Here is a 54371-nt window from a genome sequence, read left to right as displayed (position 1 = left end):
CGCCCTATGTCCATTCCGTACAGTGACTGCCGGTACGGCATCGTCTCGAGGTCGACAGATCCAAGTTCCTGCACGGGCCCGTCGCCGGCGCGCTGCCACAGGGTGGCTGTGCCGGCATGCTCGGCGGTCTTCGTGTAGCGGACGCCCAACTCGACGTCGCCGAGCGGCACCGGCTCGCTGGCCCTGATCCCGGTCGGACGCCCAAGGTAGTTGTATTCGAAGCACAGCAGCCCATCGGCGACCCACAGCACCATCCCGCCCGTGCGTGAGCCGTAGGCCACCAGCACCCCGTCGGTGCCTGTCGCGGTATCGGCCGAAGCTGCGATCTCGAACGAGCGGTTCCGCACATCGGGGCACTTGAAGCGCTCTAGGTGCGGCATGCCGGCCGGGTAGCGCAGCCGGGTCGCCGAGGCCTCGGGGCCGGGCCGACGCAGTACGAACAGCTCCACCCCCCGGTCATCGAGCGGCAGCACGTTGTAGGTGGCGGCCTCGTCCCACCACAGCTCGATCAGCTCGCGCAGCTTGTCGGAGTGCGTCTCGGACAGGTCATGGATCTCGGCGAAATCGCTGCGCGTGTCGTAGAGCGCCCACTCGTCCTCGCCGAATGGCGTCCCTTGGCGGTGCAACGTCACCGCTTTCCAGCCGTCGTGGTACACGGCCCGGTGGCCGAGCATCTCGTAGTACTGCGTGGACCGAGACGACGGGGCATCTGCATTCGTGGCTGCGAACGTGGGGAGCATCGAGATGCCTTCGACGGGCTGCTGCGGCACACCGTTGTGCATCTGGGGCGCTTCGACCCCGACCACGTCGAGGATCGTCGGCATCACGTCGATGACGTGGTGGTACTGATCACGGATCCCCCCGGCATCGTCGATGCCAGCTGGCCAGTGCACGATCAGCGGGTCGCGGATGCCGCCCTCGTAGGTGTTCTGCTTGTAGAAGCGAAGCGGCGTGTTGCCGGCCTGTGCCCAGCCCCACGGGTAGTTGTTGTAGAGGTTGGGGCCGCCGATCTGGTCCGCGAACGGCACCATGTCGGCGACGCTGAGCCGCTGGCGATTGAAGAAGATGTTCTCGTTGGTCAGGCCGTGTCGGCCGCCCTCCTGGGAGGCACCGTTGTCGGACAGCAGCATGATGAGGGTGCCGTCGAGCAGATCCGTGCCCTCCAGGTAGTCGACGAGCCGGCCGATCTGATCGTCGGTGTGATCCAGGAACGCAGCGAAGGTCTCCTGCATGCGGCAATACAGCAGTCGTTGGTCGTCGTCAAGTTCGTTCCATGCCTGCACTCCGGGGTTCCGCGGCGACAACTCGGCATCCGCAGGGACGATGCCCAGCTGCAGCTGGCGTTCGAACCAGCGCGCCCGCGTCACGTCCCAGCCGTCGTCGTAGCGGCCCCGGTACTTGTCCAGGTAGGCCTGCGGCGCTTGATGCGGCGAGTGCGTCGCTCCGAATGCGAGGTATGTCAGGAACCTGCGCGACGGCGCAGTGGCCTGCTGCGCAGCGATCATCGAGATCGCCTGGTCGACAAGGTCCTCGGACAGGTGATAGCCGGGCGTGCTCGGCGGGTCCACCGGGTGATTGTCGATGACGAGCTCAGGCGAGAACTGGTCGGTTGCCCCGCCCAGGAAGCCGTAGAAGCGGTCGAAGCCGCGGCCCAGCGGCCAATGATCGAACGGGCCCGCCGGGCCGCAGTCCGCGAGGTTGGCGAGGTGCCATTTGCCCAAGGCGAATGTCGCGTAGCCGTAACTGGAGAGCACTTCGGCGAAGGTGGCTGCCGACGGCGCGATCACGCCGCGGCAGTTCGAGAATCCGGTGTCGACGTTCGACAGGAACCGCATGCCCACCGAGTGATGGTTGCGACCGCTGAGCAGGCAGGCCCGTGTCGGCGAGCACAGTGCAGTCGTGTGGAAGTTGGTGTATCGCAGACCGCCTGCAGCCAGCCGGTCGATGTTCGGCGTGTCGATGTCGCTGCCGTAGCAGCCGAGGTGCGCGAATCCGGTGTCGTCGAAGACGATCACCACGACGTTGGGCGCGCCGTCGGGCGGTGCAGGGCTGGGTTCCCAGTGCGGGCTCAGTTCTGCGGCGGTAGTTCCAGGGCGTTCACGGTCGCGCATCGCCTTCGTCTAGCAGGCACGCTCTCGCGGCGGCGTCTCATGCGGTGCGACGCGGCCAGCAGCGGATGCCAGCAGCGGCTCACACCTCAAGCTGCGATCGGGCAGCCCTTCACCGTGATGCGGTGCATCAAACGGGTCTGCCCGCGGTAGTCGTTGAGCGCCTTGTGCCAGGTGCAGCGGTTGTCCCACATGGCGACCGAGCCGGGCTCCCAACGGAACCGATAGGTGAACTCGACGCTCGAACCGTGCTCGAACAGGAACTCCAGCAGGGGTCGGCTCTCGGCCGCCGTCCACCCGTCGATGCGCGTCGTGAACGAGCGGTTGACATACAGCACCGGGCGACCGCTCACCGGGTGGGAGATCACCACCGGATGCACGACATCAGGCCCGAAGTGGAAGCCGTCCTTGAACCGCTCGGAGCGCTCCGCCTCGGGCAGCTTCGACAGGCCGACGCCGAACGCCTCGTAGGACGAATGCACCGCTCGCAGGCCCCGCAGCGTCTCCTTCATGCCGTCGGACAATGCGTCGTAGGCGGCGTACATCGAGCTGAACGCCGTGTCGCCGCCGCTCGTCGGCAACTGTCGGGCGACGAGGATCGAGCCAAGGGCAGGGGCTTCCTCGTAGGAATGATCGGTGTGCCAGGCCTCGCCGATCACGTAGGTGTTCTCCGGGCGGGTGCGCACCTCCGCAATCTGCGGATAGGTCTCATTCGGCGAGAAGTACGCGTTGACGTCGATCTCGCCGAGCGACTCAGCGAATGCGATGTGCCCTTCGGGCGCCACGTCCTGATCCCGGAAGAACAGCACCCCGTGCTCGCCGAGCGCCTCGATCACAGTGGCAGATTCCTCCGGGTCGAGCTTGCCCAGTTCCAGGCCTGACACGAACGCCCCAAGCGCAGCGCCAGTCGGTTCGATGTCGATCCCCATAGGTGATGGTCTACCGAGAACACCCCCTGCCGTCAAACGACGGCTCTAGCCGATTGCAACTGCGCGGCAGCGCCGGCTCGGGGCGATTCCCGCTGGAGAGGCACCGATTTTGGTGCGGCTAGCGTTGTACGGCGATGTCCATTGCTGACGCCCCGATCCTGAGAGCTGACGCCGTCTTCGATGAGACCGAGTTGGGCAAGCGCGAGCGGAACAAGCTCGACAAGCGGAGGCGCATCGTGGCTGCAGCCACGGCGCTGTTCCAGGAGAAAGGCTTCGACGACACCACCACGGCTGAGATTGCGTCGGCTGCGGGGATCGGTGCCGGGACGCTCTACCTCTACGTGGAGTCCAAGGAGGACCTGCTGGTCAGCGCATTCGTGAACGTAGCGGGCGATGCCTGGCGGGAGGCCTTCGACCTCGTCGACCCCTCGACCGACGCCGACAGCCAGATCATGACGTTGCTGATGCATGTCACCGACCACCACAGGGCGGATCGCCGCCTCGCTCGCTCGTTCTTCAAGGAGCTTCCTTTCGTCAGCGATTCGGGACGCGTCGGCGTGGAAGAGTTCACCGACTGGTTTCTGAGCGGACTTTCATCGGTGCTCAGTGCAGCGAGCGCAAACGGCAAGCTCGACGCCGACGTTTCCAAGATGATGCTCGCCCACAACCTTTATGCACAGTGGCAGGTGCTTATGCGGCGTCTCGTCACCGATCGGCTCGACTACGACGACATGGTGCTCCAGTTGCAAGAGAGCGTCAGCGTCGCGCTGTGGGGATTGACGCCCAAGGCCTGACCGCTCAGCCGACGGACCAGTCCGGCCACGGGAGCCGCTCGGTGCCCTGGGGCGGCTGGAGGATCCGCGACACCATCTTCACGGCCTCGTCCTTGTCGTAGAATTGGTAGTTGAGGCCCTTCATCCGCTGGGTGTCGCCGAAGAAGAACCGCTCGTAGAGCTCTTGGCGGCCGCCCCAGCCGGTGCCGCAGATGTCCCACGCCATCCGGAACAGCGCGACCTTGTCCTTGCCTTCCTGGCTGACTCCCTGGTAATAGCGGTCGATCGCCAGCTCGGCCATCTCCAAGGTCGCCTCCTGGGGCAGCGAGACATAACCGCCGCCGCCGAGCTGGATGATGTGGTCGATGATGCGGGGGTACACCTCGGGATACAGCCGCAGCGCCGCCTGGATGGCGCTCTCGTTGGCGTAGTACAGGCCGTTGGCGGGATTCAGCTCGGCGCCCTCGACTGCCGCAATGGCGAGCGATTCCATGGTGTGCAGCCACATGAGGATGTCGCCGAGGCGGTCCTGCACGTTCACGAACTGCGAGATCTGCGACGACTCCGCCATCAGGTGCGCCAGGCCGAACAGGAAGCGCGTCTTGGCCACGTTCTTCACCACGACGTGATGGCCCAGCGACTGGAAGAACTTCATGCCGGGAATCGACAGGTTGTGCGGCTCAATGTCCTTGCAGATGAACACGTTCTCCCACGGGATGAGTGCTTCCTCCCAGATGGCGAGCGCGTCCATCTCCTCGAAGCGGCCGGTCAGGGGACGGTCATAGTGAGACCGCTCAGGGTCGAGCTTGTCCCGGCACATCCACTTGAGACTCGGGTGGTTGACCTTGCAGGTGAAGCCGAGCGCGTAGATCTCGTCGCCGTTGCCTTCGAGGCCCAGCGGTGCGCCGAAGCTCAGGTTCTCCTCGCAGAACGGGGCGAGCGTGCCGACCATGCGTGCGCCGGTCACGATGACGCCGTCGTTGTTGGTGTCGACGATGCCGGCGTTGACGAACTTCTCCTGCTCGGCGAACGGCGTGAACCGGTCGGTCATCGGGTTGACGAACGTGTGGGTCATGCAGATGTCATTGCGGCGGCAGTGCAGGTAAGTCTCATAGGCGTTGCGGGCGAACCGCTCGTCGTTCATCCCCCAGATGTGACCGGTGTTGCCCAGCGCCATCATGCAGGCGTTCATGTAATCCGGTGCCCGGCCCATCAGACCGCCGGTCACCTCCGCCCACACGCCATAGGCCGCTGCCCGCCGGCGCAGGTCGTCGACCGAGCGCGGCTCGATGAACGACAGGTGGGCGCGATCTCCGTCGGGGGTCTCGTAGGTGACCGTGTCCTCGAGCTCGGGAATGTTCTGCATGTCGTAGTACTGCGCCACGGTGAGCGCCGTCGTGCGCAGGCCCGGTTCGGTCGATGCGTCGGTCACGAGGTGGCCGTCGTGGTAGACCCGCCGCCCATCGGCCAGCGACGAGAGGTATTCCTCGCCGGTCTTCATCCCCATGTCTGCCCCCGTGATACGTCAGCGGCGATGCCGCTGGCGGCCGTCGTCTTTGAATTCGCAGCGGCGTCGCGAAGAACTGACGCTACTCAGTTTTCTGAGACCGAGTGGATGCGGGGAGGTTGGCGCCGCCGTCGCTGTGGATGAACCGGCCGGTCATGCCGCGGGAAGCCTCTGAGGCCAGAAATACGTAGCACTCGGCGTGGTCGGCCGGGCCGAGCGCGACGCCGAGGCGGCTGCGCCGCCGGATCGACTCGGCACGGTCGGGCTCGGATCCCAGCGACCGATCGTGCAGGACCAGCGAGCGCAGGCCCCGCAGGTCGGTGCTGTGGGTGCCGCCGGGCGCTACGCCGTTGACTCGGATTTCGGGTGCCAGCTCGTGGGCCAGCGACTCCACGCAGCCTCGCACCGCGAACTTGCTGGCCACATAGAGGATCCCGCCGCGGCCCGGCACGAAGCTGCTGGTGGAGCCGGTCAGGATGATCGAGCCGCGGCTTGCCCGCAGCGGTTCGATCGCGGCGCGGACGGCCAGCAGCATGGAGCGCACGTTGACGTCCATGACCTCGGCAAAGGCATCATCGAGCGCATCTCGGGGCAGCTCGCCGAGCCCGAGGTAGAAGTCGAACAGCCCGACACAGCTCACCAGCGTGTCGATGCCCCCGAATGCGTCCACCATCGCGGCGACGGCGGTGTCATTGGCGTCCGCGCTGGTGGCATCGCCGCAGATCGCCGGTCCGGCCGATGCTGCGGCCAGCGACTCGCACTTGTGCGGGTCGATCTCGAGCGAGCCGACGCTCGCACCTTCGGCCAGGAAGGCATCGTGGACGCCCCGGCCGATGCCCGACCCCGCCCCAATGATGAGCGCCCGGTTGCCGGCCAGCCTGCTCATCGCGGGTCTCTCTCGGACGCGTCACACGGCTGCTTCACAGGAAGATCGCCAGATTCTGGGTGCGCAGGACCGACTCGTCGATCTCGATGTCGCGTCGGCGCAGGCGCAGGCCCTCCTCCGTCGGGATCAGCACGTCGGTCCGCCCCGCCGACAGCAGGCTCGGGGCGGTGCGGTCGCCCCGTGAGCGGTACAGCAACACCGCCGACTCCACGATCAGCTCCTCGCCGGTGCCCTCGAAGGTGCGCACGTTGGAGACGTGGTGACGGATGCGGCTCTGGGGGTCCTCAGTCCACGCGTAGTCGGTCTGGAATCGCTGCACCCGCTTGCGCAGCGAGTACCAGTCCTCGTCGAAGTGATGCATGGTCTGCACGTCGGCCTCGTCGGCGGCCTTGACGGCCGTGACACGCACCGGCATGCGGTAGCGAATCTCGGGGTCCATCAAACCCAGCCATGCCTCGAAGTCGGACGTGTCGAGCAGGTGTGCTTCTTCGGTCAGGAACTGTGCGGCTGCCTGGTGCCGCTCGTCGCTGTAGGGCAGCGGCGCCCGGTTCCGCCCGGAGCTCACGCCGGCTGCTCCCCCATGCCGAAGGCCATCGGCTGGCGGGCGGGCGCAGGCTGCGACACCAGGTCAGCCCACATCGAGAACCAGTGGCGCTGGTTGTGCTCGCCGAAGCCCTGGTAGGCCGTGCCCGGGCCGCCGAAGCCCTCGAACTGGTCCACGATCGGATCGCCGTCGAGCGTCAGGCCCATGCGGTTGTTGAGCAGCAGGTTCCGCGCCATCGAGCCGCGTGCCATGGCGGTGATCGACACCCAGTTCTCGACGTCGTCCTGCTCGAACATGCCCGACGAGCCGAAGCACATCAGGTACGCCTTGTACGACGCCGCCTTGTAGTCGTCGGGCGCGTCGGCCGCCACGCAGAACCACGAGTACACCTCGGTCTCCCCCGGGCCGACGGGCTGCCACAGTCGCACGGAGATGAACGGCGTGATCCGCCCATCGGCATCGGTCTGGGGCCAGTTGTGCACGAAGCTGAGGTTGGGGAACAGTGTGGAGGCAGACGGCATGAAGCCCGGCTCGTCGACGAGCGCTCTTTGTGCGGGGCTCAGCGTGGCGGCCATGCGGTCGATCATCTCGTCGGGATAGCCGACGTAGGCCAGGCCCGATCTGAATTCGCTGCCGGGCGGCAGCTTGTAGGTGGTGCCGCCGCCGGGCCCGGCGTGCCACAGCACGCCTTCCTTGCGCTTGTAGGGCTTCGGCTCGCCGAACAGCTCGATGTCGACGACGCTCGCGTGGGTGTGGGGCGTGTGGTAGCTGTCGCCCATGAAGTTCTCAGCGCCGATCTTCCAGTTGGCCTCGACTCGCCATCGCTGCGGCCCGCGGAACTCCATGCCCGCCGCGCTCTGGCCGGTGTAGAAGTCGAGATAGAACGCGTAGTCGCCCAGCCAGCTCTCGAAGTCGGGAGCGTCGGGGTCGAGGCTGGCAAAGATCATGCCGTTGCGGATCGCGACCGAGGGCGCCCGCAGCAGTGCCTGACCTTCCTTGATGAATCCGGCTTCGCCGCCGTAGGCATCTGCATGGAAGGGCAAACCGGCGAGCTGGCCGTCGTTCTTGTAGGTCCAGGCGTGGTACGGGCAGCGGAACGTGCGGGCGCTGCCGCGCTCGGCCCGGCACACCTGCATGCCCCGGTGGACGCACATGTTGAACATCACGTGGACCTGACCGTCGCTGTCGCGGGTCACCAGGAACGAGTCGTCGCCGATGTTGCGCACGACATAGTCGTCGGGCTCCGCGATCTCGGACTCGTGGGCCAGGAAGTTCCACGACCTGCCGAACAGCCGGGTGCGCTCCAGCTCGTGCACCTCGGCGTCGTTGTACAGATAGGCAGGAATGAGGCCTCGACGCACGGCGCCGGTGAGGTCGGCGATGCCGTCGGGCTCGGCAGGTGCCATGGCGTCTCCTCTCCGGTCAGTGCCCTAGTTCAGCCCATGCCCGTCGTGGTCGAGGGCAGCCACGTGGTGTCTCCACAGGGTCTCACGGTTGAAGGCGCTGCCGAGGTCCGGCAACTCGGCCAGATCGGCGTCGGGAACGGCTTCGGGGGTCGCTCCTGCGGCGCGCACCCGCAGGTGGATGCGTGCCAGCGTGTCGAGCTGCAGCGACCGCAGCACGGCATCGGCTACGTCTTCGCCAGCGGTCACGACGCCGTGGCCTCGCAGCACGAGCGCCTGGGCATCGCCCAGCGAGGCCACCATCTCGGCGGCAAGCACGTCGTTTCGAATGAGGACCGAACGTGGGTGAACGGGTATGCCTGCGGCGGCAAGGCGGGCGGCTGGGATGTCGTAGGCACCGAATATCGGCTCGAGCTCGATGCCTGCGAGGCTGGCCACCACGACGTCGGGCGGATGGGCGTGGACCACGCACGTCACATCGGGCCGGGCCGCGAGTACTGCTGTGTGGATCGGCAACTCGCCCGGCACGGCGTAATCCCCCGCCGGATCGTCGGTGATCTCGCCGGTGTCGAGATCGACCGCGCGCACGTCGTCAGGCACCGTGAACCGCAGCCCTGCCTCGTGCGGCCCACGGCACCGCACCAGCGCCCGACCGCCGTCGATCCGCAGGCTGATGTGCCCCAGGATGTTCTCGACCAGCCCGCGATGCGCCATCACCCGGCACCCGATGGCAACCTCCCGCCGCAGCCCATCCAGGCCATCGCCCATACGCCGAAGCTATTGCCTAGGAACCGCCCACAAGACTTCGACCCGTACGGACAGCAAGAACATCTGATAGTCCTGCACTCCGGTTTCGCGACGTAATGAGGTGAGATGAGCACGGGCGAGAACGAAGGCGAGGGAGCGGCCGGACCGCTGGCGGGAGTCCGGGTACTCGACCTGTCGTCGGTGCTCATGGGGCCTGCGGCGACGCGCACGCTCGGCGACTTCGGCGCTGACGTGATCTTGGTGGAATCCTCGGCCGGCGACCGCAACCGGAGCATGGGCTCGGGTCCGGTCGACGGGTTCTCGGGTGTCTCGCTCAACCTGCTGCGCAACAAGCGAAGCATCTCCCTGGATCTCAAGCACGAGCGGGGCCGCCAGGTGTTCCTCGACATCGTCGCCACGTGCGACGTGATGATCACGAATCTTCGCCCGGGACCGCTGCGCCGCCTCGGGCTGCACTACGAGGCCGTGCAGCAGGTTCGCCCCGACATCGTGTTTTGCCGGGCGCATGGCTACCCATCAACCAGCGAGCAGGCCGATGCGCCCGCATACGACGACATCATCCAGTCCGCCAGCGGCATCGGCGACCTGTTCCGACGCATGGGCGCCGAGCCGATGCTGCTGCCCAGCCTCGTCGCCGACAAGTTCTGCGGGCTGACGATCGCCAACTCGGTGACCGCGGCGCTGTACCACCGGGCACAGACCGGCCAGGGCCAGTGCATCGAGATCCCGATGATCGATGTGATGCGCGCCTTCGTGCTCGTCGAGCACGGTGCGGGCGCCATCTCCGAGCCACCGGTGGCGAGCGCCGGGTACGCCCGCATCCTCACGCCCGAGCGCAAACCCCAGCGGACTGCGGATGGGTGGATCAACATCCTCCCCTACGACCACGAGCACTACGTCGCGCTATTCGAAGCCGGGGGACGGCACGATCTCGCCGCCGATGAGCGTTTCGCGACGCCCATCGAGCGCGTCACCCACAGCGACAGCCTGTACCGCGATGTCGCCTCGGTGCTGGGCCAGCGCACCACGGCAGAGTGGCTGGAGCTGTGCGAAGAAAACGGCATCCCCGCAACCGAAGCGGCGACGCTCGACGAACTCGTATCTCAGCTTCCGATCGACGAGCATCCGGTTGCGGGCCCGTACCGCGTCATCCCGCCGCCTGAGCAGTTCTCCGAGACACCGCCGAGCGTCCGGCGGCCGGCTCCGGGCATAGGCGAGCACGGCCCGGAGATTCTGAGCGAGATCGGCTACGACGCCGCCGCCATCGACAGCCTCATCAGCGACGGCATCCTCACGATGTCTTGAGAGACATCGAAATTCAGGCTCGCACGCAGCGCGCCATGACTACGGTCGCGAAAGGGCCAGCCCCCCGGTTGCTACCCAAGCGGGTTGCTCTGCCAACTCCGGGGTGGCTGGCCTCTGAACGTGAGCGTAACAGGCTGGTGCGGGCGCCCGACCTAGCATTCGCCCAGAATTGGGCCTGAATGCCAACGCAACGAGGGAGCGACGATGCGGTTTGACGGCAAGCGGGTGATCGTGACCGGCGGGGCTTCGGGCTTCGGTCGGGCGATCAGCGAGGGATTCGCCGAGCGCGGGGCGCGGGTGATGGTCACCGACATCGACGCTGAAGGAGCGGCCACGGTGGCCAAGGGCCTCGAGGGCGCTGAGTCGTTCCGTCTCGACGTGACAGAGGAAGCGCCTCACGCCGAGCTGGCCCAGCTCATGGTGGACACGTGGGGCGGCATCGACATCGTCGCCGCCAACGCAGGATTCGCCCACCGGATGGGCTCCACCTTGGATATCCCGACCGAAGAGTTCGACCTCATGTGGGCGGTCAACACCCGCAGCGTCTACTTCGCCGCCAAGCACTTCACGCCGCACATGCCCCCAGGCAGCTCGATCGTGAGCACGGCCTCGATCGGCGGCAAGCGGCCCCGCCCGGGCCTGACGCCGTACAACACCTCGAAAGCGGCCACGATCATGCTGACACGGGGTCTGGCCGAGGAGTTCGCGCCCGACATCCGCATCAACTGCGTGGCGCCCGTGGCCTCGGAGACCCGCTTCTTCGAGCGAGCGACCGGCTTGGACACGATGACCGACGAAATGAGAGCAGGCGTCGTCGAGGGCATCCCCATGGGCCGCATGTCCGACCCCGTCGATGTCGCCAACGCCGTGATGTTCCTGGCGTCCGACGAAGCCAGCTTCCTCACCGGCGTCTGCCTCGACGTCGACGGGGGCCGCAGCATCAGCTAGCACCGGACAGCCCATTCGGCGCAGCGTGCTGGGTAGGGTCCCCACGGTGAAGTTCGCAGCGTTCCTCGCACCGCATCATTTGCCTGGGGAGAGTCCGGCGCTGCAGCTGCAGCGAGATCTCGACTTGGTCACCCACCTCGACCGGCTGGGGTACGACGAGTTCTGGTGCGGCGAGCATCACTCGACCGGATGGGAGACGATCGGCTCGCCCGAGATGTTCCTGGCCGCCGCAGCGGTGCGCACCGGCCGCATCAAGCTGGGCACGGGCGTCACGTCCATCCCGTACCACCATCCGTTCATGGTCGCCCAGCGCATCGTCCAGCTCGACCAGATGAGCTTCGGGCGGGCGATGCTCGGCACCGGGCCCGGCGCATTGCCGTCGGACGCCCACACCCTGGGCATCGACCCGATGCTGCTGCGGGACCGCCAGGACGAGGCCATCCCGGTCATCCAGCACTTGCTCGCAGGCGGCGAGCGCTTCACCTACGAATGCGATTGGTTCTCGCTGTACGACGCGAAGCTGCAGATCCTGCCGTACCAGCACAAGATCCCGATGGTGACGGCGTCGATGATCAGCCCGTCGGGCATGACACTCGCCGGCAAGCACGGCATGGGCGTGCTGTCGATCGGTTCTATGTCCACCGAGGGCTTGGCGTCGCTGCCGCTGCAGTGGAGCTTCGCCGAGGAGGCCGCCGCCAAGCACGACAGTGTCGTAGACCGGGCCGACTGGCGGGTGATGTTCAACTTCCACGTGGCGCTCACCCGCGACCAGGCTCGGCGTGACGTCGAGCACGGGCTGCTGCGCTGGCACAACGACTACAACGTCGCGACGCTGCAGCGGCCGGGGCTGGAGCCGCTGGCCTCGACGGCGGAGGCCATCGACTTCTACGCCGACCCCGACTCCGCCGCCGGCGTCATCGGCACCCCCGACGACCTCATCGAGAACATCCTGCAGATGCACGAGATCACCGGCGGGTTCGGCGTGATGATGGGCTTCGTCAACGACTGGGCCGAGCCCGAGGCCATGTTCCGCAGCTGGGACTTGGTGGCGCGCCACGTCATGCCTGCGGTCAATGGCCAGCTCACCTCGATGCAGGAATCCAACGAGTTCGTGATCGAGAACCGCGAGTACTTCGATCGGGCCGGCAAGGCGATCCTGGCGAAGATCTTCGAGAACGAGCGGGCCGCCGCAGCGCTGAAGGGCGTCGGGACGCCCAAGTCAGGCTTCACGCCCAACGTCGGCGCCGCAGCCGACGCCGACTGAGCGCATCACGCTGCAAACCAGCACTGCAGACCATCCGCACCAGACAATCTGGTGAGTTGGTGAGCACGTCTAGGGTGCGGGCATCTTCACTCCCGGCGATCCCGAGCGGCTGAGAACCGCTATCGGAGTCACCGCCCCGGTGCTGCAATCGGGCATGGGCGGGGTGGCCGGGCCAGAGCTGGTCGCCGCCGTCTGCAATGCCGGCGGGCTCGGCATTCTGGCTGCGCTCAACTTGCGGCCCGATGCTGTGCGGGACGCGATCCGGCGGGTGCGAGAGCTGACCGACCGGCCCTTCGGCGTCAACATCTGGCTCCACGACGATGTGCGCTCGCCCCCGGATGTCAGCGACCACGCCGACTTGGTGCGCTCGGTGCAGAGCGTCTTCAACGAGTTGCGGCCCCGCTTCGAGCTGCCCGCCACGCTGGAGGCTCCTCGGCCGATGCCTGACCTGGTGGACGCGGCCCTCGAGGTCATGATCGATGAGCGGATTCCGGTGTTCTCGGCGGGACTCGGCATCCCGGAGCCCGAGCTGGTGGAGCAGTTTCACAGCGTCGACGCCAAGGTCGTAACGATGGTGGCCACGACCGCCGATGCCCGCAGCGCCGTGGACTGCGGCAGCGACGTCGTGATCGCTCAAGGCCTCGAGGCCGGCGGGCACCGCAGCCACGGCCGCAAGCTGACCGCTGGGGAGGCCGCCGGGACCGGCACGTTCACGCTCGTCCCCCAGGTCATCGAGGCGATCGGCGACCGAGTTCCGGTGGTGGCGGCTGGCGGCATCGTCGACGGACGGGGTCTGGCGGCGGCGATGATGCTCGGCGCATCGGGCGTGCTCATGGGCACCCGCTTCGTGGCCACGGCCGAGTCACAGGCCAGCCGCCTTTGGAAGGACAGGCTCACATCGGGGGCGGGGACGACGGTGCTGACCGATGGGTTCACCGGCCAGTGGGCCCGGGTGCTGCGGTCGGACTTCACCGACCATTGGGCCGCCTACGGCGGGCAGCCGCTGCCTGGCCTGCTGCAGGCCGCGGCACGCGCCGACATGCAGCGGGCCGCAGTGTTAGCCGACGACGACCAGATGCAGCCGCTCTACGCCGGCGCCGGATTCGACCTGCTGAGCGATCTGCCGAGCGCAGGCGAGGTCGTCACCAGAGTCGTTCAGGAGGCCCGGGAGCTGCTCGGTCGAACCTGACGGCCGCCAAGTCTGCAGCAGGGTCTGCAACTAGGACTGGAGCGCCTGCCACACCTTCTCGGGTGTCAACGGCAAATCCAGATGCTCGACACCGAGCGGTGCCAGCGCATCGAGCACCGCACTGTGGATGGCAGGCGTGGCGACCACCGTTCCCGATTCGCCAATGCCCTTCACGCCCAGCGGGTTGAGCGGGGATGGCGTCTCGGTCTCGTGGGACTCGAAGAAAGGCAGTTCCGCCGCGGAGGGCATGAGGTAGTCGGCCAGCCCGACGGTCATCGGAACGCCGTCCTGGTCGTACTGCATCTCCTCGTACAGAGCAGCGCCGACCGCCAGGGAGAGACCGCCGTGCACCTGGCCATGCGCAAGCACTGGCTGCAGGATCACCCCAGCGTCATCGACGCTGACCAGCCGGCGCAGCTGGACCTCCCCGGTAGCCGTGTCGATTTCCACCGCCGCGACACACGCCCCGAACGAGAACGTCCCGGCGCCACCCTCGGGCCTGAAGTGATGATGGGTGCTGAGCTCCCCGTGCTTGGCGAGGTCGCCCCAGCCAAGCGAGCGGGCGGGCGTCCCCACCACATGGAATGTTGCCTGGTCGGTGTCGAACGTCACGTCGTCGGGGTCGGCTTCGAGCAGCTCAGCAGCACGCTCACGCGCGGCCGCCACAAGATCCACCGCTGCCCCGTACGCCGCGGCGCTGCCGAGCTGCGCCGAACGCGACCCGATCGTGCCGCCGCCGATCGGGGAGCGGTCGGTGTCGTCGTGCGAGATGGTTACCTGGTCGACGTCGAGGCCGAGCTGTGCGGCCACGACCGGAGCGAACGTCGTCTCGTGGCCCTGTCCGTGCGGCGACGTTCCCACGACGACGTCGACCGTGCCGTCGGCATCGAGAAACGCAGTTGCCCGCTCGCCCTCGCCGCCGCCGGTGATCTCAGTCGTGCAGCTCACGCCGATCCCTAGCAGCATCTCGTTGTCGCCGCTCGCCCGCCGGGCTGACTGCTCAGCCCGCAGCCCTTCGTAATCGGCCGACGCCGCGGCCAGCCGCAGCGCCTCGGGATAGTTGCCGCTGTCGTAGGTGGACCCAACCGCGGTGCGGTAGGGGAACCGGTCGGGCGGCACCAGGTTGGCGAACCGGACGTCGAGCGGGTCGCGTTCGATCAGCTGTGCGAACCGGTCGACTGCCCGCTCGATCGAACATGCCGCCTCGGGCCTGCCAGCCCCTCGAAATGCCACAGTGGGCGTGGTGTTGGTGACCACCGACGTGCCTCGCAGCGTCGCATGCGCGATGTCATAGACACCGGTGCCGCTGTTGCGCAGGTTGCCGGTGACGTTCGTTCCCATGGCCGGATACGCGCCGCTGTCCTGCAGCGCGTCCACCGAGTAGGCCACGATGGTGCCGTCGCGCATGCCGCCGATGCGCACCCGGTGGCGCGAGGCACGCCCGTGCCCCATCGCCAGGGAGGCCTCCGAGCGGGTCTGCGCCCAGCGGATCGGCCGGTCGAGCTCGCGTGCTGCCCAAGCCACGACGACGTCTTCTGGGTAGCAGCCCCATCCGCCCTTGGATCCGAAGCCGCCGCCGACGTCGGGCGAGATCGCCCGCACAGTGCCGGGCTCGAGACCGAGCAGCGTCTCGATGACGTGCTTCGCGCCTGCGGGACGCTGCGAGCAGACCCACGCGGTGCAGCGGCCGTCGGGGCCCCAGGCCGAGGCACCCGCGAGCGGCTCGATCGCATGCGGCCCCAGCCGCGGATGCCGGATGTCGAACTCCACGGTGACGTCGCAGCCGTCCCAGACGCCGTCGGGCAGCGGGTCGAGCTCCCAGGCCAAGGCGACATTGGTGCCGGCGTGTTCGTGCAACAGCACGTCGCCAGCCAGGCTGGCATCGAGATCGACCAGCGGTGGCAGAGGCTCGTAATCGACCACCACCAGTTCTGCGGCATCGACGGCTTGGACACGCGTCTCGGCGATCACGAGCGCGATGGGCTCGCCGACGAAGCGAACGGTGTCATATGCCATGAGCGGCCGCCACAGGTCGCCGTTCATCGAGGGCAGCCGCGGCGGCAGCGGCCAGCCGTCCACCTCGGGTCCCAGGTACACCGCGATCACGCCGTCCGCATCACGTGCTCCGGTCACATCAACCGATGCGAGCCGGGCGTGGGGTTCGATCGAGCGCACGAACACCGCTTGGGCTGCGCCAGCGAGTTCGGGGATGTCGAGCCCGTCGATGTAGGTGCTGTCGCCTCGCAGCAGCGGCTCGTCTTCGCGCCGCCCACGGAATCCTTCAGTAGCCACGGCAGCAACGTAGCCCGCGGCGTGTGACATAGATGGTGTCAGGTACGGCGCACTTGCGATGCTGCCGACCCGACGGCCGCGGCGGAGGACAGCCGGAGCTGGGAGACCGGGCTATTCGACGGTGTGGCCGAGGATGGCCTCCCACACCTGGGGCCAGACCGCCTCGGGCAGCTCGTGGCCCACCCGGTCGAGCGTCACCATGCGGGCCCCTTCGATGGCCTCGACGGTGGCCTCGCCGTGGGGGTAGGGCAGGATCGAGTCCTCGGTGCCGTGGATAACGATCGTCGGCGTCGAGATGTTGCGCAGTCTCGCCGAACGGTTCTCTTCGTCCATCAGCGCCTGGCCGTGGTTATTCATCGCCGGCCAATTCGCTGCCCGGTCGTACTCCCGCTCGAAGATCGCCGTGAAACGCTCGACATCAAATGGCACGCGGCTGCCGGCGAGCGCTTCGAACATCTCGAGCCGCGACCGCACCCGGTCCTCACGCGTGAGCGGCGGCTCCAGCATGTACTTCATGTTGACCTCGATGACCTTCGGCTCCGGCGGCGGCAGGTCGGGTGTCTCCCCCATGAAGATCGCCCGCGCGATCTCCCCGCCGGAAGGCGTCGACATGATCGACGTCATGGTCCGGATGCGTCCGGGATGGTCGATGGCGACCTGCTGGCAGATCATTCCGCCCATCGATGCCCCGACGAGGTGTGCGCTGGCGAGGCCGTAGGCATCGAGAACGCCCACAGCGTCGTTGGCCATGTCGGCGAGTCCGTAGGACTCCTGCTCAAGATCGAAGCTGGTGGTCTGGCCCGTGTCCCGGTTGTCGAAGCGGATCACGTAGCGGCCAGCGTCGACGAGGCCGGCGATGAAGCCTTCCTCCCACAGGATCATCTGAGCGCTCGCGCCCATCACCAGCAGGATGGGGATGTCTGCTGGGTCACCGAAGTCCTCAGTACAGACGTCGATGCCGTTGGCCTTGACCATTCGCTCAGCCATGTCAACCTCCCTGCTGCACCTCCGACGCTAGCCCTGGGCCGCAACGGCTGGCGTGCCATGATCGACGGCGCAGATCGGCACCGCACCTCAAGCGAACGGAGCAAGTGATGGGGATCGAACTCGACACCAGGGGCGGCCCGACAAGCGGGCCGTACTACGAGGACTTCGAAGGCTTCAACATGCCTGAGCCGCCAGGTCACGGGAGTCGGCGGATCCCGCGGGGAGAATTCCCCACTGGTCCTGAGGTCGGCACCCGGCTGCCCGACATCGTGGCCACCGACCAGACCGGCCGTCGGGTCGACCTGCACGCCGACCGCAACGGGCAGCCGGCAGTGGTGGTGTTCTACCGCTCGGCGGTGTGGTGACCGCCCTGCCGCACCCAGCTGGTCGAGCTGGAACGAGGCATGGATGCCTACCGCGCGGCGGGCGTCCGGCTGTATGCGCTGAGCTACGACGAACCCGATGCGCTGGCTGACTACGCGGAGGCCCACGGCACCACGTTCACGCTGCTGTCGGACCCCGACAGCGAGGTGATCACGTCGTTCGGGATACTCAACACGCTGATCCCGCCCGACGATCACCCGTGGTACGGCCTTCCGTTCCCGGGGTCGTACGTCGTCGATGCAGACGGGATCGTCGTGGCGAAGTTCTTCGAGCACAACTTCGCCATCCGGCCGGGCCCCGAGCAGCTGCTCGCTGCAGCCCTCGGCACCGAGTTCGATGCGCCGGAATTCGAACGGCCGCCCGATCGGGTGTCAGTGGACGTGGCCATCGACGGTGACCGCCTGCCGATGGGCGTCACGCGCCAGATCGTTGCCACGTTCCGGGTGCCCGAGGGTCAGCATCTGTACAGCGAGCCAGTGCCAGACGGCTTGGTGGCCGCTGCGATCGAGCTCGACGACAATGACGGGATCCTGTCCTACGAGCTGTTGGCACCACTCACGACGCCGTTGACCCTGTCCGGTTCGGGGGACACGCTTGCCGTGTACGAGGGCGATGTCGTCCTGCGGCTGCCGATTGCACAGAACGCGCGGAATATGCAGAAGCATGACGGCGGACGATTCGTCACCATCAGCGGGCAGGTCCGCTGGCAAGCCTGCGACGACGTCGAGTGCTTCCTTCCCGAGTCGATGCCCTTCAGCTTCCGCGTCGAGGCGGGCTTCCCGGTGCTCGGCGACATGGGCCCCGGCGTCGGCCGTGTGCCGGCAATGAACGGTGCTCAGCACTTCCAACGCCTGATCGACCGCCGTGCCGGCACCGAGCCCCCCGCCGAGGACAGCCGATAGCCGGCTGCGCGGCGACCGCCGTGCCTGCGAGCGCAGCTGCAGCCGGTTTCCAGGGGGAATGGAGTCAGGCGCTGGCGAGCGAAACCACCTCGAACAGTGACTCGTAGCCGGCGAGCCCTGCCGGGTCGGTGCGCTGCGGGACGCGGAACAGGATGATCTCAGCGGTCAGACCGCTGTAGTCGGCGATGCGGCCAGCGCACTGGGCGGGCGTCCCGGTGATGGTCATGGTGTCGACGACCTCGTCGGGCACCAAGCCGATTGCCTCGCGTATCTGGCCTTCGGGCATCAGCCGGGTTGCGGCGTCGGCAAATTCGGCGTAGCCGAGCTGGCGCAACTGCGAGTCGTAGTACGGGTGCGGCACTGGATGGAACAGCCCGCAGATGGTCGCCTTGGCGGCATTGCGGGCCAGCTCTTCGTCGTCGTTGACGCTCAGGAACGATCCCATCAGAAATCCGACGCCGTCGGGGTCTCGGCCTGCCTCGCTGGCGGCCTGCTGGGCTGCGGGCCGGACGATGTCACGCATGAACTCCACCGACGACATGACGCCCACGCCGACCCCGTCGGCCACCTCGCCCGCTAGGCGCACCATCTTGGGTCCCGACGCCGACAGGTACACCGGTATCGACGGCCGGGTCGGCTCCCAGCTCGCCCGCCAGCGGATCCGGTGGTGCTCGCCCTCGTAGCGCACCGGTTCTCCCGCACGGCCGGCCACGGCACTCCGCACGATTTCGATGTAGTCGCGCAGCTTGCCGAGGGGCCGGAATTCGTCAATGCCCATGTACCACTCGTTGAAGTGGCGGTTGCCGGTGCCGAGGCCCAGCGTGAACCGACCGCCGCTCATCTCGTCGAGATCTCGGGCGGCGATCGCCGTGAGCCATGGTTCCCGGGCATACGCATTGGCGATGTAGGTGCCGACCGTCGCTCGGTCGGTCGCGGCGATCACCGCAGCAGCCGAGACGAACGCGCTGCGCCCTGCCTCGACCGTGTACATCGAGTCCATGCCCGCGGCCTCGCCCTCACGGGCCAGCTCCACGAAGTCGGCCATCGTGTCCTCGAAGCCAAGCAGCAGCCCGAGCGCGGGTTTCGACATGTCAGATGCCTTTCCTCTTGGGGAGATCTAGAAGATCTTGCCGACGAGGTCGGCGTCTTCGACGGCAGTCATGAGGTCGGTCCAGCCGTCGTCGGTGGCTCGCACCCACTTGGTGAGGTGCTCCATGCGCATCATCTCTGCGATGTCAGGGTCGTCGGGGTCCATCGCCACGAGCAGCTCGGTGAACCGTTCGCTGGTCTCATCGCTCAGGCCAGGACTGGACGTGAAGGCGCAATGGCAGTACGGGCGTGTGCGCCACACCTCGACGATGTCGTCGGGCACCAGCTCGTGGCGGCGCAGCAGGTAGCCGAGCCACGGCTCGAAGATCACCCCGGCGTCGGCTCGGCCGTCCATGACGGCCCCGAAGATCGCCCGGTCGTCCACCCACATCTGCAGGTTGGAGTACTCGGTGGGCTCGAGCTCGACGAGTTCGCAATCGGACCGGATGTCGAAGCCGTCTTCGGCGAGCTGCGCCACGGGCAGCAGGTACAGCTCGCTCGAGATGTCCACGCCCAAGGCGAGCCGTCGCCCGCGCAAGTCGTCGAGGTCGGCGATGGCGGCGGCGTCCCGGGCGACGATCAGCGAGTGGACATCCTCGTCGGTGTCGCGCATCGCCAGCGTCCGACATGTGCCCGGCGACTGAAGCAGCAGCTGGGCGTGGGCCATCGGAGCGTTCCACGCGATGTCGACGTGACCATCCAGCACCGCTCCACACAGCGCGTCGTAGGTGGAATACAGCGCGTACTCCGTCTCGAGGCCGGCCTCGTTGAAGTACTTGCGGATGGCGTTCCAGATGAAGACGGCACGCTTCGGATCGGCTGCCGTGGCGCCGATCATGAGCGGTCGCGGGCGTTCGGTCATGGGTTCATCCCCCGCCGCCCAACGTAGTGCCGCGCTCGGCGGCGTGACTCAGCTCAGATCGAACCGGTCGAGGCCCATGACCTTCGCCCATGCGGCCACGAAGTCGGCCACGAACTTGGCCTCGGCGTCGTCACTGCCGTAGACCTCGGCGATCGCCCGCAGCTGCGAGTTGGACCCGAACACGAGGTCGACAGCGCTGGCGGTCCACTTGAGATCGCCAGAGGCACGGTCACGACCCTCGTAGGTGTGCTCGGTGTCGGACACCTGCCACTCGGTGCCCATGTCCAGCAGGTTCACGAAGAAGTCGTTGGTGAGCGATCCGGCACGCTCGGTGAGCACTCCCTGCGGCGAGCCGCCGGTGTTGGCACCGAGCACTCGCAGGCCGCCGACCAGCACCGTCATCTCCGGTGCCGTCAGCGATAGCAGGCTCGATCGGTCCACCAGCATCACCTCGGGGCGGCGCTTGTCGTCGGCCCGCCAGTAGTTGCGGAACCCGTCAGCGGTGGGCTCGAGCACGGCAAACGACTCGGCATCGGTCTGGCCGGCCGAGGCATCGGTGCGTCCCGGCGAGAACGGAACTACGACATCGTGGCCGGCGGCGCCGGCGGCCTGCTCGACCGCAGCGCATCCGCCAAGAACGATCAGGTCGGCCATCGACACTCGCTTGCCGTCGCTCTGGGTGTCATTGAACGCAGCCTGAACGCCTTCGAGCGCTGTCAGCACCGCTGCCAGCTCGGCCGGGTCGTTGGCTTCCCAGCCGTTCTGCGGAGCGAGCCGGATGCGTGCGCCGTTCGCGCCGCCCCGCAGGTCGCTGTCGCGGAACGTCGATGCCGAGGCCCACGCAGCTTTCACCAGCTCCGACACCGACAGGCCCGATTCGAGAATCGCTGTCTTCAGCGCTGCGATGTCGGCGTCGTCGACCAACTCGTGGTCGACGACGGGGACCGGGTCCTGCCAGATCAGCTGCTCGTCGGGGACTTCGGGCCCGAGGTAACGCGAAACCGGTCCCATGTCACGGTGGGTCAGCTTGAACCACGCCCGGGCGAATGCGTCCGCAAACTCGTCGGGGTTCTCAAGAAACCGCCGCGAGATCGGCTCATAGATCGGGTCCATCCGCAGCGACAGGTCGGTGGTGAGCATCACCGGGGCGTGGCGCTTGGAGGGATCGTGCGCGTCGGGCACGGTGCCGGCCGCAGCGGGATCGGTCGGCACCCACTGGTTGGCGCCGGCAGGGCTCTGGGACAGCTCCCACTCATAGCCGAACAGCACTTCGAAGAACGAGTTGTCCCAGGCCACCGGCGTGGGCGTCCAGATGCCTTCCAGGCCGCTGGTGATCGCATCGCCCGCCTTGCCGCTGCCGAACGTGCTCGTCCAGCCCAGGCCCTGTTCCTCCAGCGCAGCGCCTTCGGGCTCGGGCCCGACATGAGCATCGCCATCGGCGGCGCCATGGGTCTTGCCGAAGGTGTGACCGCCGGCGATCAGCGCAACGGTCTCCTCGTCGTTCATGGCCATGCGGGCGAACGTCTCGCGGATGTCCCGGGCTGCGGCCAGCGGATCAGGCGTGCCGTTCGGCCCCTCGGGGTTCACGTAGATCAGGCCCATCTGCACGGCGCCGAGCGGGTTCGCCAGATCCCGGTCGCCGCTGTAGCGCTCGTCGTCGAGCCAGACATTCTCGGGACCCCAGTAGATGTCCTCCTCGGGCTCCCACACGTCCTCGCGGCCGCCGCCGAAGCCGAAGGTCTCGAAGCCCATCGACTCCAGCGCCACGTTGCCGGCCAGGATCATCAGGTCGGCCCAGGAGATCTTGCGCCCGTACTTCTGCTTGACCGGCCACAGCAGCCGGCGGGCCTTGTCGAGGTTGGCGTTGTCTGGCCAGCTGTTGAGTGGGGCGAACCGATGCGTGCCTGAGCCGCCGCCGCCCCGGCCGTCATGGATGCGGTAGGTGCCGGCGCTGTGCCACGCCATGCGGATGATGAGCGGCCCGTAGTGGCCGAAGTCGGCCGGCCACCAGTCCTGCGAGGTGGTCATCACCTCTGCGAGGTCGGCCTTGACTGCAGCGAGGTCGAGGCTCTCGAACTCGGCGGCGTAGTCGTACTGCTCGTCGGTGGGGTCGATCAGCGGCGAGTTCTTGCCCAGCGGCCGCAGGTTGAGCTGCTCGGGCCACCACTGCTGGTTGGCGAGCGAGCCCATGTTTGCCTGGTCGTGCAGAACCGGGCATTTTCCAGCTGTCGATGCTGTGGCATCGGCGGTACTGGTGTCAGTCATTTTGTCTTGCTCCTTGATGGTTGTGGAATGGATCGGTGGATGGAGAGTGCCGTCGTCATGCAGAGCTCCCGGCGACAGCGGGCTCTGCCTGACATACCGGGCAGATACCCCAGTAGATGACCTCGGCCTCGTCGATCGTGAAGCCGTGGTCTTCGGCGGCCTCGAGGCACGGCCGGTACCCCACAGCACAGTCGACGTCGACCATCCGGCCGCAGCCTCGGCACACCAAGTGGTGGTGGTTGTCGTCGACCCGGTCCTCGTATCGGGCCGCCGACCGTGCCGGCTGGATGCGCCGGATCAGACCTTCTTCGGTCAACATGGCCAAGGCGTCGAATACTGCCTGTCTGGATACTGACCCGATACTGGCACGCACATCGCCGACCAGATCGTCAGCAGCGGCATGAGGTCGGGCAGACACGGCGTTGAGCACCGCCAACCGCTGCGCGGTCACCTGGATCCCACGGTCCCGCAGCATCTGCACGGTGTCCTGAGGCATGTGTCGACTATATCAGATTCTGGACTAAGTCTAAAACCAGCACTGAGCAAAAATCGCCGGGCCGCCAGCGAGCGCGTCTTGGGTCCGCTGACCGGCGCCACCCACACGACGGAAGGCGGAACCGGCGAAGCCGTATGCGCACTGATGACTGGCTGCGGCTGGGACAATTGCGATGTGGCGGGTGTCATTGATGAGCTGCTGCGGCGGATTGCTGAGTTTCACCGCAGCCGTGAGGTTGTCCCGGAGTACCCGATGGTTGCCGCGGTGCTCGATGCGCTCGACGAGGCCCACAGCCCGGCCGTGGTCGAAGCCCGACACTTGCCGGTGTTGCGGCATCTTGACGCAGTCCAGCTCTGTGGCGACGGCGCTGTGGATGCGGTGCTCAAGGAGCTCTTGTCGCTCGCGTCGGCGCTGCCGTGGATCCAGACCGCCGGCTATCGGGGCGTGCTGAGCCAGGAATTCCACGACAACTACGGCTACGTGCAGCTCATCGGCCCGACGTCAATCGTCGAGCACCGCTCCGTGCGGGTCGGCATCGGCGTCTGGGGGCCGAACCTGCACTACCCCAGCCACCACCATGAGGCCGAGGAGCTGTACCACGTGCTGGCCGGCGAGCCGACGTTCACCAGCGGCGACGGCGTACCTCGAATTGCTGGGCCCGGCGACGCCGTGCACCACGCATCGTGGCAGCCGCACCAGCAGGATTTCGGTGCGACGCCGACAGTGCTTCTCTACTGCTGGACTGGCGAAGTGGTGGCCGACGCCGCGCTTGTCGAGGGTGCGTGCTGACCGCCTTCGTCCTTGTCAGCCCTCGGCAACAGCCTTGAGGTTCTCCAGCGATTGGGCGATGTTGTTGACCAGAAGGCTGTGGCGGTTCATCTTCTGGAAAAACTCCTGGTCGAGGATCGGCGAGTCGAAGCTCTCGGTGACCCGGCACCCTTCGTCAGTGGCCTCGATCTCATAACGCCACAGCGTCTTGCGGCCGTCCTGGGCGGGAACCTCGAACGCCCACTCCCGGCCGGGCTCGGCGGCAACGACGACGCAGCCAGCATCCCACTTCATGTCACCGGCCTCGTTGTAGCCACGGAACTTCGCCCCGACTTCGGGTCCGGTCGAGCCGTCCTCCCATTCGGACCTGTAGCACTCGGGGCTGAACTCGCTGACACGGGACAGATCCGTCAGGATCCCGTGCACAGCCTCGGGGCTCGCGGCAATGTCGATGCTGGTGCTGGCAGAGGTATCAACCATTGGTGCTCTCCTGTCGGGATGAAATCCGGCGAGATGGTACACACGCCGCTCCCAAGCAACCGCTTTCGAGGAACTCCTGGGCCGGCAGCTCGCCGCGAAAGGTCAGCCAGCACAGGTCGGTCGCTCACTACGCTGTCCCGGCCCGACGACCCGAGAGGACCGAGCATCCTGATGAGCCTTGCAACCGAGATCCCAGCCACTGGATCGAACGCGGTCACGAACGCCGTCACCGAGACTCCGGCCGGCCCGCCGGCGCGGGCTCTCGAGCACTTCGAGCGCCTGCTCGCACTCGAGACCGACTGCTGGGACGTCAACGAGGCGATGCAGAGCGGGTCACCGGGCTTCGTGCTGCTGCAGACCAACAGCGACCTAGCGGGCTTCGATGCGGGACACGTGCCGGGCGCCGTATTCATGCACCACACGACGATCACCGAGGAAGCCTTGGCGCAGTACCCGCCAGACACGCTGTTCGTCGTGTACTGCGCCGGACCTCACTGCAACGCAGCCGACAAGGCAGCAGTCCGCCTCGCCCGCCTCGGCAGACCCGTCAAGAAGATGATCGGCGGCGCCATCGGCTGGCTCGACGAAGGATTCGAACTCGTCCGATCGCCGTGATCGGCGAGGCCTGCTCAGATGGGGAAGGTCACTCCCGTGGCGTCCTCTGACGCCGTCCACACCTGCCGTTGCAGCTCGATGTCGTGCGCACGTTCGCTGGATCCCACCAGCACCGGGTGCCCCCGCATCTCGAAGCGTCCGTCGGGACCGTAGAACTCGCCTCCGGCAGCGGCCGGATCGGTCGCGGCCCGCAACGTGGCGAGGGCACCCGTTGCGGCGCTGTTTCGCATCGGTCCGATCAACGGCTGGATGAACCGGATGCCCCGGAAGTCGCGCAGGATCTCGGTCTCGGACCAGCCTGGATGAGCCGCGAGCGCCGCAGCCGGCGAACTTGCTGACTCGAGACGGCGCTGCAGCTCGTAGGTGAACAGCAAGTTGGCCAGCTTCGACCGTCCGTAGGCGGCCGATTGGCTGCGATCCTGCTCCCTTCCGAAGCGTTCGAAGTCGATGTGGGCGCGGTAGCGGTGAGCGTTGCTGCTGACCGTGACGACTCGCGCCCCCTCGACGGCGACGATCCGGTCCGCCAGCAAACCTGTCAGCGCAAAGTGCCCCAGATGGTTGGTGCCCATACGGATCTCGAATCCGTCGCTGGTCTGCCGCCGTGGCGTGTGAAACACCCCTGCGTTGTTCACGAGCAGGTCGATGCGCTCGAAGCGGTCTCGCAGCTCAGCGGCGGCGCGACGCACCGAGTCCAGCCACGCCAGGTCGAGCTCGACGAGCTCCAATCGGCTCGCCGGGTGATCCGCCGCAATGTCGGCAACTGCTGCCTCGCCCTTGGCAAGGTCTCGCACGGCGAGCACCACCAGCGCCCCCCGACCGGCCAGGGCCCTCGCCGTCTCCAGACCATTGCCAGAATTGGCGCCGGTCACCACCGCCACCCGCCCGGACTGCTCCGGAATGCGATCAGCAGTCCAATCTTGGCCGCTCATGCCGCCCTTCCTCGCCTAACGGGAGCCACGCGGGTGAGTCCGCACGATCCGCAACGCTAGGGAATCACCGGGCAGGCCTGCGGTCTCGACGACGCAGAGTCACAGACTCGAGCTCGTGCGCAAGCGCATCTGATCGGGATTTTGTGCCTGCGGCTACTATCGGGTCGGTGACATCGACCGATCCGGTGCCTGCGCTGTCGAACACCGGCGCCGAACCGCAGCCTGTCCTGACTGACGTCTGGCAGGCAGACGACGGCGGCGATCCCGACGCGGGGCTGAGCAACGCCAAGATCTGCCGCAACGCGCGCCATTTCACATTTGAGGGCTTCGCTGACGGCGACGAGGACATCGCCACGTCATGGCGGCGGCTGCTCGAGCGCGAGGGCAAGTCATCGCCCGACGGCGGATCGCTGCGCGACCTGGTCCTCGGTCCCGCACCAGGGGACTGAGGCCGGCGTCAACCCGGGCTCGAATGGTGAGCGACCAGCCCCCCAGCGAGACCCCGGCAAGCGTTGCTGACCTCCAGGCACAGCTGCGCTCGGCCGGCTACCTCGCTAGCCGCGGGCTGGCCACTGCGACGCTCATCGGCATGCGGTTGGGTCGGCCGATCCTGCTCGAAGGCGAAGTCGGCGTCGGCAAGACCGAGATGGCCAAGTGCCTCGCGCAGATCGGCGGGCGGCAGCTCATCCGCCTGCAGTGTTACGAGGGAATCGACACCTACCAAGCGCTGTACGAGTGGGACTACGCACGCCAGATGCTGCACGTCAGGGCGCTGTCGGAGAGCGAGCTGACCGACGCCGAAGCCGTCAGCGGCCTCTACGGTTCGGACTTCCTCATCGAGCGGCCGCTGCTGTCGGCCATCAGGGCCGGCAGCGATGCGGTGCTGCTCATCGACGAGATCGACCGGGCCGACGACGAGTTCGAAGCGTTCCTGCTGGAGCTGCTGTCGGACTTCCAGATCACGATCCCCGAGATCGGCACCATCGCAGCGGCCAGCCGACCGCTCGTCGTGCTGACCTCGAATCGCACACGGGAACTGCACGACGCCCTCAAGCGACGGTGCCTCTACCACTGGATCGGCTATCCCAGCTTCGACGAGGAGATCGAGATCGTGCGCCTGCGTGCGCCAGATGCCGTCGAGACCCTCGCCCGCAAGGTCGTCGCCGCTGTCCAGCGACTGCGCGACATGGATTTGGCCAAGCCGCCGGGCGTCGCCGAGACGCTGGACTGGGTGGATGCGCTGGGCGTGCTGGGCACCGGCGACCTCGACGCACCGGCTGCAGCCGACACGATCGGCGCGGTCATCAAGGACCGTGACGACCTCGAACTCGTCGAGGCCGAGCTGGACCGTGTCGTCGCCGATGTCTGACATCGGTGTTGTCGCCAATGCTCGACACGGGCATCGAGCCCGACCTTGACAAGGTCGTGGCAGATGCCTGACAGCGAATCCCCCGAGATCGTCGAGCGGCTTGTCGGATTCGGCCATGCATTGCGAGACGAAGGCCTGCCGGTAGGCGCCGACGACGTCGTCATGTTCTGCTCCGCGGTCGCGGAGCTCACGCCCAGCGACCTCGAAGACGTCTACTGGAGCGGCCGCACGACGCTGGTCCATCGCCGGGACCACCTCCCTCCCTACGACGAGGTGTTTCGCAGGTACTTCTTGGGGCAGGCTCCCCCGCCAGGTGCCGAGCCCTTCGCCGCCGAGCCGATCTCGCAGGGCCTCAGCAGCACGCTGAATGTGCCCGACAGCGAGCCCGGCTCCGAGGTGGGCGACGACCGGCCGATGGTGCTCGGTCGGCAAGCCTCCGGGGTCGAGATCCGGCGCGACAAACGCTTCGCCGAGTGCACACCGGCAGAGCTGGCCGCTCTGCGACGGATCATGGCGCAGATCCGGCTCGAACCGCCGCGCCGCCGCACCAGGCGCCGCCGTACCGACCCGTCGGGGGCACGCCTCGACATCCGCCGCATGGCACGCGACGCCATGCGGCTCAGCCACGCCGCCCCGGCGCTGCATCGCCTGAGCAGAGCCGAGCGTCCCCGCCCGCTGGTGCTGATACTCGACGTCTCGGGGTCGATGGCCGATCACTCACGCAACCTGCTGCAGTTCGCGTACTCGATGCACCGTGCAGCCCAGAAGGTGGAGGTGTTCTGCTTCGGCACCCGGCTGACCCGCATCACGCCGGCGCTGGACCGGCGCAACCCCGACGACGCCATGAAGCTGGCCGCTGGCCGCGTCCTCGACTGGGACGGGGGCACCCAGATCGGCGCATCGCTGGACGCGTTCATCCGCCGGTGGGGTCGCAAGGGGCTCAGCCGCGGCGCCACCGTCGTCATCTGCTCTGACGGACTGGACCGGGGCGCGCCTGCCGCACTCGCAGACGCGATGGAACGCCTGAGCCGGCTCTGCCACCGGATCATCTGGATGAACCCGCTTGTCGGCGACCACGCGGATTCCCCGCCGAGCACGCTCGGGATGATGGCCGCCGGTCCGTTCATCGATGACCTCGAATCCGGTCACGACATTGCGAGCCTGGAGTCGTTTGCTGCCAGGCTGGCCCACATCGGGTGATCCTGGTGCGATGGGTCTCCGGGAGGCGCGGACGATGAGCCGGTGGAGCGTTTCCATCCAGGCCGAGGGCGACCGCCCCGTCGAACTGGATGAGGTAGTCGCGCTGGCCGATGCTGTGGCACCGCTCGAAGGCATCGCATCCGGCGTCGGTGCGATGGCCTACGGCGCCCAGATCGTCGTGGAGGCCGAGAGCTCCGACCAAGCCGTCGAAACGGCCATGGCGGCGTTCGCTGCCGCCGTCGAGACAGCGGACCTCCCCGCCTGGCCGATGACCCGTGCCGAGGTGATCGGCGAGGACGAGATGGGGTTCGACGAGTGATGCGGCCCCAATGATCCGGCCCCGATGATGCGGCCCCGATGATCCGGCCCCAATGATCCGACTTGGTTCGCTCGCCGGCTACCCCTTCGAGGGGCCGCGGGTGCTGGGCGGGTGGACCCCGCCCGCCGCCGCAGCCGTCTACGCGATCCTGTACCGGGCCGACCCGCAGAACCGCCCCCACGACTACGCGGTCATCGACGTGGACCATGCCGACAACCTGACGCAAGCCGGGCTGCCCTTCAGCCACCCGCGGGCGAAGTGCTGGGAGCAGCGGGCCGGCAACAAGTGGAACCTGCACATCTGCACCTACGAGGTGCCCGGCGGTCTGCGCTCGCACCGTGCCCAGATCGCCCGTGAGCTGATCGCCGTCTACCGGCCCGGCTGCGCGCCCGACCAGTACGACCAGAAATGGGAAGACGAGTGGATCGGCAGCTATCGAGCGCCCACTGCGGGACCGCTCACCACCACCCGCGACCCGAGCGGCTCATCTGCCCAGCCCCCCGAAGAGGACTCGACCTGAACGCCGCCGGCTACTCGGGCTGATAGCCGACGGCTTCGTGGAAGCGGCTGCGGCGCGTGCCCATGGCCGGCCGGGCCGGCGACGGCTCGCGTGGCTCGGGATCGGGCTCGTAGGTGGCGCCGGCCACGATGCCCTCAGCCATGCCGTACAGCAGCGGCAAGGCGCCGGCAATGACGCCGCTGGTGTGGTTGATGCGTTCGACACCCGGCTCGACCGCTTCGGCGTCGGACTTGATCTTCCACACGAGCTGCGCGCACTCCTCGAGCAGCCCGGCGATCCGGGTGAGCTGGCTGCCCACCACGAACAGGTAGAACGCGAGACCGGCGATGAACAGCCCGATCAGGATGACGGAGAGAACTACGAGCGTCGTCATGATCGCACCTTGTCGAGTACACGGCCCAAGAACAGGTGGTGTTCGAGGCCTTCGGTCAGCACCGCATCGACCCCGTCGGCAGTGTCGGCGATCAGGGCGGTGTCAGCGGTGTTGGCGGCGGCCCGTTCGAGCGTGTCCTTGATGGTCTCCACCCGGCGCTCGATCGTGCGCACCAGCAGCACGAGCATGGTGAGCAGCACCACCACGGCCACGATCACGACGGCACCACCGATGATGACCCCCCACCACAGGTTCTCTTGGGTGTCGGTGAGAGCTAGCAACTCCATCTCAGCCTCCTAACCGGTTCCGGCCGCGCTTGAGGCCGTCAACGATCACCGATGCCGCTGCGATCGTCGTGTTCAGCTCCGACAGCGCCGCCGTGTTGGTGACGGCGTCTTCCAGTCCGGCGTTGATCTCGGTTGCTCGATTGCCGATCGAGCGGGCCAGCATCAGGATCGGCACCACCAGGGCGACCACTGCGATCACCACGACGATGCCGATGACATAGCCGATCACCCATCCGGTGGTGGATCCGGCGTCCGAGCTCTGGGCGAGTACGTGCAGCACAGCGTGTCCTCCCTCAGATCGATTCGCAGAAGTCGTGAACCGGCATGAGCGTCGAGTTGACCGACGGCAGCACGGTCGGCACCGTCGAGGTCTGCTCGGCGATGACTTGAACGCCGCTGGCCACTTGGGTGAGCGTGCGGTGCACCGCAACGAGGTGCAGCACCACCCGGAGCAGCCCGACGGCGGCCGCCAAGATGATCAGGCCGCCGATGATGACAGTGACCCAGGCAACAGCAGGCATCATGTCCCCTTTCAGCCCAGGAGCTTTCCGACCGAGCCGGCGTAGCGGACCGCACCGTCCGCTACTTCGGTGATCGTCTCGTCAGTGGTCGCGAGCAAGTCCTGCGTGGTGTCGAGCTCGCCGATGATTCCCACGCCGCCGGCCAGGATGTCGTCGCTGGCCTTGCGAATGCGCTCGATTGCGGCGAGCACCCGGTTCAGCAGTGCGAGCGCGACAGGCACGACCACTACGAGCAGTATCAGGTTTCCAATCCACCAGAGCACAAGCGCCTCCTCAGACGGCCTCGGGTCGGTACGGCAGGGCAAGCCGGCGCACGACGCGGGCGAGGCCCATTCCCGCGGCACGCACACCGATGGCGAAACCGCCAGCGGCTTGCACCTGTTCGACTTGGTCGGGATCGCGACCCTCCGCGAGCGCGGCGAGCCGGTTCTGAACGTTGGCGGCGAAGTCGCCCAGCAGCACCGCCGTGATGTCGCCCACCAGGCCCCGGCCGTACTGTGCGGCCGGCCCGGAGAGCTGCAGATCCATGGCGACGTCCACCGCGGTGCCGCCTGCGGTGGGCGCAAAGCTCGCGTCGAGCGAAAGCGTCGCCTGTCCCCGGCCCTTGCGATCGGTGCCGCTGGCGCTGACCGAGATCGTTCGGCCGTCCTCGTCACGGTGGGTGATCTCGGCACTGCCGTCGAAGTCGAGCCTGATCGGTCCCAGACCGATCGACACTGTGCCGCCGTACCGGTCGTCGCCGAGATCAGTGCTCAGCTCCGTGCCGGGCAGGCATGCGGCCACCTGCGGAACGTCGCCGAAGAAATCCCATACGGCCTCGGTCGGCTGCGCCACTTCGAACTGGTTGGTGATCTGCATCAAGCGACTCCTCGCTCGCGTGCGAAGGTTGTGCGGCACCCCGCACAGCAGAAGTAGAAGACCTCGTCCCCGACGTGCAGCGACTGGGCGGCTGGACCGATCTGGACAGTCATGCCGCAGACGGGGTCGACGGCCAGCGAGACCTCGGGTGGCGGCGCGGTGACTGGGGCAGCGAATGCACCCTGCGCCCGCAGCCGCACCAGCTCGGCCAGGATCGATACGGCCACTTCTTTGTGGGTGGTGCTGCCGAGATCCAGTCCCGCGGGTACCCGCAGTGAGGCCAGTTGGTCGTCCTGCACGCCTTGGGCTGCCAGCACCGAACGCACGGATTCGCCTCGCCGGCTGGACGCGACGAGGCCCACATAGGCCGGCGCCGCCTTCAGCGCAGCCGCCAGCACATCCTCATCGCCGTGGCCCTGGGTGGCCACCACGACCATCGACTGGGGCGTGAGCAGTCCCTCGCCGAAATCGGGCCCGCTGACCTGCTCGACACGCCAGTCGAGCTCGTGTGCCAGCGACGCCAGCGTTGCCGCCATCGGCGAGCTTCCGACGATCACCAGGTGAGGTACGGCCACGACGGGCTCCAGGTAGATCTGCAGGGCACCTTCGCTCTGGCATGACATGGCGACGGCAGTGGTGCCCTGCGGGAGATCGCCGAATCGGTCGCTCGCTCCCAGCGCCAGCAGGCGCGGTACGCCAGCTTCGAGTGCGGCAATGGCCTCGCGGATGAACGTCGGCTCAGCGCAGGCGCCGCCGATCCACCCGTACATCTCGCCGGACGCCGTGTAGATGGCGCGCGAGCCCTGCTGTCCCGAACTCGGTCCCTCGCGCCAGACCACCGTCGCCAGCACGAACGGCTCGCCGCTGCGTGCGAGTTCAACGGCGCGCTCCAGCACGCCCCAGCCCTCGACCGCGCGGGTGCGGCTCATGGCTCTGTCTTCACCGGCGGCGCGCCGGAGACGTCGTGGCCTGCGGTGATGGCCTCATGCACCCGATCGGGCAGCAGCGGCATGTCGATGTTGCGCACGCCGTCATCGCCGATGGCGTCGATGACAGCGTTGACGAACGCCGCCGGCCCGCCCACGGTGGCGCACTCGCCGATGCCCTTCGCACCGATGGGATGGTGCGGGCAGGGCGTCACCACCTCGTGCAGCTCGAAGCCGGGTGTCTCCCAGGCGGTCGGCAGCAGGTAGTCCATGTAGTTGGAGCCGATGCAGTTGCCGTCCTCGTCGAAGGTGATGAACTGCATGTTGGCCATGGCATAGGCCTCGGTGAGCCCGCCCATGATCTGGCCCTCGACGATCATCGGGTTGATGCGCACGCCGCAGTCGTCCACTGCCACCACCCGCAGCACGTCCCACACGCCGGTCTCGGGATCCACCTCGACGGTGGCGATGTAGCAGGCGAACGGCCACGTCAGGTTGGGCGGGTCGTAGTAGGCGTTGTTCTCGAGGCCCGGCTCCATGCCGTCGGGCATGTTGCTGTAGGCAGCAATCGCGCATTCCTGGATGGTCACGCCCCGGTCGGGAGCGCCCCGGACCGAGAACCGCCCCAGCTCCCACTCGATGTCCTCCTCGGACACTTCCAGCAGGTGCGCCGCAATGCGGCGGGCCTTTGCCCGGATCTTGCGCGACACCATCGCGACCGCCGCTCCGGCAACCGGCGTGCTGCGCGAGGCGTAGGTGCCCATGCCGAATGGCGCTGTGTCTGTATCGCCCTCTTCGACTAGGACGTCCTCGGCAGGAATGCCCAGTTCATGGGCCACGATCTGCGCCCAGGTGGTCTCGTGGCCTTGGCCCTGGGTCTTGGCGCCGGTGCGCAGCAGCGCCTTGCCGGTCATGTGGACCTTCAGTTCGGCGGAGTCGAACATCTTGATGCCCAAGATGTCGTACTCGCGGCTGTTGCCCGCCCCGAGAGGCTCGGTCATGGTCGAGATGCCGATGCCCAGCAGCCGGCCCCGCTGGCGCGCCTCCTCCTTCTGGCGCAGGAAATCCTCGTAGCCGATTGCTTCGAGACCGAGGTCGAGGCACTTGCCGTACTGGCCCGAATCGGTCAGAAACCCCCACGGCGTGCGGTGGGGGAAGTCGTCGTCTCGCACCAGGTTGATGCGGCGGAATTCGGCCTGATCCATGCCGAGGTCGGACGCGGCGGCCTGCACCATGCGCTCCTGGAAGAACATGGCCTCGGTGACCCGGAACGAGCACCGGTACGCAACGCCCCCCGGGGCCTTGTTGGTGTAGACGCCTTGGGCGGTGAGGTGCGCGGCGGGAATGTCGTAACAGCTGAAGGCCGAGTGCATCAGGCCGACCTTGAACTTGCTGGGCTGGGCATCGGAGAAGAACGCGCCGTGGTCGGAGTCGGTATGCATCCGCACGCCGAGAATCCGGCCGTCGTTTCGCAGCGCCATCTCGCCCTTGAGGTAGATGTCGCGGCCGAAGCCCGTCGAGATGAGGTTCCCGCTCTTGTCCTCGATCCACTTGACGGGACGCTCGAGCAGGATCGACGCCAGGATCGACACGACATAGCCGGGATACACCGGCACCTTGTTCCCGAAGCCGCCGCCGAGGTCGGGCGACACGATGCGGATCATGTGCTCGGGCAACTCGGCAACCAGGGCCACCGCGGCCCGGATGATGTGCGGCGCTTGGGTGGTCATGTAGACGGTCAGCTTCGAGGTCGCGCGGTTGAAATCGGCGATCGAGCCGCACGCCTCGATGGGCGACGGGTGCGAGCGGGGGTAGTGCATCTCAATGGTCGAGACCACATCGGCCCCGGCGAAGGCCCGGTCGGTGCCCTCACGGTCGCCGACCTCCCAGTCGAATACGACGTTGGAGTCTTGGCCGGTCTTGTCGTCGCGGATCAGCGGCGCGCCGGGAGCCTTGGCCTGGGCCGGGTTGACGATGGGCGGCAGCGGTTCGTAATCGACCACGATGGCCTCGCAGCCGTCCTTGGCGATGTAGGGGTCATCGGCAACGACGCAAGCCACTTCCTGGCCCTGGAACCGGACCTTGTCAGTGGCGAGGACCGCCTGGGTGTCATAGGACAGCGTCGGCATCCACGCCAGATTCCGGGCAGCCAGCATGTCGCCGGTCAGCACCATGCGAACGCCGGGGATGGCCCAGGCGGCGCTGGCGTCAATGGAGCGGATACGGGCATGGGCCAGCGGGCTGCGCAGGATCTCCATGTGCAGCATCCCGGGCAGGACGATGTCGTCGATGTAGTTGCCCTTGCCGCGGATGAAGCGGTTGTCCTCGACCCGGCGCCGGCTGGCGCCGAGGCCGCCGATCTTGATCTCGTCGAGCGCCATCTCAGCCCTCCCCGTCCGCGTCCGAGACAGCGCCGTCTGCGCTGCCGTCGTCGCCGTCGCTCGCTGCGCCGCCGAGCTTGTCGGCGGCCCACATCACTGCCTTGACGATGTTCTGGTAGCCGGTGCAGCGGCACAGGTTCCCCGACAGCGCCCAGCGGATCTCGTCCTCGCTGGGGTTCGGGTTCTCGTCCAGCAACGCCTTCGCGGCGAGCATCATGCCTGGGGTGCAGAAACCGCACTGCAGGCCGTGCTCGTCCTTGAAGCCCTCCTGGATCGGGTGCAGCTCGCTGGCAGTTGCCAAGCCTTCGACGGTTCCGATGTCATGGCCATCGGCCTGGACTGCGAACATCGTGCAGCTCTTGACCGGCACGCCGTCATACAGCACCGTGCATGCGCCGCAGTTGGTGGTGTCGCAACCGGTGTGTGTACCTGTCAGGCGGAAGCCGTTGCGCAGGAGATGCGCCAGCAGCAGCCGAGGCTCCACGTCGGCGGCGCGCTGCTCGCCGTTGACGGTCAAGGTGACCCGGCGAACCGGTACATCGTCACCGAAGCTGGCCGGGACCTCTTCGAACAGTGTGCTCATGTCAGGCTGCCTCTTGTCCGGATCGCTGGATCTGCGCCCCGATGCGTCGTACAAAAGTCGCCACCACGTGACGCTTGTAGTCGGCGCTCCCCCGGTGGTCGGAGCGTGGCTGAGCCGCCTCGGCAGCAAGCTGAGCTGCGGTGTCGAGGGCATCGGCGTCGAGCGACGTGCCGACCAGGGACCCGGCCGCCTCGGCGGCGTTGATGGTTGCCGGCCCGACACCGGTGAGCCCGATGCCGGCCCGAGACACGGTGGCGCCCGACATCTCGGCGGAGACGGCCACGCCGACCGTGGCGAAGTCGCCCACCCGGCGCTCGAGCTTGAGATAGCCACCGGCTCTCGTCCCGATCGCTGCCGGCACGACAGCTTCCACGGCGATCTCATCGTCGGCCAGCACGGTCTGGAACGGACCGTCGATGAGGTCGTTCACTGCGATGGACCTGCGCCCGTTCGGGCCTTGGGCGACGATGGATCCGCCCAACGAGACCATCACCGAGGCCCAGTCGCCTTGGGGATCGGCGTGACACAACGAGCCGACGAGCGTGCCCCGCGTGCGCACCAGCGGATCGGCCACGATCGGAGCCGCCGCGGCCATGGTGGGTTGAGCATCTGCGAGCGTCGCCGACTTCTCGAGATCAGCGTGCCGGCACAGCGCCCCGATCCGGTAGGTGCCGTCGGCGTCAGGGTGGTGGTAGTCGAGACCGGCAATGCCGTTGATGTCGATCAGCATGGCCGGGGCGGCAAATCGCAGCTTCATCATCGGGATGAGGCTCTGGCCGCCCGCCAGGATCTTCGCTTCGCCGTCGGCGTCGGCGAGCAGGGCTATCGCCTCGGCGACGGTCGAGGGCGCCTCGTAGCGGAATCGGGATGGGTACATGCGACCGCTCCTCGTCTAGGGCGCGCCGGGCCCGCCGGGGTCGGGCACCGCCCTCGGCATTCCCTCTACATCAGGATCGGGACGGCGTTCTTGGTGCGGGGGCCACGGACCCTGCACCGGCTGTCCCGCAACCTTGAGGTAGTCGATGATCTGCGGCCACGCCCAGATCGTCGGGCTCGCGCCTTCCTTGGGCGCACCCTCGATCACCTCGTACAGCCGCGGGTTGCCTGCGCTGTGGCCCGATGACTCGATCGGCATGGACTCTCCTTCCCCCTCGGAGACCCGGCCGGATCTGTTGTGCGAAGTGAACTTACCATCGCCCGCCCGGACGCTCCGGACGAAGGCCGGTCTTCAGTTCCCATGCGCCGCCCGTCAGCTACGTCAGCGAGCACAGCCCTAGTGTCGTTGGCGGGCAATGACGGGGGGACCCATGGCCGAACTCGTGACGCGAGCCCAAGCAGCGCCCGTGGTTGTAGTAGGTGTCCCAGTCGATCATCGCCTGGGTGACGGGGTCGACACCGGCGTACCCGGCGAAGTCTGCGTGCGCCATGAGCCCGCCTGGGGCCAGCAGGCGGCGACACTCGGCGAACATCCGGCGCAATGCCGCAGGCGACATCTCGTGGATCACGATGTGCGAGACGATCAGATCGAAATGCCCGTCGGGAAAATCGGTGCATTCGGCGTTCTGCTGCGAGAAGTGCACCGCCCGACCGAGCGCCTCAGCACGCGCATGGGCGTAACGGAGCACGGGCGCTCCGAGGTCGATGGCGTGGACCTCGGCGTCGGGGAACGCCTCGACGTAGGGCAGCGTGGAATTGCCTGAAGTGCAGCCCATGTCCAGGATCCGCCGTGGCGAGAAGTCGGGATGCGAGACCGCCAGGAAGTTCTGGCAGACGGACTGCCCGTAGTCGTCGTTGAGGGCGCCCATCTGGCCCATCGCGTACACGTACACGCCCCGGTCGAACAGCGCCCCGACCGACACGTCGCCGTCCATGTACTCGCCCCGGTAGCCACCCGGCATGGCGTGGATATCGACGTCGGCGTTGTACCAGGGGATCTCCAGATCGGGGTCGAGGCGCAACGACCCGAGCCCCGCATCGGCTGAGCGAGCACGCTCAGCGAGTTCGTCGGCCTGCCGGGCAATGGCATCGCCGACCGAGCTCCACAGCAGGTGCTGGCTGGATCGGCGCACCGAGCTCCACAGTCGGTAGTACGTGTCCGAGCTGAGCGCTTCGCGGACTTCGTGACGGTCCTTCGGTTCGTCGCCGTGCTCGTCTATCCACTGCGGTCGGGACCGCTGGTCGTAGATCTCGCGCACGCCGGGGCTGACCCGGGTCGCAATGTGCGACTTCAGGGCCTGCACGAAGCTCTCACGTGCGAGCTCGTCGTGCGTCTCGGTGGGCAGGAGCGGGTGTGTTTGTTGGCTCATCTGGCTGTCCCTCATCTAGAGCTCGGCGAATGCGCGATCGACGACCTGGAGATACCGGTCCTGTGTCTCGCCGGCCATCGCCTCTTCGCGCATCTCCTCGAAGACGCGGTAGACGCGACCGGCGAACGCGGCCGCTTCCGCAGCTCGGGCTGCGGTCTCGTCGCCGTCGGGCCGGTACGCCTCGATCGCTGCCGTGGCGTCGATGCCGGCTTGTGCGAGCACCGCTTCGAGCGTGGCTTGCCGCTCACGCAGCGCCCACACCTCGGCTGCGAGCGCCGTCACGATCGCCAGGACCGCATCGGTCGCGCCATCGTCATCGAAGAACGTCGGCCGTGCGCCGCGCGCCGTGGTCGGAAAGCTCCGCCCCTCAACCGGCTGGGCCTGCGGTGCCGTCGGCTCGCCCATCTCCCTAGCTTCTCAGACTTTTGCGCACCGGTTGTCGGTGCGCCGCCGAGTCATTCGGCAGGCGGAGCCTGGTTCCCCTGGACACGCCGGCCTTGGGCGAACACATCGAGGATCCAGGTGGTCGCCGGCGAGTAGACGTCGATGAAGACGGCCGGTTCGTCACCGAGCACCTCGCCGCCGTGGGGAACACCGCCCGGCGCGTACCAGCCGTCACCGGGCCCGATCTCGCGGGTCTCGCCGCCCACCGTCAGGAGCATGCGGCCCGACAGCAGCAGGCTGAACTGCTCGTGGGGATGGCTGTGCATCTCATATGTCGCACCTGGCTCGTAGACCGCCCGGATCAGATGCATGTGCTCGCCGGTCACGATCTGCGCCTCAACCCGATCGGCATCCCAGCGCGTCGTGTCGAGTTCATCCCAGCGAAAGATGCGCCGGCCCGTGACCTCGGCCCCGTGCTCGTTGAACTGCGGTTCGCTCATGCTGCCCCGTTTTGGGCTGTGAAATGGCGGTCGGCGACCTCATTTCCGAACATACACTGGTGTAGGTAGCAGGCTGACAGGCCTGACGGCAGCAGCGTGGGGTTGCTCGGGGGTGATGCGATGCCCTTGACGTCATCGTCGCCTGACGGCGGCCGCGCGATGTGGAACTTCGCGCCGGAGTTGCCGCTGCGCACGGCACCATTCCTGCACTGGCCTCCCCGACCGGGCGCCATTGCGAAGCACCTCGGGCGCACATGGCTGCCGCTGCGGTCCCGCTTCTTCATGCTCGCAGTGGCGTTCGCCGTCTGGGCGTGGTTCATGCCGTCGCTCGAACGCACGGAGAGCCTCGAATTCGGCTGGATCTTCGGAATCTGGCTTCGCAACCTGATCCTGGTGACACTCGTCGCCGGTGGGCTGCATGTCTGGTTCTACGTCGTGCGTCGCCAGGGCGATGGCCTGCGCTACGACTCCCGCCCGTTCGGCCGGAACAGGCGGGTGTTCCTGTTCGGCAACCAGGTGAGGGAGAACGTCTTCCTCACGCTCGTGCCGGCCGTGCTGATCTGGACTGGCTTCGAGTCGTTGCTGCTGTGGGCGTACGCCAATGGGCACGCACGCCTGTTCACCTTCGAGAGCAACCCTGTCTGGTTCGTGCTGTTCCTAGTGGTCATCCCGTGGTGGTCGATCCTGTATTTCTCAACCCACCACCGGCTGCTGCACACCGGCCCGGCTTACCGTCACATCCACTCGTGGCACCACCGCAACACCAATGTCGGCCCGTGGTCTGGGCTCTCGATGCACCCCGTCGAGCACCTCGTGCTCTTCTCCGACGTGGTGCTGCTGTTCCTCGTGCCGTCGCACCCGCTGCACCTGTGTTTCATGATGATGCACCACGGCCTCGGGGCACCTCTGTCGCACACCGGTTACGACGCACTGCTGCTGGGGCCGCGGACCCGTCGCCAAGCGCGGTTCGAGCTAGGCGATTTCCACCACCAGATCCACCACCGCTTCATCGAATGCAACTACGGGGGTTACGAGTCGCCGCTGGACGAGCTGATCGGTGCGTTCCACGACGGAACGCCAGAGGGCGCTGCAGCGCTGTCTCACCGTTCCCGCAAGCGGGCCGGAACATCATGAGACGGCAGACCAGCGCGAGCCTGCATGAGTGGCGCCGAGAGACGGCCCGATGTTCCTGACACTGTGGGCCACGCCGCGCTCGGTTTCCACGGCATTCGAATGGATGATGCGCCAGCGGGGCGATTTCGAATGCTTCCACGAGCCGTGGAACGAGCTCTACTACTACGGCGCAGACCGCCAGTCGCAGCGCGACGCCCAAGTCGAGGCGCGTCCCGGCCACACCTATGCAGCGCTCTGGGACCGCCTCTCGGAACTCTCGCAGTCACACAACGTGTTCGTGAAGGACTTCGCCTACTCCGTCGAGCACGACCTCGACGACCGCAAGCTCGCCGCAATGACCCACACCTTTCTTATCCGTGACCCGGAGCGGGTCGTGCAGGGTCTTGGCCATCACTGGCCCGACTGCACGTGGGACGAGGTCGGGTTCGAATCGCTTCACCGCTTGTTCTGCCGGATCGCTGAGCGCGACGGCGCTCCCCCGCCAGTCATTGATGCCGCCGATCTGACCGGCGATCCCCAGGGCACCACCCGGGCCTATTGCGCAGCGGTCGGCATCGAGTTCATGGCCGAAGCGCTGGTGTGGGAACCGGGCGAGCGCGCCGAGGTCAGCTGGTACGGCGAGGGCACCGGGCCGTGGCACGACGCGCTGCGTCAGAGCTCCGGCATCACGACGCCACGCACCGAGTACCCACCGCTGGACGACTCGCCCCGCCTGGCGGAGATGTACGAGCGCAGCCTGCCGCTGTACCACGCCATGGCCGCCCACCGGTTCCGACCAGCGCCGTAGCAGCAACTGTTGTGCTGCCGTCTTGGACGGCTATGTCCCTTGGGACGAGGTCAGGTCGGCGCTAGGCCTGCTAGGCGACGGCAGTCGTACCGCGATCAGATGCCGGCCTGAACTCGATGTCGATCTCGATGCCGTCGGACCCGACATCGAGTAGTTCGGCGACCACACTTCGCGCAACTCGTTCAACATCGCTCTTGCGGCGGGCTTGACTGACACCAAGGACGTTGCGAGGCAGGCCCGAGATGATCTCGATCTCCCACCAGTCACCGTTTCGTTCTGCAACTGCTCGAAATGGTGCGCTCATGAGTCTTCTCCCGGCGCCACTTGTTCAAGATGCTCTTCCAGCTTGCCAAGGATCGTCCGTGCGGTTCCGTCTGCAATTTCTCGATGCCTCGGAATCGGGAACCTGAAGCCGGCACACTCCCAGATCTCGTGCTTTCCTTGGCGCAGGATTATTGCTGTGCAGCCATATCTATCGGCGAGCCGTCGGACTTGGCGCACTAGCTCGGTCCTTTTCGGCACGTTTGTTGTCTAGGCAAACCTAGACGACCGGCGCAAAGGGATTTGTCGGTAGACCTACGCCATGCGACGCATTGTCATCGGATTGCTGGCCGCGTTCCGGAAAGCCACCCAGCTCCTGCGGCAGGTTCGAGGCGTCACCGACGACGACGTGGCTGAACGGCGCGTCACAAGCGGCCAGTCGTGGAACGAGTTCTGCGACTCGCTCAAAGCGGCGGGCGCTGCGCTGAGCTTCCCAGGGGCACCGCAGGACCCCTTCAGCCAAGCGGAGGGATACCGCTACCTCAGCCGCATCACGAGGGCAGGCCTGATGGCCTTCGTCGAGCACGCCGACCCCAAGACGCCCGTGCTGCATCGCGTGGTCAACGAGAACACCAAGATGGGTGCCGACAATCCCGACAACTTCTACCTGACGGCTTCGCTCGACGGCACCTACGACTACAGGATCACCGGACAGCGCAACACCATCGCCTACCTGAGCTTCGGGACCCAGTCGGGCAACTACGGCCAGGGAGGCGGGCTGCCCCCCACCGGCTACATCGAATCCGACCAGATCGAGATGGATGCCGACGGCCGCTTCGAGCTGGTGCTCAGCAGCAGCCCGCAGAGCGGGAACTGGCTTCCGATGACTCCCGAGACCGGTGCCCTGGTGGTGCGCCAGACCTTCGGGGACCGCGGCTCCGAAACACCGGCAGATCTGTCGATCGAACGCATCAATTGCACCCCAACCGAAGGCCAGCCTTCGCATCTCACGGCAGCGTCGCTCGACGAAGGGCTCGGCAAGGCCGGAGCGCTGGTGATGGGCGCACCGCTGCTGTTCGCCAAGTGGGCCCGTGATTTCTCCAAGCACAGCAACGAGCTGCCCAGATTCGACCCCGATACCTCGTTGGCCGCGGGAGGCGACCCCAACATCGCCTACTACCACAGCCACTGGGCGCTCGAACCCGACGAGGCGCTGGTGATCGAGGTCATGCCGCCGGCATGCGAGCACTGGAACTTCCAGCTGAACAACTACTGGATGGAGTCGTTGGATTATCGCCACTTCACCGTCCACACCAACATGCATCTCGCCCGGTACGAGGACGACGGCTCGGTGCGTCTCGTCGTTGCGCACGACGACCCGGGCCTGCCCAACTGGCTGCAGACCGCCGGCCATACCTTCGGCACCATGTGCTTCCGCTGGGTTCGGGCCAACGAGCACCCCCAACCGGCGTGCCGGGTGGTCAAGCTCGCCAGCCTGCGATCGTCATGACCTCCACCGACTACGAACACCCTTACCGTCCGCTGGGGGTGCGAGCCTTCAACCGGCTCAGCGAGGCCGGCGCGAGTTTCGGACTGCCAGATCGCCTGGATGTCGACGCGCTTCGGGCTGCAGCGCGACGCAAGACCGGTCTCAGCGATTTCGGCGACGACGGTCACGCCGAAGCTCTCGGCGTGCTCGTGGCGTCGATCAACGACGAGGCCCGGCTCACTCCGGTCGGGCGGGTGATCCAGAAGTCACGGCTCACCGATGCGCTGGTGCAGCGCTTGCGGATTCAGGACCTGGTGACGCGGCACCCCGAGATCGAAGACATCGATCTGGGCACGATCATCCTGGTCACCGGATTGCAGCGCACCGGCACCACCCTGTTGCAGCGGCTGCTGTGCTCGCACCCTCAGATCCGGGGCATCACCGGCGCCGAGGCGCTCGTGCCGGTGGCGACGGGCGAGACCGCAGAACGCTCCGAGCGGTCCCGCAGGTGGCGTGCGATGCTCGCCCAGCGGACCGTCTCGTACCTGGCGCCCGATTTTCAGGCGATCCACCCGGTGGGGCACGACCAGGCCGAAGAGGACGTCCTGCTGCTCGACCTGAACTTCATGAGCCAGACAGCCGAGGCCACCATGACGGTGCCCAGCTATTCCCGCTGGCTGGAAGATCACGACCACACCCAGAACTACGAATTCCTCCGCCGGGTGCTGCAGGTCCTTGCGTGGCAGCGGGCCACCGGTGCCTGGGTGCTCAAGACTCCCCACCACCTGGAGTTCCTCGACGCCTTCTGCAAGTCATTCGGGAGCGCCACGGTGGTCCAGGCCCACCGCGACCCCCGTGTCACGTTGGCCTCGTTTTGCAGCATGGTCGCCCACGGCCACGGCATCTTCAGCGATTCGGTCAATGCTGCGGAGATCGGCCGGCACTGGTGCCGCAAGACGCAGCGGATGGTGCAGCGGGCCATGCAGGTTCGAGCCGGGTCACCAGCCGGTCAGTTCGTCGACGTGTCGTACTACGACCTGATGACCGACCCGATCGGTGAGGCGCAGCGCGTGTGCGAAGCGGCCGGCGTCGGCTTCGACGGCACAGCCGAACGCCAAGCCGAGCAGTACCTGGCGGCGAACCCCCAGAACCGTTTCGGCACGCACGATTACCAACTCGAAGACTTCGAGCTGACTGAGCAAGGAATCGACGAGACGTTCGCTGCCTACCGCGAGGCATACACGATCCCCTTCGAAAGCGACCGGCGCCTACCGGCGGACGCCGATGCCCCGCCGTCATCGTCGACCGAGGGCGAGAAGCCTGCATCCGAGGGACTGCCGGAACGCGGGATCGGCGACCGCGGCTTCGTCGGTGCCCTGGCCACGGCTGTCCGTGACCTCCGCAATCCCACGGCGCCGGATATCGAAGCAGTCGCCGACGACGTGAGGATCGACGGCAAGACCTGCCTGGTGACCGGGGCCAACAGCGGCCTCGGCAGGGCAGCCGCCGTAGAGCTCGCACGGCGTGGCGGCCGCATGATCCTGGCCTGCCGCCCCGGACATGACGGCGTCTGCGAGGAGATCAAGCGCGAGTCCGGCTCGGAGACAGTGGAGCTGGTCGAGGTCGACCTTGCTGATCTCCGGTCGGTGCACCGTTGCTGCGATGAGCTGCGTGATCGAGGCGTCCGCATCGACATCGCGCTGATGAATGCCGGCCTGATGACGCCCGCCGCGAGGCGCTCTGCGCAGGGTTACGACGAGATGTTCGCCGTCCATTTCCTGGCTAACCGGGTGATGATCGACCGCTGGCTGTCCGACGGCGTTGTTGTTCCGGCGGTTCCGGGGGGTGACCCGCCACGGATCGTGTTCGTCTCTTCGGAAGCGCACCGATCCGGCGCAGCCATCGATTTCGATTGCCTCGGCGAGTTCGCCTCCTATGGCATGAAGGACAGCATGCGGCACTACGGCTTGAGCAAGCTCGCACTGTGTACCTACGCCACGGAGTTGTCGCGCCGGCTGAATCGCCCCGGCGAAGCCGACGAAGGCCTCCGCGATCCCGAGCACCATGAAGTCGAGATAGCAGTGCATGCACTGTGCCCGGGAGGCGTCGCCACCAACATCACCCGCGGCGCGCCTGCGCCGCTCCGATCGGTCGTCGACCCGTTGCTTCGACTGTTCTTCCGGTCGCCTGATGACGCCATCGAGCCCATCGTCTGGCTGTGCTGCGCGCCCGAGGCCGGCAGCTCCACCGGGCTCTACCTGCACCTGATGCACCGCAAGCAGGTTTCCGAGAGTGCAGCCGACCCCGCAAACGGGGCCAAGCTGTGGGAAGCCAGCCAGGTCATGGTGGAGCAATCGAGGGGCCTGCAATGAGCGCAACGCTGCCCACCGAGCTGCGGCTGACCCACCTGCAGCAGCTCGAATCCGAGGCGATCGGGATCATGCGCGAGGTGGTCGCCCAGTGCGAGCGGCCGGTCATGCTGTACTCGATCGGCAAGGACTCCTCGGTGCTGCTGCACCTGGCCCGCAAGGCGTTCTATCCCGGCAGGATCCCGTTCCCGCTGCTGCACGTAGATACGACGTGGAAGTTCCGCGAGATGATCTCGTTCCGCCAGCGGATGGCCGACGAGATCGGCTTCGAACTGATCGTGCACACCAACGCTGAGGGGGTCGCGCAGGGCATCAATCCCTTCGATCACGGGTCGAAGAACTACACCGACATCATGAAGACCCAAGCGCTGCGCCAGGCGCTGGACGCCGGCCGGTTCGATGCGGCGTTCGGTGGCGCCCGGCGCGACGAGGAGAAGTCACGGGCCAAGGAGCGGGTGTTCAGCTTCCGCGACGCCCATCACCGCTGGGACCCCAAGAACCAGCGACCCGAGCTGTGGAATCTCTACAACGGCCGGGTCAACCAGGGCGAGTCGATCCGGGTGTTCCCGATGAGCAACTGGACCGAGCTCGACGTGTGGCAGTACATCCACGTCGAGCAGATCCCGATCGTGCCGCTGTACTTCGCGGCCGAGCGGCCGGTGGTGGAGCGTGACGGCGTGCTGATCATGGTGGACGACGACCGGTTCGTCTTCGATGAGGGCGAGGTGGCCGAGCAGCGGCTGGTGCGGTTTCGCACGCTGGGCTGCTACCCGCTGTCGGGTGCCATCGAGTCGACGGCCACCACGCTGCCGGAGATCATCGGCGAGATGCTGGTGGCCACCCGCTCCGAGCGGGAAGGCCGCGTCATCGACTTCGACCAGTCGGGTTCCATGGAGCAGAAGAAGCGTGAGGGGTACTTCTGATGGCCTCTGAGCTGCCCGGCACTGACGACCTCGACGGGTCGGATGTCGAGGCGTACTTGGCCTCGCATCGGCAGAAGGACCTGCTGCGCCTGCTGACGTGCGGCAGCGTGGACGACGGCAAGTCGACCCTGATTGGACGGCTGCTGCATGACTCGCAGCTGATCTACGAGGACGTGCTCGCCAGCCTCGAAGCTGACTCGGCGGCCCACGGCTCGGCGGGCGAGGGGGTCGACTTGGCGCTGCTCATGGACGGCCTGCGCGCCGAGCGCGAGCAGGGCATCACCATCGACGTGGCCTACCGCTACTTCTCCACGGCCCGCCGCACGTTCATCATCGCCGACACGCCGGGGCACCCCCAGTACACCCGCAACATGGCGACGGGTGCCTCGACGTGCGATCTGGCGGTGATCCTGATCGACGCCCGCCACGGCGTGCTGCCCCAGACCAAGCGCCACAGCTACATCGCCAGCCTGCTGGGCATCGGCCAGGTGGTGGTGGCGGTCAACAAGATGGACCTCGTCGACTGGTCGCAGGATCGGTTCACCGAGATCTGCGAGGACTACCGCTCGTTCGCCAAGCCGCTCGGCTTTGGCCAGCCGTACTTCCTGCCGATGTCCGCGCTCTTGGGCGACAACGTCGTCGATGCCAGCGGCAATCTGGGCTGGTTCGACGGTCCGCCGCTGCTGGAGCATCTTGAGACGGTGGACATCGATGCCAGCGTCGAGCTGGAGCATTTCCGCATGCCGGTGCAGCTGGTCTCCCGCCCCGATGCCGACTTCCGCGGGTACGCCGGGACCGTAGCTTCGGGCGTGCTCCGGCCCGGTGACGAGGTGGTGGCGCTGCCTTCGGGGCTCGGCTCGACGGTGGAACGGATTGCGACCTTCGATGGCGACCTTGATGTGGCCGGGCCGGGACGGGCGGTCACGGTGACACTCGTTGACGACATCGATGTCAGCCGCGGCGATCTGCTGGTGACTCCAGGAAGTGAACCCCAGCGGGCACACGACCTCGACGCCATGGTGGTGTGGATGTCTGAGGCCGGCGCCGAGTCCGGCAGCTCCTACCTGCTGCAGACGACCAACACGGTCTCCAACTGCACCATCCGCAACGTCCGGCATCGGATCGACATCAATACCGGCGCACACGAGCAGGCCCCGGGCCTTGGGCTCAATGACATCGGGCACTGCGTCATCACCTCAGACCGGGAGCTCGCCTTCGACCCCTACAGCGCCAACCGGGCGACCGGCTCGTTCGTGCTCGTCGACCGGCTCACGAACGCCACAGTGGCCGCAGGAATGATCATGGGCGCGGCGTCTGCGTGGGACCGCACGCCCGATGCGGCCCTGGTTCGCCAGCGCTCGGAGATCAGCGACGCGGAGCGGGCGATCCGCTTCGGCCAGCAGCCGTGCACCATCCTGCTGACAGGGCTCACCGCTGCCGGCAAGTCCACGCTCGCCACGGCCCTCGAACGTGAGCTGTTCGATCGGGGCAAGGTGTCGATCCGTCTCGACGGCGAGAACGTTCGCATGGGCATCTCTCGTGACCTGGGCTTCAGCACCCAGGAACGCTCGGAGAACCTGCGCCGGGTGTCGGAGGTGGCACGGCTCGTGAACGGCCAGGGCCTCATCGCGATCGCCGCAATGGTGGCCCCCGACCGTGACGTGCGGCAACGAGCCCGTGACCTGGTGGGCGCGGATCGCTATGTGGAGGTCTTCGTGGACACGCCCATCGAGGTGTGCCGCGAGCGCGACCCTCACGGCCTCTACGCGATGGCCGACAGCGGGGAGATCCCCCGCTTCCCCGGCGTCTCCGCCGACTTCGACCGACCAACCGATGCCGACCTGCGCGTCGACACCTCGACCCAAGACGTCGACGAGTGCATCGACGCCATCGTGCGCATGCTGACCGAGCGCGGTTTTCTGAGAGGACAGAACACACCGTGAGTGCGGGCGCCGGCAACGAACCGGTCTCGCGCAACATCGTGCGCGCCGAAGGGCACGTCACCGGCGCCGACCGCGAAGCGCACTTCGGCCACCGTGCGGTGACGGTGTGGTTTACCGGGCTGTCCGGCAGCGGCAAGTCCACCCTTGCGTTCGCTCTCGAAGCGGCGTTGCTCGATCGCGGCGTTGCCGCCTATGTCCTCGACGGCGACAACGTGCGCTTCGGGCTCAACCGCGACCTCGGCTTCTCACCCGAAGACCGCACTGAGAACATCCGCCGCATCGGCGAGGTGTGCCGCCTGTTCCAAGACGCCGGAGTCGTCGTGCTGACGGCCTTCATCTCGCCCTATGTCGCCGACCGTGACCAAGTACGGGCCATCCATCCCGAAGGCGGCTTCATCGAGGTGTTCGTCGACACGCCGCTCGAAGTCTGCGAATCCCGCGACCCCAAGGGCCTCTACGTCAAGGCCCGAGCCGGCGAGATCCCCGACTTCAGCGGCATCTCCGCCCCCTACGAACCACCGCCCACACCGGAGATCACCATCGACACCACCCAACCCCTAGAAGACTGCATAACCCAGCTCCTCGCCGCCCTCCCCCTGTCGGAAGCGCAGCTCGACTAGTCCCAGGTGCCGAACTGGAAGGCTTCGGTGGGCAGGGTCCGCCACTGCTGCCAGACCTGCGGGTCGCCGCCGGTTACCTCGACGCTGACGTGGGGACGGCCCCACAGTGCGAGCAAGACCTGGATCGGCGGACCTTCGACCACCACCGATGGCGGTGATTCGGACTCGGGCAAGGGCTCGATGGACACGCTGCCGATCTCGCCGCTGGCATCGACGAGCCGGGCGGTGAGCCCGCCGGGGTCACGTTCGAGGACGCGGCGCATCGCTTGCAGGAAGAACTGGCACGTGTAATCGGCGGCGTCGAAAGCTTGCGACGGCGTCATGGAGTGCTCGTGGCTCAGGGCCGCCTCGACGTCGAGACGGTGCATGCCGAGCTCGGAGGCTGCGTGCCAGGCCCACAACCGCGGATTGCCTTCGCCTCCGGTCATCGAGAAGTAGCAGCGCCGGTCGAGGTCGTCGGTGAGTTGATCGATGGCTGAGTGTGCCCACGCTGCGAGTTCTGCCGTAGAGGTTCCGGCCGGTTGGCGGCCAGCTCGCTCATATCCACGTGCCCGAGACTCGGGGTCATCGGGCGTCGAGGTGATCATCTCTTCCCACGCGATCCCGACTCGGCCGATGTGCGACGCCGCGTTGTACACCGTCCAGCCCGGGCAATTCGGAACTGGCGCTGCCTGCTCTTCATCGCTGCGGCCGCAGATGTAGTCGATGGCGGACCGCGCCGCCGCGACCCGTTCCGCATGATCAAGCATCGTCCAGTCCCAGCGTTCGCATTCGTTCCCCGTCATCGGTACAGCGTGGATATACCCGCCGCAGTCTGTCAGGCGTGCGGGCGAAGACGAAGTGGTCCGACGGTCACACCACGGCGATTTCGCCATCGCACCCGGCTACGGTGACCGGCGGCGATCCGGCGAGCCGACGAGGGGCGCACCGGTTGACCTCGCAGGGTTGAGACGAACCGCTGGGGCGCGACATGACCAACTCCCCAATGAGCTCTGCGGAATTGATCGACGCCGCGAACGAGCTCGTTCCGCTGCTACGCGAGACCGCCCGCGAGGCGGAGCTGGCCCGGCGCCCGCTCGACCGGGTGATCGACGCTGTCCGAGACAGCGGGCTCTTCGCACTCATGGTTCCCAAGGCTTACGGCGGCCACGAAGCTGACCTCGACACCTATTTCGAGGTGACGCTGACGCTGTCTCGCGCCGATGCCTCGATGGGCTGGCTGATCTCGTTCTACATCGAGCACAACTTCTGGATGTGCGGCTATCCGGAGAGCTTCCAGAAGGAAGTCTTCGCCGAGCGCCAGTTCATCCTGGCCCCTGCCACGCTGAACGCAGGAGGCGGCAGGGCGACCCCCACCGAGGGCGGCTACCGGCTCGACGGTCAGTGGCAATGGGGCACCGGCATCGTCCATGCCGATTGGGTGCTGGTCGGCGCGATGATCGACGAGGGCGACGGGCGGGTGCTGCCGAACTTCTTCGCGTTGCCGCCTGAGGATGTCGAGCCCGTCGACACCTGGTACGTGATGGGCCTGTGCGGCACCGGTTCGTGGGATATCCGCGTCGACGACGTTTTCGTGCCCGCCGATCGGGTCGTCTCGATGGTCGGGCTGATGAACGCAGCCGGCGAATCAACCCGGGTTCACTCAGGAGAGCTGTACCGCACGCCGCTCATTCCCGTGCTCGGCTTCGCCGCGGGGCTGCCCATGCTCGGTGCGGCCCAGATGGCGCTGGAGGAATACCGCTCCCAGACCAAGGCCAAGATCGCGGCGAACCGAACCGGCATCGGCGGCCCCGAACGCGACCAGGGCAAGCCGGCGATCGCCGCACGGGCCGCGCTGTCGATCGACGCAGCCGAGCTCATGTTCCGCGACGTGCTCGCCGATGTGATGGCCCAGCGCAACAGCGCATCCTTCGAGACCCGCAGCATCTGGCTGTCGCGCCTGACCCACGCCGTGTACATGTGCCGCGATGCCGTGAGGGACATCTGCTCGGTCACCGGCGCCGGCGGCAGCCGGCTGGACAACCCCATTCAGCGGGCGCTGCGCGACATCACGACCGGTTCCAACCACCTCATCTTCGACCGCGAGGTCCGCTACGCCGACTACGGACGCCTTTTGCTCGGCCAGCCCACCAGCAGATTCATGGTGTGAGATACCCGCCGGCTGTCTGCGCCAACTAGCGCCACCGCCGACCGTCCGGTCGCACATGGACATGCCCCGCGAGGTCTGTCAGGCTTGCGCCGACGGGAGTACGAGCGACCGAGGGGGTCATTCCATGTCGAACATCAATGACGTAGCCGCAGCGTTCTTCGACGCCTGCGAGACCGGCCAAGGCTGGGACGGCTGCGCCCAGTACTGCGCCGACGACGCAACGTTCTCAGCGCAGTCAGAGGCCATCGGCGACCTCACCGACCTCCGCTCGTACGCCGAGTGGATGAAGGGCACCTTGATGATCCTGCCTGACGCCACCTACGACCTGAAGTCGTGGGCCGTCGACGCCGAGCGCAGCAGCGTCCTGGCCTACGCCGTGTTCAACGGCACCCACACCGGCGAGGGCGGACCGGTGCCCCCGACAGGCAAATCGGTCAGCTCGGACTACGTGTACGACATGCGATTCGAGGGCGACAAGATCTCCCACATGACCAAGATCTGGCACTCGGGCGTCGCGCTGCAGCAGCTCGGCTGGGCCTGAGCCCAGCCCGACAAACACTCAGCTGCCGCGCGACCGGACGGTTCAGCTCGGCAGATCGTCGCGGGTGAGGAATGAACAGGAGCGTCGAGACATGACCGTGCTTGATGAACAGCAGAGCGGCTTCCTTGCGGAGCACGTCTGGGCCATCTTGGCCACCGGCCGCAGCGACGGCTCACCTCAGCAATCGATGATCGGCTACGTCGTGGACGACGACGGCCGCATCGTGATCTCGGCCAAGAGCTACACGGCCAAATGGCACAACGCCGTGCGCCAGCCGTCGGTGAGCCTGTGCGTTCCCGACGGCCGAGTTCACCTGGTGGTCTACGGCACGGCCGAGACCATCTCGGAGGATCCGCTGCGCGCCGAGCTCACCGCAGGTGTCTTCGCCCGGCTCATGGGCAAGGAGCGGCCCGATCCCTCGGGCATCGTGCCGATGCTCAACGAGCAGCAGCGCACCGTCATTCGCATCACACCGACCAGCGCCATCTTCCACGAATAGCCCCCGCCGGCCGAGGCTCAGTGGCGGTGGCGGTGATCGCCTGGTCGTAGCGGTCGTGGTGCTGGCGCAGCAGGTCGGGACCGTGAGCGGCGGCGAGCGTCGTGCGCTTCACTGAGGGGGCTCGAATCACACGACCCGTGCGACTGCCCTGAACCGACAGCGAGGTGCCATGCCTGCAATGCAGCCGACCGCCGACCAGTTCCGCGCCTTCCGCGATGACCCCCACGATGGGCCCATTGCGCAGGTCAACCTGTTGAAGTTCCGGGTCAAGGCCGCCTACGGGCCAGATGAGCCCGAGCACGCCAATGACGAGCCCGGCGTCGCCGCCTACCAGCGTTACGTCGATGCCTTCCGGGCCGCCGCTGCCGAGGTCGGCGGGAGCTGCCTGCTCTATGGCCACGCCGAGCGCTACTTCATCGGCCAGGGAGACTGGGACGCCGTGCTGATCATGCACTTCCCCAACCGGGCTGCGTTCATCGCGACCCTGAACCATGCCGACGACGCCGAGATGCACCGCCACCGCGCGGCTGGATTGCTCTGCCAAGACCTGCTGACCACACGACCGGCCGTCGCGGCCACCTAGCGAGTGCACGAGCTGACGTGAGTACGACCGCCAAGTTCGTGTTGATGGCCCCGCCCGGGGCGCCGGCAGTGCCGAGTGTGGATGTGCTCGAGGGGTGGGCGGCCGCGCTGCGTTCCGAGCACACCGATCTCGACGTCGTGATCGCCGTGACCGACAAGGACGTGCTCGACCAGCTTGGCGATGCCGACGCCGCATACGGCGTGCTGCCACCGGGTTGGCATGCGCCGCGGCTGCGCTGGCTGCAGGCTTCGATGGCCAATCCGCCGCTCGGCTACTTCACCCCCGAACTCGCCGCCCATCCCGTCGTGGTCACCAACATGCGCGGCGTGTACAACGACCACATCGCCACACACGTGATGGCGTTCCTGCTTGCGTTCGCCCGCGGATTGCCTCACTACGCGCACGCCCAGCGCGACCGGCAGTACCGCGGCGGGGTCGCCCCGGTACTGCACCTCGCGGACTCGACGGTGCTGTTCATCGGCGCAGGCGGCGTCGCCCACCAGGCAGCCCGCTACCTGCAGCCGTGGGGACCGAGGGTTGTCGCGGTCGACGCCCGCCCCGAGACCACCTCGGGCGGGGCCATCGACGCCGTATTCAGAGCCGAAGAACTCGAAGCTCAGCTCCCGCTGGCCGACGCAGTCGTCATGACCGTTCCCCACACTCCCGAGTCCGAACGGATGCTGGGGCGGCGCCATTTCGAGCTGATGAAGCCCACGGCGGTGTTCATCAACATCGGCCGCGGCCAAACCGTCGTGCTCGACGATCTCGTCGGCGCTCTCGAAGCCGGTGAACTCGCCGGCGCCGGTCTCGACGTGTTCGACCGAGAACCACTGCCGCCCGACCACCGCGTCTGGACGCTGCCCAACGTGCTCATCACGCCGCACGTGGCAATGGTCGGCCCTGACATCGGGCAGCGCCGCTTCGAGCTCATCGCCGAGAACTGCCGCCGCCTGCTGGCCGGCGAGCCGCTCCGCTACGTCGTCGCCGACAAGGTGCTCGGCTTTTGATCGCGCCCCGCTGTTGTAGCCCGCAGTGATCCTGCGGACCACGAATCGCTTCGAGAGAGACCTCAAGCGCGTCAAGCGGCGCGGCAACGACCTGAACGGCCGCTGGGATCACACGAGGGGAGTTCCGGGGTCGAGACCCAACCGAGTGCGGCCGTACAGCCGCGCGTTGCCGTCGAAGTCAACGATGGCATGGTGACAGGCGGTGTTGATGTCTCGGTAGCGAGCCTGGAGCAGGCTGTCGTCGTAGATCCCGTGGGCACCCGCGGCTGCGAAGACTCGGTCGACCGATCGACGAGTCAGCTCGACGGCGTAGGCCGCGTGCCATTTCAGTTCGGCTCGGTCGTTCAGCTCGAGGCGTTCGCCCGTGCGGGCGACCTCGTCACAGCGATCGGCAGCCTGCTCGATCAAGGCACGGGCCAGGTCGAGCTCGGTGACCGATTCGGCGACGCGCATCTGGGCGCCGGGGTCTTCGGCCTTGGACGACTTGGTGTACACCTCGCGACGAGCTGCGGTTCGCTCGATGTGCAGGTCGAGGGCACCGCGACCGATCCCGACCACGGCCGCCGCGAGCTGCACGGAGAGACATACCAGCACCGGGAGACGGTTGACGAACGTGGCACCGCCCTCGCCGTGGGGGCTGTGTCCGTCGAAGAGCATCTTGGTAGCGATGGATCGGTGGTCGGGGACGAATACGTCGTCAGCGACGATGTCCTTCGAACCGGTGCCTCGAAGGCCGAGTGTGAACCAGGTGTCGTCGACGTCGACCTCTGACTTGGGAACGATGACGTGCAGGGCCCTCGTCGGGCTCTCGGCAAGCACGTCGGCAACGGCTCCGATCAGCAGCCAGTCGCCGTGGTCGACTCCGGAGGCGAACTGCCACCGACCGTCGAGGCGCCAGCCGCCCTCGACGCGCGTGGCCTTGCCTTGCGCGGCGAGTGTTCCGGGGACCCGGATGTCGGGCCCTCCGGCGAACACCTCGGCCTGACACTGCACAGGAAAGCTGCCGACCATCCAGGCATGGGCATTGGACACCATCTGGACCCAGCCGGCAGACGGATCGGCGGCGGCAACGATGAAGAGGCTGGCGACCTGGGCACCGAGACCCGCTTCGGCACCGCCGTGGACAGCGGGGGTGAGCAGGCGAAACAAGCCGGCATTCGCCATCGCTCGGACGGACTCTGGTGCGACGTGGCGGAGCCGTTCGGACTCCGGGGCGTGGGTGCGAAGCAGCTCAGCGATCGATTCGGCTGCAGCTGTCGCTGAATCGGGCTCTGCTCGAGGGTGTATTCGTGTCACGCGCACCAACATATGGATGGACTGTTCGCAATTCTTGGGGCTATTGCCCGACACTTAGATGCCCATTTGTGTTCTCAGTACAATTCTGCGATGAACGGCGCAGACCTGCTTCGCCATTACTACGACGAACTCCTTGCACTGCTGGTCACCGAGATCGCCCACAGCATTCCTGGGTTCAACGACGGAATCGAGAATGCCAGGCACCCGCTGCGGCGGCAGCGCCAAACGGCGTTGCGACTCAGTCTCACCGGGATGACTCACGCGATCGACGCCCGGCACGGAATCGTCGTCGAGCCGATGGACTGGAGCGAACACGTCGAACTCGGCCGGATGGAACGACGCTACGGACGGCCGCTCGGGCAGATCCTGCGAGCACCGTGGGTCGCATCGCGGACGATCATCCGGTTCGTCAACGATCGGGCCGCCGACTTCGGCATCTCAGTGGACGCCTGCCATGAGACAAACGAAATTGTCGTTGAGTGGTCAGACCAAATCTCCATCGAGTTCAGCGAGGGCTACAACGACGAGACCGCTGCTCGCTCCAGCCAAC

The 54371-nt window shown here is 67.1% G+C and carries 59 protein-coding genes and 1 pseudogene (2 of these 60 cut by a window edge); 28 read left to right on the top strand and 32 right to left on the bottom strand.

The genetic code is table 11. The features are described 5' to 3' along the window. Together ACOGW9_RS03545 and ACOGW9_RS03540 are read right to left on the bottom strand one after the other, a co-directional pair. Positions 1 to 2111: the 5' portion of an arylsulfatase gene (locus tag ACOGW9_RS03545; protein ID WP_419908432.1), read on the bottom strand. Its footprint begins 151 nt before the window's first position; 2111 of the gene's 2262 nt are visible here — the first part of the coding sequence; the start codon lies at positions 2109 to 2111; its stop codon lies off the left edge, out of view. Between the two features lie 86 nt (positions 2112 to 2197). Continuing rightward, positions 2198 to 3037: a TauD/TfdA dioxygenase family protein gene (locus tag ACOGW9_RS03540; RefSeq protein WP_419908430.1), complete on the bottom strand. Its 840-nt coding sequence runs from the start codon at positions 3035 to 3037 to the stop codon at positions 2198 to 2200. Positions 3038 to 3171: 134 nt separating this feature from the next. Between ACOGW9_RS03540 and ACOGW9_RS03535 the strand changes: the two genes are divergently transcribed. After that, positions 3172 to 3831 carry a TetR/AcrR family transcriptional regulator gene (locus ACOGW9_RS03535; RefSeq protein ID WP_419908428.1) on the top strand — a complete coding sequence of 220 codons (660 nt, stop codon included), beginning with the start codon at positions 3172 to 3174 and terminating at the stop codon, positions 3829 to 3831. Between the two features lie 4 nt (positions 3832 to 3835). Here the strand turns inward: ACOGW9_RS03535 and ACOGW9_RS03530 are convergent, their stop codons facing one another. The 5 genes from ACOGW9_RS03530 to ACOGW9_RS03510 form a co-directional block, all read right to left on the bottom strand. Then, positions 3836 to 5317 carry a 4-hydroxyphenylacetate 3-hydroxylase family protein gene (locus tag ACOGW9_RS03530; RefSeq protein ID WP_419908426.1) on the bottom strand — a complete coding sequence of 494 codons (1482 nt, stop codon included), beginning with the start codon at positions 5315 to 5317 and terminating at the stop codon, positions 3836 to 3838. Positions 5318 to 5399: 82 nt separating this feature from the next. Beyond that, positions 5400 to 6203, bottom strand: coding sequence for an SDR family oxidoreductase (locus ACOGW9_RS03525; RefSeq protein WP_419908424.1), 804 nt, complete (start codon positions 6201 to 6203; stop codon positions 5400 to 5402). 34 nt (positions 6204 to 6237) lie between these two features. Further along, positions 6238 to 6768: a 3-phenylpropionate/cinnamic acid dioxygenase subunit beta gene (locus ACOGW9_RS03520; RefSeq protein WP_419908422.1), complete on the bottom strand. Its 531-nt coding sequence runs from the start codon at positions 6766 to 6768 to the stop codon at positions 6238 to 6240. Continuing rightward, a complete protein-coding gene (locus tag ACOGW9_RS03515) occupies positions 6765 to 8153 on the bottom strand; it encodes an aromatic ring-hydroxylating oxygenase subunit alpha (protein ID WP_419908420.1) in 1389 nt (462 codons plus the stop codon). The genes ACOGW9_RS03520 and ACOGW9_RS03515 overlap by 4 nt, the downstream gene beginning before the upstream one ends. 24 nt (positions 8154 to 8177) lie before the next feature. After that, positions 8178 to 8918, bottom strand: coding sequence for a class II aldolase/adducin family protein (locus tag ACOGW9_RS03510; protein WP_419908418.1), 741 nt, complete (start codon positions 8916 to 8918; stop codon positions 8178 to 8180). A 105-nt stretch (positions 8919 to 9023) separates the two neighbouring features. Between ACOGW9_RS03510 and ACOGW9_RS03505 the strand changes: the two genes are divergently transcribed. From ACOGW9_RS03505 to ACOGW9_RS03490, 4 genes are all read left to right on the top strand, one after another. Next, positions 9024 to 10223, top strand: a complete 1200-nt coding sequence (locus ACOGW9_RS03505; protein WP_419908416.1) for a CaiB/BaiF CoA transferase family protein — start codon at positions 9024 to 9026, stop codon at positions 10221 to 10223. 204 nt (positions 10224 to 10427) lie between these two features. Beyond that, on the top strand, positions 10428 to 11171 hold the full coding sequence (locus ACOGW9_RS03500; protein ID WP_419908414.1) for an SDR family oxidoreductase: 744 nt from the start codon (positions 10428 to 10430) through the stop codon (positions 11169 to 11171). 46 nt (positions 11172 to 11217) lie between these two features. After that, entirely contained in the window at positions 11218 to 12435 is a 1218-nt protein-coding gene (locus tag ACOGW9_RS03495; protein WP_419908412.1) for an LLM class flavin-dependent oxidoreductase, read from the top strand. A gap of 82 nt (positions 12436 to 12517) precedes the next feature. Then, positions 12518 to 13624, top strand: a complete 1107-nt coding sequence (locus tag ACOGW9_RS03490) for an NAD(P)H-dependent flavin oxidoreductase (RefSeq protein ID WP_419908734.1) — start codon at positions 12518 to 12520, stop codon at positions 13622 to 13624. Positions 13625 to 13654: 30 nt separating this feature from the next. Here the strand turns inward: ACOGW9_RS03490 and ACOGW9_RS03485 are convergent, their stop codons facing one another. After that, a complete protein-coding gene (locus tag ACOGW9_RS03485; RefSeq protein WP_419908410.1) occupies positions 13655 to 15916 on the bottom strand; it encodes a xanthine dehydrogenase family protein molybdopterin-binding subunit in 2262 nt (753 codons plus the stop codon). A 111-nt stretch (positions 15917 to 16027) separates the two neighbouring features. After that, complete coding sequence (locus tag ACOGW9_RS03480) at positions 16028 to 16903, bottom strand: alpha/beta fold hydrolase (protein WP_419908408.1); 876 nt, start codon at positions 16901 to 16903, stop codon at positions 16028 to 16030. 107 nt (positions 16904 to 17010) lie between these two features. Here ACOGW9_RS03480 and ACOGW9_RS03475 point away from each other — a divergent pair, with 107 nt between their 5' ends. The 3 genes and pseudogenes from ACOGW9_RS03475 (at position 17011) to ACOGW9_RS03465 (ending at position 18189) form a co-directional block, all read left to right on the top strand. Beyond that, positions 17011 to 17268: a hypothetical protein gene (locus tag ACOGW9_RS03475; RefSeq protein ID WP_419908406.1), complete on the top strand. Its 258-nt coding sequence runs from the start codon at positions 17011 to 17013 to the stop codon at positions 17266 to 17268. Between the two features lie 12 nt (positions 17269 to 17280). Continuing rightward, a pseudogene (locus ACOGW9_RS03470) lies at positions 17281 to 17535 on the top strand (redoxin domain-containing protein); the annotation flags it as partial. Positions 17536 to 17694: 159 nt separating this feature from the next. Then, positions 17695 to 18189, top strand: coding sequence for a protein-disulfide reductase DsbD domain-containing protein (locus tag ACOGW9_RS03465; RefSeq protein ID WP_419908732.1), 495 nt, complete (start codon positions 17695 to 17697; stop codon positions 18187 to 18189). A 64-nt stretch (positions 18190 to 18253) separates the two neighbouring features. Here the strand turns inward: ACOGW9_RS03465 and ACOGW9_RS03460 are convergent, their stop codons facing one another. The 4 genes from ACOGW9_RS03460 to ACOGW9_RS03445 are packed head-to-tail and all read right to left on the bottom strand — an operon-like array spanning position 18254 to position 22901. After that, a complete protein-coding gene (locus ACOGW9_RS03460; RefSeq protein WP_419908404.1) occupies positions 18254 to 19279 on the bottom strand; it encodes an LLM class flavin-dependent oxidoreductase in 1026 nt (341 codons plus the stop codon). A 27-nt stretch (positions 19280 to 19306) separates the two neighbouring features. Beyond that, positions 19307 to 20140: a phosphate/phosphite/phosphonate ABC transporter substrate-binding protein gene (locus ACOGW9_RS03455; protein ID WP_419908402.1), complete on the bottom strand. Its 834-nt coding sequence runs from the start codon at positions 20138 to 20140 to the stop codon at positions 19307 to 19309. A gap of 48 nt (positions 20141 to 20188) precedes the next feature. Next, positions 20189 to 22405 (bottom strand): catalase/peroxidase HPI, encoded by a 2217-nt coding sequence (gene katG, locus ACOGW9_RS03450; protein WP_419908400.1) that lies wholly within the window; start codon positions 22403 to 22405, stop codon positions 20189 to 20191. A gap of 55 nt (positions 22406 to 22460) precedes the next feature. After that, on the bottom strand, positions 22461 to 22901 hold the full coding sequence (locus ACOGW9_RS03445; protein ID WP_419908398.1) for a Fur family transcriptional regulator: 441 nt from the start codon (positions 22899 to 22901) through the stop codon (positions 22461 to 22463). A 78-nt stretch (positions 22902 to 22979) separates the two neighbouring features. Between ACOGW9_RS03445 and ACOGW9_RS03440 the strand changes: the two genes are divergently transcribed. Next, positions 22980 to 23690 (top strand): dimethylsulfonioproprionate lyase family protein, encoded by a 711-nt coding sequence (locus ACOGW9_RS03440; protein WP_419908396.1) that lies wholly within the window; start codon positions 22980 to 22982, stop codon positions 23688 to 23690. A gap of 15 nt (positions 23691 to 23705) precedes the next feature. On the opposite strand, the gene ACOGW9_RS03435 is transcribed toward ACOGW9_RS03440, so the two are convergent. Beyond that, the gene (locus ACOGW9_RS03435; RefSeq protein WP_419908394.1) at positions 23706 to 24149 is read right to left on the bottom strand and encodes an SRPBCC family protein; all 444 of its coding nucleotides are present in this window, start codon (positions 24147 to 24149) and stop codon (positions 23706 to 23708) included. Between the two features lie 171 nt (positions 24150 to 24320). Between ACOGW9_RS03435 and ACOGW9_RS03430 the strand changes: the two genes are divergently transcribed. Then, complete coding sequence (locus tag ACOGW9_RS03430) at positions 24321 to 24764, top strand: rhodanese-like domain-containing protein (RefSeq protein WP_419908392.1); 444 nt, start codon at positions 24321 to 24323, stop codon at positions 24762 to 24764. 14 nt (positions 24765 to 24778) lie between these two features. On the opposite strand, the gene ACOGW9_RS03425 is transcribed toward ACOGW9_RS03430, so the two are convergent. Continuing rightward, positions 24779 to 25693 (bottom strand): oxidoreductase, encoded by a 915-nt coding sequence (locus ACOGW9_RS03425; protein WP_419908390.1) that lies wholly within the window; start codon positions 25691 to 25693, stop codon positions 24779 to 24781. A 167-nt stretch (positions 25694 to 25860) separates the two neighbouring features. Between ACOGW9_RS03425 and ACOGW9_RS03420 the strand changes: the two genes are divergently transcribed. From ACOGW9_RS03420 to ACOGW9_RS03400, 5 genes are all read left to right on the top strand, one after another. Then, positions 25861 to 26142, top strand: a complete 282-nt coding sequence (locus tag ACOGW9_RS03420; RefSeq protein WP_419908388.1) for a hypothetical protein — start codon at positions 25861 to 25863, stop codon at positions 26140 to 26142. Positions 26143 to 26165: 23 nt separating this feature from the next. After that, positions 26166 to 27062, top strand: a complete 897-nt coding sequence (locus ACOGW9_RS03415; protein WP_419908386.1) for an AAA family ATPase — start codon at positions 26166 to 26168, stop codon at positions 27060 to 27062. 63 nt (positions 27063 to 27125) lie between these two features. Further along, entirely contained in the window at positions 27126 to 28262 is a 1137-nt protein-coding gene (locus tag ACOGW9_RS03410; protein WP_419908384.1) for a vWA domain-containing protein, read from the top strand. A 34-nt stretch (positions 28263 to 28296) separates the two neighbouring features. Further along, positions 28297 to 28581, top strand: a complete 285-nt coding sequence (locus tag ACOGW9_RS03405; RefSeq protein WP_419908382.1) for a hypothetical protein — start codon at positions 28297 to 28299, stop codon at positions 28579 to 28581. A 52-nt stretch (positions 28582 to 28633) separates the two neighbouring features. Next, entirely contained in the window at positions 28634 to 29101 is a 468-nt protein-coding gene (locus tag ACOGW9_RS03400) for a hypothetical protein (protein WP_419908380.1), read from the top strand. A 10-nt stretch (positions 29102 to 29111) separates the two neighbouring features. On the opposite strand, the gene ACOGW9_RS03395 is transcribed toward ACOGW9_RS03400, so the two are convergent. The 14 genes from ACOGW9_RS03395 to ACOGW9_RS03330 all read right to left on the bottom strand — a co-directional run bounded on the left by ACOGW9_RS03395 (position 29112) and on the right by ACOGW9_RS03330 (position 38220). Then, positions 29112 to 29474 carry a hypothetical protein gene (locus ACOGW9_RS03395; RefSeq protein WP_419908378.1) on the bottom strand — a complete coding sequence of 121 codons (363 nt, stop codon included), beginning with the start codon at positions 29472 to 29474 and terminating at the stop codon, positions 29112 to 29114. Beyond that, positions 29471 to 29761, bottom strand: a complete 291-nt coding sequence (locus tag ACOGW9_RS03390; RefSeq protein ID WP_419908376.1) for a hypothetical protein — start codon at positions 29759 to 29761, stop codon at positions 29471 to 29473. Before ACOGW9_RS03390 ends, ACOGW9_RS03395 begins: the two co-directional genes overlap by 4 nt. A 1-nt stretch (position 29762) precedes the next feature. Then, positions 29763 to 30041, bottom strand: a complete 279-nt coding sequence (locus ACOGW9_RS03385; protein WP_419908374.1) for a hypothetical protein — start codon at positions 30039 to 30041, stop codon at positions 29763 to 29765. A 13-nt stretch (positions 30042 to 30054) separates the two neighbouring features. Next, on the bottom strand, positions 30055 to 30282 hold the full coding sequence (locus ACOGW9_RS03380; RefSeq protein ID WP_419908372.1) for a hypothetical protein: 228 nt from the start codon (positions 30280 to 30282) through the stop codon (positions 30055 to 30057). Between the two features lie 11 nt (positions 30283 to 30293). Continuing rightward, positions 30294 to 30545: a hypothetical protein gene (locus ACOGW9_RS03375; protein WP_419908370.1), complete on the bottom strand. Its 252-nt coding sequence runs from the start codon at positions 30543 to 30545 to the stop codon at positions 30294 to 30296. Between the two features lie 10 nt (positions 30546 to 30555). After that, on the bottom strand, positions 30556 to 31140 hold the full coding sequence (locus ACOGW9_RS03370; RefSeq protein WP_419908368.1) for an SRPBCC family protein: 585 nt from the start codon (positions 31138 to 31140) through the stop codon (positions 30556 to 30558). Beyond that, positions 31140 to 32069 (bottom strand): XdhC family protein, encoded by a 930-nt coding sequence (locus tag ACOGW9_RS03365; protein ID WP_419908366.1) that lies wholly within the window; start codon positions 32067 to 32069, stop codon positions 31140 to 31142. Before ACOGW9_RS03365 ends, ACOGW9_RS03370 begins: the two co-directional genes overlap by 1 nt. Further along, positions 32066 to 34447, bottom strand: coding sequence for an aerobic carbon-monoxide dehydrogenase large subunit (locus tag ACOGW9_RS03360; protein WP_419908364.1), 2382 nt, complete (start codon positions 34445 to 34447; stop codon positions 32066 to 32068). The genes ACOGW9_RS03365 and ACOGW9_RS03360 overlap by 4 nt, the downstream gene beginning before the upstream one ends. Position 34448: 1 nt before the next feature. Next, on the bottom strand, positions 34449 to 35030 hold the full coding sequence (locus tag ACOGW9_RS03355) for a (2Fe-2S)-binding protein (RefSeq protein ID WP_419908362.1): 582 nt from the start codon (positions 35028 to 35030) through the stop codon (positions 34449 to 34451). 1 nt (position 35031) lies between these two features. Next, the gene (locus tag ACOGW9_RS03350; RefSeq protein WP_419908360.1) at positions 35032 to 35907 is read right to left on the bottom strand and encodes an FAD binding domain-containing protein; all 876 of its coding nucleotides are present in this window, start codon (positions 35905 to 35907) and stop codon (positions 35032 to 35034) included. 15 nt (positions 35908 to 35922) lie between these two features. Then, on the bottom strand, positions 35923 to 36165 hold the full coding sequence (locus tag ACOGW9_RS03345) for a hypothetical protein (protein ID WP_419908358.1): 243 nt from the start codon (positions 36163 to 36165) through the stop codon (positions 35923 to 35925). A 118-nt stretch (positions 36166 to 36283) separates the two neighbouring features. Next, positions 36284 to 37336 (bottom strand): class I SAM-dependent methyltransferase, encoded by a 1053-nt coding sequence (locus ACOGW9_RS03340; protein ID WP_419908356.1) that lies wholly within the window; start codon positions 37334 to 37336, stop codon positions 36284 to 36286. Between the two features lie 15 nt (positions 37337 to 37351). Further along, positions 37352 to 37741 carry a hypothetical protein gene (locus ACOGW9_RS03335; protein WP_419908354.1) on the bottom strand — a complete coding sequence of 130 codons (390 nt, stop codon included), beginning with the start codon at positions 37739 to 37741 and terminating at the stop codon, positions 37352 to 37354. Positions 37742 to 37791: 50 nt separating this feature from the next. Beyond that, positions 37792 to 38220, bottom strand: coding sequence for a cupin domain-containing protein (locus ACOGW9_RS03330; RefSeq protein WP_419908352.1), 429 nt, complete (start codon positions 38218 to 38220; stop codon positions 37792 to 37794). Positions 38221 to 38340: 120 nt separating this feature from the next. On the opposite strand from ACOGW9_RS03330, the gene ACOGW9_RS03325 reads away from it, so the two are divergent. Both ACOGW9_RS03325 and ACOGW9_RS03320 read left to right on the top strand, forming a co-directional pair. After that, complete coding sequence (locus ACOGW9_RS03325) at positions 38341 to 39354, top strand: sterol desaturase family protein (protein ID WP_419908350.1); 1014 nt, start codon at positions 38341 to 38343, stop codon at positions 39352 to 39354. A 49-nt stretch (positions 39355 to 39403) separates the two neighbouring features. Further along, on the top strand, positions 39404 to 40141 hold the full coding sequence (locus ACOGW9_RS03320) for a sulfotransferase family protein (protein WP_419908348.1): 738 nt from the start codon (positions 39404 to 39406) through the stop codon (positions 40139 to 40141). Positions 40142 to 40211: 70 nt separating this feature from the next. Here the strand turns inward: ACOGW9_RS03320 and ACOGW9_RS03315 are convergent, their stop codons facing one another. Then, positions 40212 to 40445: a hypothetical protein gene (locus ACOGW9_RS03315; protein ID WP_419853720.1), complete on the bottom strand. Its 234-nt coding sequence runs from the start codon at positions 40443 to 40445 to the stop codon at positions 40212 to 40214. Positions 40446 to 40724: 279 nt separating this feature from the next. Here ACOGW9_RS03315 and ACOGW9_RS03310 point away from each other — a divergent pair, with 279 nt between their 5' ends. The 5 genes from ACOGW9_RS03310 to cysC are packed head-to-tail and all read left to right on the top strand — an operon-like array spanning position 40725 to position 47746. Then, a complete protein-coding gene (locus ACOGW9_RS03310) occupies positions 40725 to 41912 on the top strand; it encodes a DUF1214 domain-containing protein (protein ID WP_419908345.1) in 1188 nt (395 codons plus the stop codon). Next, positions 41909 to 44263, top strand: coding sequence for an SDR family NAD(P)-dependent oxidoreductase (locus tag ACOGW9_RS03305; RefSeq protein ID WP_419908343.1), 2355 nt, complete (start codon positions 41909 to 41911; stop codon positions 44261 to 44263). Before ACOGW9_RS03310 ends, ACOGW9_RS03305 begins: the two co-directional genes overlap by 4 nt. Then, positions 44260 to 45183, top strand: a complete 924-nt coding sequence (cysD, locus tag ACOGW9_RS03300) for a sulfate adenylyltransferase subunit CysD (RefSeq protein ID WP_419908341.1) — start codon at positions 44260 to 44262, stop codon at positions 45181 to 45183. Before ACOGW9_RS03305 ends, cysD begins: the two co-directional genes overlap by 4 nt. Next, positions 45183 to 47126: a sulfate adenylyltransferase subunit CysN gene (gene cysN / locus ACOGW9_RS03295; protein ID WP_419908339.1), complete on the top strand. Its 1944-nt coding sequence runs from the start codon at positions 45183 to 45185 to the stop codon at positions 47124 to 47126. Before cysD ends, cysN begins: the two co-directional genes overlap by 1 nt. Beyond that, complete coding sequence (gene cysC, locus ACOGW9_RS03290) at positions 47123 to 47746, top strand: adenylyl-sulfate kinase (protein WP_419908337.1); 624 nt, start codon at positions 47123 to 47125, stop codon at positions 47744 to 47746. Before cysN ends, cysC begins: the two co-directional genes overlap by 4 nt. Here the strand turns inward: cysC and ACOGW9_RS03285 are convergent. Then, positions 47743 to 48531 carry a maleylpyruvate isomerase family mycothiol-dependent enzyme gene (locus ACOGW9_RS03285; protein ID WP_419908335.1) on the bottom strand — a complete coding sequence of 263 codons (789 nt, stop codon included), beginning with the start codon at positions 48529 to 48531 and terminating at the stop codon, positions 47743 to 47745. The two genes, cysC and ACOGW9_RS03285, sit on opposite strands and share 4 nt — an antisense overlap. Positions 48532 to 48731: 200 nt before the next feature. On the opposite strand from ACOGW9_RS03285, the gene ACOGW9_RS03280 reads away from it, so the two are divergent. From ACOGW9_RS03280 to ACOGW9_RS03260, 5 genes are all read left to right on the top strand, one after another. Next, on the top strand, positions 48732 to 49895 hold the full coding sequence (locus ACOGW9_RS03280; RefSeq protein ID WP_419908333.1) for an acyl-CoA dehydrogenase family protein: 1164 nt from the start codon (positions 48732 to 48734) through the stop codon (positions 49893 to 49895). A 124-nt stretch (positions 49896 to 50019) separates the two neighbouring features. Beyond that, positions 50020 to 50436, top strand: a complete 417-nt coding sequence (locus tag ACOGW9_RS03275; RefSeq protein ID WP_419908331.1) for an ester cyclase — start codon at positions 50020 to 50022, stop codon at positions 50434 to 50436. Between the two features lie 91 nt (positions 50437 to 50527). After that, positions 50528 to 50935, top strand: coding sequence for a TIGR03618 family F420-dependent PPOX class oxidoreductase (locus ACOGW9_RS03270; protein WP_419908329.1), 408 nt, complete (start codon positions 50528 to 50530; stop codon positions 50933 to 50935). A 169-nt stretch (positions 50936 to 51104) separates the two neighbouring features. Further along, complete coding sequence (locus ACOGW9_RS03265; RefSeq protein WP_419908327.1) at positions 51105 to 51518, top strand: DUF1330 domain-containing protein; 414 nt, start codon at positions 51105 to 51107, stop codon at positions 51516 to 51518. A 17-nt stretch (positions 51519 to 51535) separates the two neighbouring features. After that, positions 51536 to 52525, top strand: a complete 990-nt coding sequence (locus ACOGW9_RS03260) for a D-2-hydroxyacid dehydrogenase (protein WP_419908325.1) — start codon at positions 51536 to 51538, stop codon at positions 52523 to 52525. A 108-nt stretch (positions 52526 to 52633) separates the two neighbouring features. Here ACOGW9_RS03260 and ACOGW9_RS03255 read toward each other — a convergent pair whose 3' ends face one another. Further along, complete coding sequence (locus tag ACOGW9_RS03255) at positions 52634 to 53821, bottom strand: acyl-CoA dehydrogenase family protein (protein WP_419908323.1); 1188 nt, start codon at positions 53819 to 53821, stop codon at positions 52634 to 52636. Between the two features lie 90 nt (positions 53822 to 53911). Here ACOGW9_RS03255 and ACOGW9_RS03250 point away from each other — a divergent pair, with 90 nt between their 5' ends. Next, positions 53912 to 54371 carry the 5' portion of a PucR family transcriptional regulator gene (locus tag ACOGW9_RS03250; protein ID WP_419908321.1) on the top strand. 689 nt of this gene lie beyond the right edge of the window, so only the first 460 of its 1149 coding nucleotides appear in the window; the start codon lies at positions 53912 to 53914; its stop codon lies beyond the right edge, outside the window.

Origin of the sequence: Candidatus Poriferisodalis sp. (assembly GCF_965203655.1) — a bacterium.
In the GTDB taxonomy this organism is placed as follows: domain Bacteria; phylum Actinomycetota; class Acidimicrobiia; order Acidimicrobiales; family Poriferisodalaceae; genus Poriferisodalis.
This window is presented reverse-complemented; position numbering and strand designations above follow the sequence as displayed.

What these genes read in the sequence shown, in the direction of transcription:
- ACOGW9_RS03540 (WP_419908430.1), bottom strand. Translation starts at nt 3,037, where the DNA reads ATGGGGATCGACATCGAACCGACTGGCGCTGCGCTTGGGGCGTTCGTG.
- ACOGW9_RS03535 (WP_419908428.1), top strand. Translation starts at nt 3,172, where the DNA reads ATGTCCATTGCTGACGCCCCGATCCTGAGAGCTGACGCCGTCTTCGAT.
- ACOGW9_RS03530 (WP_419908426.1), bottom strand. Translation starts at nt 5,317, where the DNA reads ATGGGGATGAAGACCGGCGAGGAATACCTCTCGTCGCTGGCCGATGGG.
- ACOGW9_RS03525 (WP_419908424.1), bottom strand. Translation starts at nt 6,203, where the DNA reads ATGAGCAGGCTGGCCGGCAACCGGGCGCTCATCATTGGGGCGGGGTCG.
- ACOGW9_RS03515 (WP_419908420.1), bottom strand. Translation starts at nt 8,153, where the DNA reads ATGGCACCTGCCGAGCCCGACGGCATCGCCGACCTCACCGGCGCCGTG.
- ACOGW9_RS03510 (WP_419908418.1), bottom strand. Translation starts at nt 8,918, where the DNA reads ATGGGCGATGGCCTGGATGGGCTGCGGCGGGAGGTTGCCATCGGGTGC.
- ACOGW9_RS03505 (WP_419908416.1), top strand. Translation starts at nt 9,024, where the DNA reads ATGAGCACGGGCGAGAACGAAGGCGAGGGAGCGGCCGGACCGCTGGCG.
- ACOGW9_RS03500 (WP_419908414.1), top strand. Translation starts at nt 10,428, where the DNA reads ATGCGGTTTGACGGCAAGCGGGTGATCGTGACCGGCGGGGCTTCGGGC.
- ACOGW9_RS03480 (WP_419908408.1), bottom strand. Translation starts at nt 16,903, where the DNA reads ATGGCTGAGCGAATGGTCAAGGCCAACGGCATCGACGTCTGTACTGAG.
- ACOGW9_RS03475 (WP_419908406.1), top strand. Translation starts at nt 17,011, where the DNA reads ATGGGGATCGAACTCGACACCAGGGGCGGCCCGACAAGCGGGCCGTAC.
- ACOGW9_RS03465 (WP_419908732.1), top strand. Translation starts at nt 17,695, where the DNA reads ATGGGCGTCACGCGCCAGATCGTTGCCACGTTCCGGGTGCCCGAGGGT.
- ACOGW9_RS03460 (WP_419908404.1), bottom strand. Translation starts at nt 19,279, where the DNA reads ATGTCGAAACCCGCGCTCGGGCTGCTGCTTGGCTTCGAGGACACGATG.
- ACOGW9_RS03455 (WP_419908402.1), bottom strand. Translation starts at nt 20,140, where the DNA reads ATGACCGAACGCCCGCGACCGCTCATGATCGGCGCCACGGCAGCCGAT.
- katG (WP_419908400.1), bottom strand. Translation starts at nt 22,405, where the DNA reads ATGACTGACACCAGTACCGCCGATGCCACAGCATCGACAGCTGGAAAA.
- ACOGW9_RS03445 (WP_419908398.1), bottom strand. Translation starts at nt 22,901, where the DNA reads ATGCCTCAGGACACCGTGCAGATGCTGCGGGACCGTGGGATCCAGGTG.
- ACOGW9_RS03435 (WP_419908394.1), bottom strand. Translation starts at nt 24,149, where the DNA reads ATGGTTGATACCTCTGCCAGCACCAGCATCGACATTGCCGCGAGCCCC.
- ACOGW9_RS03430 (WP_419908392.1), top strand. Translation starts at nt 24,321, where the DNA reads ATGAGCCTTGCAACCGAGATCCCAGCCACTGGATCGAACGCGGTCACG.
- ACOGW9_RS03425 (WP_419908390.1), bottom strand. Translation starts at nt 25,693, where the DNA reads ATGAGCGGCCAAGATTGGACTGCTGATCGCATTCCGGAGCAGTCCGGG.
- ACOGW9_RS03415 (WP_419908386.1), top strand. Translation starts at nt 26,166, where the DNA reads ATGGTGAGCGACCAGCCCCCCAGCGAGACCCCGGCAAGCGTTGCTGAC.
- ACOGW9_RS03410 (WP_419908384.1), top strand. Translation starts at nt 27,126, where the DNA reads ATGCCTGACAGCGAATCCCCCGAGATCGTCGAGCGGCTTGTCGGATTC.
- ACOGW9_RS03405 (WP_419908382.1), top strand. Translation starts at nt 28,297, where the DNA reads ATGAGCCGGTGGAGCGTTTCCATCCAGGCCGAGGGCGACCGCCCCGTC.
- ACOGW9_RS03400 (WP_419908380.1), top strand. Translation starts at nt 28,634, where the DNA reads ATGATCCGACTTGGTTCGCTCGCCGGCTACCCCTTCGAGGGGCCGCGG.
- ACOGW9_RS03395 (WP_419908378.1), bottom strand. Translation starts at nt 29,474, where the DNA reads ATGACGACGCTCGTAGTTCTCTCCGTCATCCTGATCGGGCTGTTCATC.
- ACOGW9_RS03390 (WP_419908376.1), bottom strand. Translation starts at nt 29,761, where the DNA reads ATGGAGTTGCTAGCTCTCACCGACACCCAAGAGAACCTGTGGTGGGGG.
- ACOGW9_RS03380 (WP_419908372.1), bottom strand. Translation starts at nt 30,282, where the DNA reads ATGCCTGCTGTTGCCTGGGTCACTGTCATCATCGGCGGCCTGATCATC.
- ACOGW9_RS03370 (WP_419908368.1), bottom strand. Translation starts at nt 31,140, where the DNA reads ATGCAGATCACCAACCAGTTCGAAGTGGCGCAGCCGACCGAGGCCGTA.
- ACOGW9_RS03365 (WP_419908366.1), bottom strand. Translation starts at nt 32,069, where the DNA reads ATGAGCCGCACCCGCGCGGTCGAGGGCTGGGGCGTGCTGGAGCGCGCC.
- ACOGW9_RS03360 (WP_419908364.1), bottom strand. Translation starts at nt 34,447, where the DNA reads ATGGCGCTCGACGAGATCAAGATCGGCGGCCTCGGCGCCAGCCGGCGC.
- ACOGW9_RS03355 (WP_419908362.1), bottom strand. Translation starts at nt 35,030, where the DNA reads ATGAGCACACTGTTCGAAGAGGTCCCGGCCAGCTTCGGTGACGATGTA.
- ACOGW9_RS03350 (WP_419908360.1), bottom strand. Translation starts at nt 35,907, where the DNA reads ATGTACCCATCCCGATTCCGCTACGAGGCGCCCTCGACCGTCGCCGAG.
- ACOGW9_RS03345 (WP_419908358.1), bottom strand. Translation starts at nt 36,165, where the DNA reads ATGCCGATCGAGTCATCGGGCCACAGCGCAGGCAACCCGCGGCTGTAC.
- ACOGW9_RS03340 (WP_419908356.1), bottom strand. Translation starts at nt 37,336, where the DNA reads ATGAGCCAACAAACACACCCGCTCCTGCCCACCGAGACGCACGACGAG.
- ACOGW9_RS03335 (WP_419908354.1), bottom strand. Translation starts at nt 37,741, where the DNA reads ATGGGCGAGCCGACGGCACCGCAGGCCCAGCCGGTTGAGGGGCGGAGC.
- ACOGW9_RS03330 (WP_419908352.1), bottom strand. Translation starts at nt 38,220, where the DNA reads ATGAGCGAACCGCAGTTCAACGAGCACGGGGCCGAGGTCACGGGCCGG.
- ACOGW9_RS03325 (WP_419908350.1), top strand. Translation starts at nt 38,341, where the DNA reads ATGCCCTTGACGTCATCGTCGCCTGACGGCGGCCGCGCGATGTGGAAC.
- ACOGW9_RS03320 (WP_419908348.1), top strand. Translation starts at nt 39,404, where the DNA reads ATGTTCCTGACACTGTGGGCCACGCCGCGCTCGGTTTCCACGGCATTC.
- ACOGW9_RS03315 (WP_419853720.1), bottom strand. Translation starts at nt 40,445, where the DNA reads ATGAGCGCACCATTTCGAGCAGTTGCAGAACGAAACGGTGACTGGTGG.
- ACOGW9_RS03310 (WP_419908345.1), top strand. Translation starts at nt 40,725, where the DNA reads ATGCGACGCATTGTCATCGGATTGCTGGCCGCGTTCCGGAAAGCCACC.
- ACOGW9_RS03305 (WP_419908343.1), top strand. Translation starts at nt 41,909, where the DNA reads ATGACCTCCACCGACTACGAACACCCTTACCGTCCGCTGGGGGTGCGA.
- cysD (WP_419908341.1), top strand. Translation starts at nt 44,260, where the DNA reads ATGAGCGCAACGCTGCCCACCGAGCTGCGGCTGACCCACCTGCAGCAG.
- cysN (WP_419908339.1), top strand. Translation starts at nt 45,183, where the DNA reads ATGGCCTCTGAGCTGCCCGGCACTGACGACCTCGACGGGTCGGATGTC.
- ACOGW9_RS03285 (WP_419908335.1), bottom strand. Translation starts at nt 48,531, where the DNA reads ATGACGGGGAACGAATGCGAACGCTGGGACTGGACGATGCTTGATCAT.
- ACOGW9_RS03280 (WP_419908333.1), top strand. Translation starts at nt 48,732, where the DNA reads ATGAGCTCTGCGGAATTGATCGACGCCGCGAACGAGCTCGTTCCGCTG.
- ACOGW9_RS03275 (WP_419908331.1), top strand. Translation starts at nt 50,020, where the DNA reads ATGTCGAACATCAATGACGTAGCCGCAGCGTTCTTCGACGCCTGCGAG.
- ACOGW9_RS03270 (WP_419908329.1), top strand. Translation starts at nt 50,528, where the DNA reads ATGACCGTGCTTGATGAACAGCAGAGCGGCTTCCTTGCGGAGCACGTC.
- ACOGW9_RS03265 (WP_419908327.1), top strand. Translation starts at nt 51,105, where the DNA reads ATGCCTGCAATGCAGCCGACCGCCGACCAGTTCCGCGCCTTCCGCGAT.